Below are 57,671 nucleotides of genomic sequence, written 5' to 3'. Positions count from 1 at the left end.
ATTAAATGACACAATTTCAAAAAGACTAAAACTTAAAGGTTATAATGTATTATCTTTTACAGATGGTGCCCTTGCATTAGAAGCAATTAGTGAAGGTTTTTCATGCTTTGTTTTAGATATAAATGTACCAAATGTTGATGGAATTAAAATATTAAAAAAGATTAGAGAAATTTATCCAAAACTACCAGTTATTATAATTAGTGCATCAGTTGAACTAGATATTATAAAAGAGTCTTATGACTTTGGCTGTAGTGATTATTTAAAAAAACCTTTTTTCATAGATGAACTTGAAATAAAAATTGAAAGATATTGTCAAATTCAAAATACTAAAATAGAGTTTGATAAAAACTGTTATTTTGATTTTAAATCCTCATTAATTATTATCAATGATGAAGAGAAAAGACTTACAAAAAAAGAGAAGCTTCTTTTAAACCTATTTATAACTAAAAAAAATCAAGTTATATCATATGAAGCTATTGAAAACTATGTATGGGAAGGTAATTTTGCCACACTAGAATCTATAAGAAGTCTTATAAGACGTGTTAGAAAGATTTTAGACAAAGAGTATATTCAAACGGTAGTTGATACAGGATATATATTTAAAACTATAGAAATATGATATTTTTCATTAAAAATATCATATTAATATCATGTCTTCTAGTTAGAATTTAAAACTAACAAAATCTAAGGAGAAGATAATATGTTAAAAACAACGTCAAAATTATTAGTTGGTGCAGCACTAATTGCTGGACTAGCTACAACTGCAAGTGCAGCTAAAACTTATAAATGGAAACTAGCTACAACTTGGGGGCCTACATTAAGTCCTTTCATTGATGCTCCAAATAATATGGCAAAAATGGTTGAAGAGATGTCTGATGGAAGACTACAAATCAGAGTTGATGCTTCTAACAAACACAAATCAGCATTTGGTATTTTAGATATGGTTAAAGGTGGTCAATATGATATGGGTCACTCTGCATCATATTACTGGAAAGGTAAAGATATTAATACTTTACCATTTACAACAATGCCATTTGGTATGACTGCACCAGAACAATATGCATGGTTTTACCATGGTGGCGGTTTAGAATTAATGCAAAAAGCATATAAAAAGCATAAAGTATTATCTTTCCCTGGTGGTAACACTGGTAACCAAATGGGTGGATGGTTTAGAAAAGAGATTAACTCGTTAGAAGATTTAAAAGGTCTTAAAATGAGAATTCCTGGATTTGCTGGTGAAGTAATGGCAAAACTAGGATTAACAGTTACAAATATTGCTCCAGGTGAATTATATACATCACTTGAAAGAGGTACTATTGATGCTTTAGAGTGGGTTGGACCAGGAATGGATATTACTATGGGATTCCACAAAATTGCACCTTACTACTATACAGGATGGCATGAACCAGCAACGGAATTACAATTTTTAGTTAATGAAAGATCATTTAAGAAATTACCAAAAGATTTACAACAAATCTTATTAACAGCAATGAAAGTATCAGCATATGATATGTATATTCAAAATTATGATATGAGTGCAACAGCTTGGTCTAAAATTGAGTCTGATTACCCAAATATCAAAATTAAAACTTTCCCAAAAGAAGTTATGGATGCTATGAAAAAAGCTAATGATGAATTATTAGTTGAAAAAGCTGAAGGTAACCCACTATTAAAAGAAGTTTTAGATTCTCAAAAAGCTTACCAAAAGAAAGCTAGAAAATGGACTGAGATGTCTGACTACTTATACTTAAAAGACAATTTATAAGAAGAAACTGAATATAATCCCCCCTTCGGGGATTATAACCCACACTCATAAGTTAAATAAATATATCTACTTTTTTATGTTTATTTAACTTATTAAAACACCCAAAGGAATTTCATGCTGTTAAAACTTGAGAGATATTTTAACAAATTTGCAGACATTATTGGAATAATTACTGCATTTGCAATGGTTCTAATGATTTTAAATGTATTTTATGATGTAATTATGAGATATTTCTTTAAATCAGGTTCAATTGCAATGCAAGAGATGGAATGGCATCTTTTCTCAGTAATTATTCTACTAGGAGTTGCATATACCCTAAAAGAAGATGGTCACGTTAGAGTTGACTTAATATACGATAGACTAAGCAACAAAAGAAAAGCCGTGATAAATATGGTTGGAGTAGTATTATTTATTTTACCTATTGCACTTTTAGTTGGAATTAGTTCAATCAACAATGCTTATGAAGCGTTTTTATCAATGGAACAAAGTGGCGACCCAGGAGGGTTACCATATAGATGGATAGTAAAAGCACTAATTCCATTATCATTTTTCCTTTTAATAATTACATCAATTGGATATTTTATTAGAAACCTAAATATATATAAAGGTTTACATGAAAATGAGGATTATAATCTAAAAGGTGAAATTGAAGATTATAAAAATGAATTAAATCAGCATAAACATCACATAATTGATATAGATGAAAAGGGAGATAAAAAATGATTGGTATAGTAATGTTTTTTACAGCATTATTTATGCTGTTAATTGGTTTCCCTGTAGCATTTACATTTGCTGCTGTTTCTGTATTTTTTGGTATGATTGCAGGTATTGCTGAAGTATTAAGTTACTCAGATGAAGGTATGACTTTTATGAATATCCTAACAGAAGGTCTTCATGAAGGAATTCTAATGTTTGATTATATGCCATTTAGAATATTCTCTATTCAACAAAATACTATTTTAATGGCTATTCCTATGTTTATTTTTATGGGTATTGTTTTACAAAAAACAGGACTTGCAGAAAAACTATTAGAATCTATGGGATTCTTATTTGGAGAAATTAGAGGTGGAGTTGCTATTTCAACTGTTTTAGTTGGTACACTATTAGCTGCTTCAACTGGTGTTGTTGGAGCTTCAGTTGTAGCAATGGGTGTTATTTCACTTCCTGTAATGATGAAGTACAAATATAATACTCCACTTGCCTGTGGTACTATTTGTGCTTCTGGTACACTTGGTCAAATTATTCCTCCTTCAATTGTATTAATTATTTTAGGTGATGTATTCCAAGTTCCAGTTGGTGATTTATTCGCTGCTGCTGTTTGGCCAGGTCTTGCACTTGTTGGTGCTTATATTATCTATATTTTAATTGTATCATTTGCAAATAAAGATATGGCTCCACCAATCCCAGCAGACCCAAGTAGAGGTGATAAAAAACAACAAGTATTAAAAGCCTTAATTGATATTATTCCTTCACTTACTTTAATAGTATTAGTTTTAGGTTCTATTTTTGCAGGAATTGCAACACCTACTGAATCAGCAGCTGTTGGATGTATTGGTGCAGTTTTATTATCTATTTTATATAAAACATTTACTGTTGGAATGGTAAAAGAAGCAGCATTAGAATCAGTTAAAATTACATCTATGGTATTTGGTATCTTAATTGGTGCTACAGCATTCTCAATGGTATTTTCATATACTGGAGGAGAAGAGATTGTTGAACACTTTATGATGAGTTTACCAGGTGATGAGAAATGGGGATTCATTATATTTACAATGTTAGCAATTTTAATTTTAGGATTCTTTATTGACTTTATTGAAATATCATATATCATTGTTCCGATTTTAATTCCAGTATCACAAACACTTGGAATTGACCCAGTTTGGTTTGCAATTTTAATTGCTTTAAATTTACAAACTTCATTTTTAACACCACCATTTGGATTCAGTCTGTTCTACTTAAAAGGATGTGCTCCTTCAAGTGTAACAACAACTCAAATTTATAAAGGTGTATTACCATTTATTGCAATACAAATTGTAGTATTGTCAATAGTTGCATTCTATCCAGAACTATTTGGAATGAGTATTTCTGAATAAAAAAGGCTAAATTATGTCACTTGTTTTTAAATTAATATCAAACATAGTTTTAAAACAGTGTGACATAATGCATGCTTTTATAAATGACCCTCAACAAAGAATATATACAGTTCCACGCCTTGAATAATAGTTCTCTATAAATTAATAAAAGAAAAAATTTAGGAGAAAATATGTTAGAAGGAAAATATCAAGATTTTTATAACAAAATCGAAAAATCAATCCCAGTTGAGAATATCTTTACAGATAAACTTCATACCTTAGCTTATGGTACAGATGCCTCTTTTTATAGACTTATTCCAAAAATAGTTATTAAAACAGATAATGCTGATGAAGTACATAAAATTGTATCACTTGCTAATGAAATGAATCTAAGTGTAACATTTAGAGCAGCAGGTACCTCACTATCAGGACAAGCTATTTCAGATTCAATTTTAATTGTAACTTCAAGAAAGTTTTCTAATTTTAAAATTGCCGAGGATAAATCACATATATCACTACAACCAGCACTAACAGGTGCTCAAACAAATAATCTTTTAGCACCATTTGGGAAAAAAATTGGACCAGATCCAGCTTCTATAAATGCAGCTATGATTGGTGGAATTGCAGCTAATAATGCTTCTGGTATGTGTTGTGGTATTGCTGATAATTCATATAAAACTCTAAAATCTATGAAACTAATTTTTGTTGATGGAACAAGACTTGATACAGGTAATGAAGAATCAAAAAAAGCATTTAGAAAGTCACACGGTGAATTCTTAAAAGAATTAAAAGCAATTTCTGATGAGACTAAAGCAGATAAAGAGTTAGCTAATTTAATTGAAAAAAAATACAAAATCAAAAATACATGTGGTTACTCAATTAACTCTCTTATTGATTTTAGTGATGAGTTTGAAATCTTACAACACTTAATTATAGGAAGTGAAGGAACTTTAGCTTTTATCGAAGAGATTACTTACTACACAGTAGAAGATTTAAAAGATAAAGCAAGTGCTTTAATATATTTTAAAGATGTAAAAGAAGCATGTAATGCCGTTACAAAATTAAAATTAGCAAGAGATTCAAAGAAAATAACAGTTGATGCAGTAGAACTAATGGATAGAGCAGGGCTAGCAAGTATAGAAAATGACCCAGCTATGCCAGATTTTATTAAAAATTTTGATAAAAATGTAACAGCTCTTCTAATAGAAACAAGAGCAATAAATGATGAAAAACTTGATACACAAATAAAAGAACTTGAAAGTCTACTTGAAGAGTTTGAAGTTGTTAGAGATATATACTTTACAAAAGATGTAGAGCAATACTCGCTTTATTGGAAAATAAGAAAAGGACTATTTCCTGCGGTTGGTGCTGTAAGAGAAAATGGAACTACAGTAATAATTGAAGATGTAGCTTATCCTATTGAAGACTTAGCTGATGCAACACTTGAATTACAAGCACTGTTTAAAAAACACAACTATAGTGAAGCTTTAATTTTTGGGCACGCTTTAGAAGGAAACTTTCACTTTGTATTTACTCAAGATTTTTCAATTGAATCAGAAGTTAAAAGATATGATGAGTTTATGCAAGATGTAGTAAATTCTGTTGCAGTAAAATATCAAGGAAGTTTAAAAGCTGAACATGGAACAGGTAGAAATATGGCTTCATTTATTGAAGTAGAATGGGGAAAAACTGCCTACTTTATGATGAAGAGAATCAAAGAGTTATTTGACCCCAAAGGACTATTAAACCCTGGTGTAATAATAAATGATGATGCTCAAGCGCATATTAAAAATCTAAAAGCAATGCCACAATCAAATGAAATTATAGATAAATGTATTGAGTGTGGATTTTGTGAACCTACATGTCCTTCAAATGACTTAACATTAACACCAAGACAAAGAATTGTTATAAATAGACATATGTCTCAATTAGAAAGAGAAGGTAAAGATGAAGAGTTAAAAGAGTATCAAGAGTTATACCAATATGATGGTATTGAAACATGTGCTACTTGTTCATTATGTTCATCTGCTTGTCCAGTAAAAATAGATACAGGAAGTTTAACTAAATATTTAAGAGCAGAACAAAATTCTACAAAAGCAAATACAGTAGCAAACTTTGTTGCTAATAATTTCTCTACTACTTTAACAGGTATGAAAATAGGACTACATGGTGCAAATCTTATGCATAAAATTGTAGGAACTGCTAGTATGGAAAGTATCACTGATACAATAAGAGAATGGACAAAAGGCAAAAGTGCTAAATGGTCTACATCTATGCCAAAAGCAATTAGTATAAATACAAGGTTTGAGCAAAAATCTAGTGATAAAAAAGTTGTTTACTTCCCTTCATGTATTAATAGAACAATGGGTAGAAGTTCAGTATCACAAGAAGAAAAAGAGTTATTTGATGTAACTGTTGAAATACTACAAAAAGCTGGCTATGAAATAATTTTCCCTGAGGATTTAGGAAACTTATGTTGTGGTATGCCATTTAGTTCAAAAGGATTCAATGAAGCTGCTGATAGTAAATCTTCTCAATTAGAAGATGCCTTATTAAATGCAAGTGATTTTGGTTCATATCCTGTTCTTTGTGATACAAGCCCGTGTACAAAAAAGATGATAGAAAGCTTTTCACACAAAGAGTTAGATATCTATGAACCAATTGAGTTTGCATTAGAATTTTTAACAAAAGAGTTAGAATTTAATCCTATTGAAGAACCAATTACAATTCATACAACTTGTAGTTCAAGAAAAATGGGACTAGAAGAGAAATTTAAAAAATTGGCTCAATTATGTTCTACAAAAGTAATAATCCCAGCAGATGTTCAATGTTGTGGATTTGCAGGAGATAGAGGATTTAATTTCCCTGAATTGAATAAATCAGCACTAAGAAATTTAAAAACTCAAATAAAAGATGCAAAATATGCATTTAGTACATCAAAAACTTGTGAAATTGGTCTATCAGATGAATCAGGTTTAGATTATAACTCAATTTTCTATCTAATTAATAAAGTAACAAAACCTAAAAATTTATAATCTTTTTTTAGTCAAAACAGATATTTACCATTTATTTGGTAAAATATCTGCTTTAATAGAAAAAGGAATTATAATGAATAAACTTTTTTTGTCACTACTACTTAGTACAACTATCTCTTTTGCCTCTGTTATAAATGGAGTTGCAATAACAGTAAATGATGAGCCAATCACTCTTTATGATATTGAGCAAACTGCTAAACAAAATAATGTTGATAAAAATCAAGCTGCAAGTGCCTTAATAGATAAAGCACTTTATGAACAATTAGTAAAAAAACATAATATTACTGCTGATATATTTGATGTAAATGAATATATTGAAAAACTAGCAGCAACAAACAATATGGATGTTTACACATTTAAATCGGTTATTAAACAAAAATATCCAAACTATTCAATTTTTGAAGAAGAGGCTAAAAGTGCTGTACTTAGACAAAAGCTAATTCAAAAAATTGTAAAAGGACAACTAAATGTTGCAACTGATGAAGATATGGAACTTTATTATGAAAATAATAAAGACCAATTTACTACAGCAAATAGTTTTGATATTGTTAAATATACATCAACAAATAAAGCATCTTTAATTAGTGCATTAAAAAGTCCATTATTAGTTCCAAATGATGTGGAAAGAACTCCACAAACACTACAAACAAGTGAGATACCACCTCAATTACAGTATCTTTTAACAGAAACTAAAGTAAATAGTTTTACACCTATTTTCACAGCAGATAGAAAATTTACTGCCATCTTTATTACAAAAAAAAGTGGTCAAAGTACTATTGCATTTGAAAATGTAAAAGGTAAGATTTTTAATGACTTAATGAAATTAAGAGAAAAAAAATACCTAAAAGAGTATTTTGAAAAAGAAAAGCTTACAGCAGATATAAAAATAGTTAGATAAAAGGAAATAAATGTCAGATATGTTTGAAGTTATTATTGGTTTAGAAGTTCACGTACAATTAAATACAAAAAGTAAACTATTTTGTTCTTGTGCAACAAGTTTTGGTGAAGAACCAAACACAAATACATGTCCTACATGTTTAGGATTACCAGGTGCACTTCCAGTTTTAAATAAAGAAGCAGTTCATAAAGCTATTATGTTAGGAACAGCACTTAATTCAAAAATTAACCAAAAATCAATATTCAACAGAAAAAACTATTTCTACCCAGATTTACCAAATGGTTATCAAATTTCACAATTTGAAGTTCCTGTTGTTGGTCTTGGAGAATTAGTTATTGACTTTGAAGATGGAACAAGTAAAAAAATTGGAGTTACAAGAGCTCACTTAGAAAATGATGCTGGGAAAAATATCCATGCAGGAAGTGTATCTCATGTGGATTTAAATAGAGCAGGAACTCCACTACTTGAAATCGTTTCAGAACCAGATATGAGAAATGCAACTGAAGCTGTTTTATATCTTAAAAAACTTCATTCAATTGTTAGATATTTAGGTATTAGTGATGCTAATATGCAAGAGGGTTCATTTAGATGTGATGTTAACGTATCTATTAGACCAAAAGGTGATGATAAACTTTATACTAGATGTGAAATCAAAAATATGAACTCATTTAAATTTATTGAAAGAGCTATTAAATATGAAGTAAATAGACATATTGAAGCTTGGGAAGATGGTGTTCATTCAACTGAGATTGTTCAAGAAACAAGACTATTTGATCCAGATTCAGGTGAGACAAGATCAATGAGAGGTAAAGAAGACGCTGCTGATTATAGATACTTTCCAGATCCAGACCTTTTACCACTAATTATTACAGATGAAATGATGGAAAAATACTCAAAAATTCCTGAACTTCCAGATGAAAAGAAAGAAAGATTTGTAAAAGAGTTTGGATTAAAAGAGTATGATGCATCAGTAATTACTGCTTCTTTAGAAACAGCAAACTTCTTTGATGAAATGATGAAAGAGGGAATTAGTGGTAAAAATGCTGCAACATGGTTGACAGTTGAATTACCTGCAAGATTCACTGAAGGTGTTTCAATAGAAAACTCTCCAATAGATGCTAAAACATTAGCAACTATTGTAAAAAGAATTGAAGACAATACAATTTCTGGAAAAGCAGCTAAAGAAGTACTTGATTACTTAATTGAAAATAGTGTAGAAGTTGATGAGGCTATTGATAAACTTGGATTAAAACAAGTAAGTGATGATGGGGCTATCTTAGAGATAATTGATGGAATACTTGCAGCTAATGAAGATAAAATAGCTGAATATAAAGGTGGTAAAGAGAAACTATTTGGATTCTTTGTTGGTCAGACTATGAAAGCATCTAAAGGTAGTGCAAATCCAGCTAAAGTAAATGAACTTTTAAAGCAAAGATTATCATAATGAACAAAAACACAATCGCAGTTATTGGTGCAGGTAAATGGGGACAAGCTCTTCATTTTGCACTAAATAAAAAACAAAAATGTCTTATTACTTCTAGAACAAAAAGAGAAATAGAAAACTTTGTTGACTTAGAAACTGCAATGAATTGTGAATACTTAGTTATAGCCATTCCAGCTCAAGAAATAAGAGCATGGCTAAAACAAAACTTTAAATTTAAAGGTCAAAAAATTCTTGTGGCTTCAAAAGGTATTGAAGCAAATACAGGGGAATTTTTAAATGAAATTTATTCAGAGTTTGTGCCTGAAAAGAATATAGGATTTATTTCTGGACCTTCTTTTGCTGCTGAAGTTATAAAAGGTCTTCCTTGTGCTTTAGTTATAAACTCTAATTCTAAAAAAATATATAAAGAGTTTAGTGTATTCTTCCCAAATTTTATAAAGACATATTATAGTGCTGATGTAATTGGAGCTGAAATAGCAGGTGCATATAAAAATGTTTTAGCAATTGCAAGTGGAATTTGTGAAGGCCTTAACTTAGGTAAAAATGCTCAAGCATCTTTAATAGCAAGAGGATTAGTAGAAATGCAAAGATTTGGTAAACATTTTGGAGCAAAAAAATCATCTTTTATTGGACTTAGTGGAGCAGGGGATTTGTTTTTAACTGCAAACTCTACTATGAGTAGAAACTTTAGAGTTGGTCTTGGATTAGCTCAAAATAAACCTTTAGATGTGATATTAGAAGAGCTAGGTGAAGTTGCAGAAGGTGTTAAAACTTCAGTAGCTATACACTCTTTATCAGAACAACACTCTATATATACGCCAATTGCAAATGAGGTATATAAAGTGTTAAATGGGAAAAGCACTCAAGAGAGCTTAAAAGATTTACTTAAAAATTAGATTCAAACTTTTATACATATAGTATTACAAACTACAGTACGTATTTTATTTAGTTTTTATATAGTATTAACTCAAATGAAACATAAGGAGTAAAAATGCAAGCATTTGTAGTAGAAAAAAGAGATGATGAATTTGTTTCAAGTATTCAAGAGGTAAAAAAACCTATTTGTGAAAATGAAAATGAAGTAGTAATTAAAGTTAGTTACTCATCATTAAACTATAAAGATGCACTAAGTTCTATTGGAAATCCAGGTGTTACAAAAACTTTTCCACATATTACAGGAATTGATGTAGCTGGTATTGTAGCTGAATCAACATCAAATATATTCAAAGTAGGGGAAAGAGTTTTAGTAACAGGATACGATATGGGGATGAATACTCATGGAGGACATGCCGAATATGTAAAAGTTCCTGCTCCTTGGGTAGCTAGAATTCCTGATGCAATGAGTGAAAAAGAGATAATGACTCTAGGTACAGCAGGACTTACTGCTGCTTTAAGTGTAAATGAACTAAGACAAAATGGTATAAAATCAGAAACTGGTGAAATATTAGTAACTGGAGCTACTGGTGGGGTTGGTTCTATTGCCGTGTCAATATTAAGAAAAATGGGTTATACAGTTACTGCTTTAACGGGAAAAAAAGAGAAGATAGACTTTCTTAAAAGAATTGGAGCTAATGAAGTAATTGTAAGAGATGAATTTGATATAGAAACAAATAGACCTTTAATGAGTGAAAAATATGCAGGAGTAATTGATACAGTAGGTGGCTCAATATTAGCAACATCACTTAAACAAGTAAAATATGATGGTGTAGTTACTTGCTGTGGTTTAACATCTTCCCATGAACTTAATACTAACGTATTCCCTTTTATTTTAAGAGGAGTTAGACTTATAGGGATTGACTCTGTTGAGTGTAAACTAGAAAAGAAACAAGCTGCTTGGGAAAAACTTGCTAGTAAGTGGAGAATTGATACTTTAAAAAATATAACAACAGAAATATCACTAGAAGAGATTAAATCAGCTTATGAAAAGATTCTTTCAGGAAATGTAGTAGGTAGATATGTAGTAAAAATAGGATAAAACTAAGAAACCTTAGTTATCCTACATTTATTTCACCATTTTCAACTTTTTGAGAATATATAGTCTCTTTGCCACTTTTTAATATTTTTGCTTGTTCAACCCATTGATTGTTTTTAGCACAACCTGGTTCTAATAAAAATGATTCAATCCAATCACAGTTTTTACTTGACCAACTTGCAATTTGTTCAAAATGATAGATACCTAATGTATTTAAATCATTCTCTATTTTATTTGTAATACCTTTAATTTTTTTCAGATTATCTTTACCTGAAGGTTTTGGTGAACTTATAACTAAAGGCTTATTATCTAAGTTTGAACTTTTTTTAAATATTGGATTTACACCTGAATTAGGGAATCTTTTACTCTGCGTTTTATTTTTAGATTGATTATCATTTTGAACTTCTTTATATGAAGTACCTTTTGCGATAACATAACCAAAAACTGTACCAATTGCAAATGCTATTAAAAGATTTATAACAATTAATGAAGCTATTTCTAACATATATTTTATTCTCCTAAAACTTTTATTTCAACTCTTCTATTAACTTCAGATAAACCATTTTTATCATCTTTTGCAATAGGAAAGTCTTCTCCATAACCAACTGCTGTTAATCGAGATTTTTTAATACCTAAATCAATTAAAGCATTCATTACACTATTTGCTCTATCTTGTGAAATTCTTTTGTTTAGAGATGCTGCACCTCTAGAATCAGTATGTCCACCAATTTCAACTTTAATATTAATATTATCATTTAAAATATCTGCAATTTTTTTAACCGAATCAAAAGAGTCTTTTGTAATTTTTGTACTTCTTCTTTCAAAAGTAATTTTATTAGTACTTAGAACATTATTTATTTCAGATTGTAATTCTTTCATTTTTTCATGACTATTAATTTGATTGTTCAATTTTTCATTAGCTTCAAAATTTTTTGAATCTTTTTCTAAACCAGTCTTATTATCTAAACTTTCTTTTTTATCTATCTTTTTTACTGATAAATTTGAAATATCAACTTCAAGACCCACTTTATTTATAATAGAAATTAATGAATCTTTATATTTTAAGTCTTTTAATTCACCAATTAAACTGATTTCATCCCCATTAACTAAAAGCTTTGAGTTATCTGTAAGAAGATCTTTTGATGGAATCATTAGTTGTGATATTTTAACTAATAATTCTTCATTGACATTGATTGCTGGGTTAAATTTATAATCTCCCTTAATAGTAACACCTAATAAATCTTCAAGTTTTAAAACTTGTTTTTCATCTCTTAATATACCATTAAAAAATATTTGATTGTCATCTTTAATTAATTCTAAATTAATAAAATTATTATTAATAATCTTTTCTTCTTCTTGACTTTCTTCATTTAAAGCTACATTTACACTCTTTTTAATCTCATCAACTTTGTTAAATATTGTTTCAACAAGTTCTTCTTTTTTGTTTTCATCTTTAACTACAGTTGAGTTATCACTTTCTAAAACTTTTTTATAATTAAATGTTGAAATAGTATATATTATTAAAATTACAAGTAAAACTGATAGTATTAATATCTTTTTAGCCATATTAAATTTCCTATTAAATATATAATTTTTGTGATTATATCTTAACTAACAAGAAATACTAATTAAATCTGTTAATAAAAAACATATTAATATAAAAACCTGAATAGTAACTACTTTAAAAGCTCAATCCATAAGAATTTATTCATATTTGATTTCAAAACAGCTTTCCAACCAAATGATGTTGAATGTAAATAGAAAATATCATTTATTTTTTTAAAGCTTAATTCCTTATTAGAAACTTCTCCAAATATAAGTGTAAATATCGCATAGATATATTCACCATCTTCTTCTAAATGAAACTTAAAATTATCAAAGTCACTTAACTCTTTATCTAAAAACTCTTTTATTTCTTTCATACACACCTTTCGATAATTTTTCTTATTTTAAATTTTTTTTCCTTTTCTATTGCTTTTTTTTGTGATAGAATTTATGAAAAGGAGTAACTATGAAAACGATTATTACTATTTTTATGTTTTTAAGTACTGTTTTTGCTTCAGAGTTACCTGAAGAATTCGATAGAGAACTTTATAACGCAGGTGAAAAAGTTTTTGACAACAAATGTATGCAATGCCATGAAAAATCCATGGACATACAACTACTTATGAAAAATTTTTTAGAAGAGGATAACAAACTTCTAAATTTAAAAGCCCCTACGGGAAATGAAATATCATTTAGACTAAAACAACAAATTGGAAGTAGAGATGATATAGAGTTTCACCTAATTCAAACAAATGATTTTTTAGTGGATTATTTATTTTATCCAGATAAAGCCAAAACAATCTGCTTAGAAGGCGTTATTAGACACTTTGATACTATGCCTAGCCAAAAAGGAAAAGTAAGTGAGGAAGAGATAGAACAAGTTAATCACTTCTTATACTTTCTAGAAGGCTTTAATGGAGTTAATAAATATTATCATGATGAAACAAAATTTTAAAAGGATTTTATAAATGAAAAAAACAATTTTATCAGTATTAGCTATTGCAACTTTAGGATTTGCAAATGATGTGACATACAAGATAGATGGAAAAGATTATGAAGGATACTATAAATCTCCATCAAAAGATGCACCATTAGTTTTTATGGTACATGATTGGGATGGAATTACTGAATATGAGAAAAAAAGAACACAAATGCTAAATGACTTAGGTTATGCAGTATTTGCTGTTGATTTATATGGAAAAGGTAATAGACCAACTGAAATTGCAGATAAAAAAGCAATGACTAAATCTTTATACTCAAATAGAGATGAAATGAGAAAAAGATTAAATGCAGGATTAGAAGAAGCTAAAAAACTAGGTGCTAATACATCAAATGCTTTAGGTATGGGTTACTGTTTTGGTGGAAGTTCTATTTTAGAGTTTGCTAGAAGTGGAGCAGATCTTAAAGCATTTGTTCCTTTTCATGGAAATTTATTAACTCCTGATGGACAAGATTATAAAAATACAAAAGGTAAAGTTGTAGTATTCCATGGAACTGCTGATAAAGTTGTACCTTTTAGTGAGTTTGCTTCACTTGCTGTTGAGTTAGAAAATATTGGTTTAGAGCATGAAATGATTACTTATAGTGGTGCACAACATGCATTTTCTGTAATTGGTGGTGGAAAATATAATGAAGCTGCTGATAAAAAATCTTGGAAAAGATTTACTGAAGTTTTAAAAGAGACTTTAAAATAAAAGTGAGTTAATACTCACTTTTACTATTTAGCTGGGATAGGATAGTTTTCAATCACAAAATCAATATCTTTATCACCTCTACCACTTAGATTTACTAATATTGTTTCATTTGGTTTTTCTTTTGCTAATTTCATAGCATATGCTACAGCATGAGCTGATTCAAGTGCAGGAATAATACCTTCTAATTGTGAAAGCTTATAAAATGCATCAACAGCTTCAATATCATTTACAAGACCTATTTTTGTTCTTCCAATTGAGTGAAGATAAGCATGCTCTGGCCCAACAGATGGATAATCAATCCCACTTCCAATACTATATACAGGTGCTGGTTCACCTTTTTCATCTTTTAACATGATAGAGTTAAATCCATGCATAACTCCTTCTTCTCCATAAGAAATTGATGCAGAGTGGTCACCAAGTTTTTCACCTCTACCTAAAGGCTCAACTCCATAAAGATTTACATCATCATCAATAAATCCAGCAAAAATACCCATAGCATTACTTCCTCCACCAACACAAGCAGCTACATTTTGAGGAAGTTTACCTGTCATTTCTAAGAACTGTTCTCTTGCTTCTATTCCCATAACTGATTGGAAATCTCTTACCATTTTTGGGAAAGGATGAGGACCAACAACAGAACCAATACAATAAATAGTATTTATAGGGTCTTTTAAGTAGCTTTCAAAGGCACTATCAACGGCTTCTTTTAATGTTTTTAATCCATGAGTTGCAGGAACTACAGTTGCTCCTAAAATCTTCATTCTTACAACATTTGGATGCTCTTTAGCAATATCAACTTCACCCATGTGGATTTCACACTCTAAGCCAAAATAAGCAGCAGCTGTTGCTAAAGCAACACCATGTTGTCCAGCACCCGTTTCAGCAATAAGCTTTTTCTTTCCTAAATACTTAGCTAGTAAGGCTTCAGCCATACAGTGATTTAGTTTGTGAGCACCTGTGTGGTTTAAATCTTCTCTTTTTAGATAGATTTCAGCCCCAACTTGGTTACTAAGATTTTTACAATAGTAAACTGGAGTTGGTCTACCTTGATAATGTTTTCTGATTTTGTTTAATTCATGTATAAACTCGTGAGAGTTTGATAGTTTTTTATAAGCTTCATTTATCTCTTCAAATGGCTTTTCAAGTTGTGGCGGGATATATGAACCTCCAAACTTCCCAAAATAACCCTTATCATCAGGCATAGTTTCTAAATAAGGTTTTTTGTTTACTTCCATACTACTAATCCTTGTTTTGTATAATAATATAGATTATAGCCATAAAAAGATGATAAGTTTTTTAGATTACTTTTGTTGTAGTTCTTTTTGTGTGTTTTGTTGCTCAACAGCCGCTTCATATCTATCAAAAAGCAATGAAAACATATATCCCATTGCTACTACTATTAAACCTATTATTAAAATATTTCTCATGTTTTTCCTAAATAAATTTTGATAAATTATATAAAATTAAATATGAATCTTTGGTTTAAAATGAATATTAAACAATAATTTATATTTTTTATACGATAATCAAAATACTAGATTAAGAGAGGTGGAAAAATGGGATTCCATATGCCTTGAACTCATAGGCTTTAAGCGGGGCGTAACCAGTTCAGGAAAGATGCGGGGAGGTTCCCTCCCGCCTCTTAATTTGTTGTAATTTCTGTCTTCTTATTTTTAGAACCCATATCTAAGTCCTAAAAATCATCAAAGTCAATAGAACCTTTACTATAATTTACAACATTCCCTTCAAAGAAATTCGTTCTTTGGTCATTAAATGATGCATATCCATCAACCCATGGAATAGGGTGTTTTACATTATATTCTGGTTTGTATCCTACTGCATCAAGTCTTTTATCTGCTAGGTATTCGATGTATTGTCTAATAATTCCATCTGTGAAACCTAAGATTTGTCCTTGAGTGATATAGGCTCCCCAAGAAGCTTCTAAATCAACTGCTTTTCTAAACATACCTCTTACAGTTTGTTCTAATTCAGGAGTAAATAAATCTGGTCTTTCTTTTCTAGTTGAGTTAATCATATTTTGAAATAATAGTAAGTGAGTTACTTCATCTCTTTGAATAAATCTAATCATTTGTGAACTTCCCAGCATCTTACCTGATTTTCCAAGTGCATACATAGCTGCAAATCCAGCATAGAAGTATAATCCTTCTAAGATTTGGTTAGCAAACATAGCTAATAAAATCTTAGTATCAGAGATGTTCCCATCATCATCACCAGTTAAATTCTTATATGTATCAGCGATGTAAGTATTTTTCTCTCTTAACTTAGCATCAGTTTTCCACATATCATAAATCTCATTTGTATTATCAGAGATTGACTCTACCATTACTGCGTATGATTTTGAGTGATTAGCCTCTTCATAAGATTGTCTTGAAAGACAAGCATTAATTTCAGGTGCTGTTATATATGGATTGATGTTATCCATTAGGTTATTTGTTTGTAATGAATCCATAAAGATTAATTGAGAAAGTACTAAGTCATACATTCTTTTTTCAGCTGGGCTTAGATATTTATAATCCTTAGCATCAGCTGTCATTTGTACTTCTTTTGGGAACCAAGTATTTGCTTCCATTGTATCCCATAATTTTAATGCCCATTCGTATTTCATTCTAGTGAAGTTAATCATACCATCACTATTTCCACCAAATACTCTTCTTTCATTTAGTGTCTCTTTTGAATCTGGGTTATATATAATCTTTCTATCCATACGGAATTCCTCTAAGTTTTTAGTAAATTTTAAATTAATTTGTTTCTTTTTTGTATGAAAAAAGTGTAAGGTTATCTTACTGACAACCAGAACACTCCATACTTCTATCTTCTACATCATTGTTTGCTTCAGGAGATTGACTTCTTAAGTAGTAAGTCGATTTTAATCCAAGCTTCCAAGCTAATGTATAGATTTCATGTAAATATCTACCACTTGCTTTATCTAAACTCATAAAGATATTTGTAGACTGACCTTGGTCAATCCATTTTTGTCTTACTGCTGCTGCTTTGATAACTTGTAATTGGTCAATCTCGAATGCAGGAGTATAATAAGTCCATGTTTCAGGGCTTAAGTTTGGAACAACTACAGGAATTAGTCCTGATAAGTTCTCTTCAAACCATTTTCTTTTATAAACTGGCTCAATAGCTTGAGTAGTACCAACTAAAATCGAAATAGATGAAGTTGGAGCAACAGCCATTAGGTAACCATTTCTCATACCATCTTTTTTAACCTTAGCTCTTAATTCATCCCAATCATAGCCTGTATCAAATAGGTCTTTATCTACAAGTGCATTAACAGCTTGAGGGGCATGGTCGTGAGGCATAATACCTTGTGACCATTTAGAACCTTCAAATGTAGGATAAATACCTTTTTCAACTGCTAGATTAGAAGATGATTTAATTGCATTATATGAAACTGCTTCCATAATTGAATCAATTTTCTTGAAGTGTTCAGTTGAACCCCATTCAAGTTTATATGCTGCTAACATCTCTGCTTCACCCATAACACCAAGTCCAATAGATCTTGATTTTAAGTTTGTAGCTTTTACCTTTCTTAATGGATAGAAATTTAAATCAATAACATTGTCAAGCATTCTAATAGCTGTTGGAACTACTCTTTCAATATCTTCTTTTGTATTGATTCTAGAAAGGTTGATTGATGCAAGGTTACAAACTGCTGTATCTCCATCAATTTTCTCTTTTTCTACAATAAATACTTTTTTACCACCAATAGAATCAAGAGCCGTAACTTTGTTAGCTTTTTTCTCAATTCCACCATCAACTACGATGATATCCTCTTCTTCATGTGTTGAAATAGTTCCATCTTCAAACTCTAACTTAATTAAGTAGTGGTTAGGGTTTGTATTTTGGAAAATCTCTGTACAAAGATTTGAACTTCTGATATGTCCAACGTGACTATTTGGATTTGCTCTGTTTGCATTATCTTTGAAACATAAGAAAGGACTTCCTGATTCAAAGTATGAAGTTAAGATTTTTTTCCATAAATCTTTTGCTTTGATTCTATCTTTTGTAACAGTTTGATCACTTTCATAAGCAATGTATCTTTCTTTAAACTCTTCACCATGTAATTCAGATAAATCAGTTACTTCAGCTGGGTCAAATAAAGTCCAAACACCATCTTCTAAAACTCTTTCCATAAATAGGTCAGTAATCCAAAGTGCAGGGAATAAATCGTGTGCTCTTCTTCGCTCTTCACCTGAGTTTTTCTTTAAATCAATAAAATCAGAAATATCCATGTGCCAAGGCTCAAGATATACAGCAATTGCACCTTTTCTAGTACCTAATTGGTCAACTGCAATTGCAACGTCATTTGCAATTTTAAGAAATGGTACTGTTCCACCAGCTGCACTTTTGTGACCATCAATAGATCCACCCATAGCTCGCACTTGGTTCCAATCCCAACCAATACCACCACCATATTTAGATAGTAATGACATTTCGTGATACGTATCAAAAATACCTTCTATGTTATCAGGAGTTGAACCAATATAACAAGATGATAATTGGTGTCTATTTGTTCTTGCATTTGATAATGTTGGAGTTGCTAACATTACTTCAAATTTTGAAACTACATCATAGAACTCTTTTGCTCTTTGTTGTTTGTTTTCTTCATTTTGAGCTAAGAACATTGCAATAGCCATAAACATTTGTTGTGGTAATTCTATTGGATTTCCATCTCTGTTTTTGATTAAATATCTATCGTAAAGTGTTTTAATCCCTAAATAGTTAAATAAATAATCTCTTGTTGGGTCAATATAGTCATTTAAGTCATCTAAATCAAACCCTTCTCCAAGAGCTGGCAATAATCTACCTGCATCTTTTCCATATTTTAAATAATCTCTTAAATGGCAATAAGGTTCTCCTTTAACACCATGAGTAGCTTTCCCTACTTTGTGGTATAGGTCATAAACGAATAATCTTGCAGCAACAAAAGTCCAATTTGGAACATCTATATCAATTTTTTCAACTGCTGTTTTGATAAGTGCATCTTGAATATCTGCAGAATTCATTCCATCAATGAATTTAATTTGAGCATCAAGCTCTAATTCACTCTGGCTTACTCCCTCTAAACCATCAGTAGCAGCGATTGTCATACTTTGGATTTTTGTTATATCTAATAATTCTTTTCGACCATTTCTCTTTTGAATCATAATTGCCATTTTATTGCCTTATAGTTGTTAATATTTATCTTATTTGTTGAAAACTCTGTTGTAGATTGCGTCAACATTTTTAGTGTAGTACTCATAGTTGAAACACTCTCTAATTTGTTCTTCACTTAATTTTGCTCTTAATTCTTCATCTGAAAGTAAGTGTCCTAAGTATAATGATTCACCATTTTCATCTACTGTAGGTTTACCTTCTTTAATCTCTGCCCATACTTTCATAGCGTTTCTTTGAACGATTTTGTATGCATCTTCTCTTGAAACACCAGCTTTTGGAAGTTCAAGTAATACTCGCTGGCTGAATACTAATCCACCAGTTAAGTTTAAGTTTTTCATCATATTTTCTGGCATAACTGTTAAGTTTGCAATTACATTGTTCATTCTGTGTAACATAAAATCAGTTGTAATAAATGCATCTGGTAACCAGAATCTTTCATTTGATGAATGAGAAATATCTCTTTCGTGCCATAAAGCTACATTTTCCATTGCTGGTGCTGCGTAAGCTCTAATAGTTCTTGCAAGTCCAGTAATATTTTCAGTTAAAATAGGGTTTCTTTTGTGAGGCATTGCTGAAGATCCTTTTTGACCTTTTGCAAAAAACTCTTCTGCTTCATAAACTTCTGTTCTTTGTAAGTGTCTTACTTGAACTGCAAATTTTTCAACTGAAGAAGCTAATAATGCAAGTGCTGATGCAAGTCTTGCATATCTATCTCTATGAACAACTTGGTTTGAACAAGGCTCTGGTTTTAAACCAAGTTCTGCCATTGCTAACTCTTCAAGCTCAAGTGGTGCGTGAGCAAAGTTACCCATAGCTCCAGAAATTTGTCCCACAGAAATTACTTCCATAGTTTGCTCTAAATTCTCTAAGTGTCTTGCAACTTCATCATACCATACTGCTAAAGTTAAACCAAAAGTAATAGGCTCACCGTGAATACCGTGACTTCTTCCTACCATTAATGTGTATTTGTGTTCTTCAGCTCTTGTTTTAATTGATTCCATTAACATTCTTACATCATCAATAATGATTTTTAATGAATCTCTCATTTGTAATGCAACACCAGTATCAACTGCATCACTTGAAGTCATACCATAGTGGAACCATCTTGATTCTTCACCTAAGCTTTCTGCTACACTTGTATTAAAAGCAATTAGGTCATGTTTTGTAACAGCTTCGATTTCTTCGATTCTCTCAACAGAGAAAGTAGCATTATTAACAATCTTCTCACAATCTTCATCAGGGATTAATCCTAATTTATTCCAAGCTTTAACTGCTGCTTTTTCTACTTCTAACCATGCAGCATATCTTGCATGTTGAGTCCAATGTTTTGTCATCTCAGGTCTTGCATATCTTTCAACCATTCTTCTAGTCCCTTGTTTTCGTTTTTATGTGATATTTTTCATTTTTTTAGTATGATATGTTATCTAAAGAAGACAAAATTCTAACTAAAAATCTGAATAAAAATTAGATGATTTAAAAAAAAAATCTAGGAAGCCAAATTGCCGTTCGTTTTAAAGAAATTTAAAGTAATAAAAAACAAAACCATACAAATATCTCTATTGCAAGATTTAGACCTTGACCGCCGTCAATCCAGTCGTTTGCTTAGTCGTGGAAGAATTTTTAGAAGTGATAATAGTGCATATAAAGTCTCAGATATAATTAACGAAGACTACATATATATTGCTATGTTTGAAGGCCACACAAGGGGTTTAAAACCACTGTTTACAACAAGTGATTTTGCAATCTTTGATAAGCCATCAAACTTAGTAATTCATCCTAACTCTAAAAAGACAGAATATTCACTTTTAGATGAAATTAGATATCACTTTGGCGATAATGCAAATCAAGCTCATAGAATTGATGCAGAGACTTCAGGATTAGTTTTAGTTGGAAGAAAAGAAAGCGTTACAAATGCCCTTGCAACTATGTTTGAAGAGAAAGAGTATAAAAAATCTTATCTTACAATTGTAAGAGGTGAGATAAAAGAAGAGATTACAATTGATAAAAACCTAAAAAAAGAGGGAAAATCAATTGGAGTTAAAATGACAACTTGCTCTAAGCAAGAGGGTAAAAGCTCTATTACAATTATAAAACCTATTAAATATAATAAAGAAAAAAATCAAACTTTAGTGGAAGCTATACCTATAACAGGACGACAACACCAAATTAGAATTCATCTTCATTCAATAGGGCATACAATACTTGGAGATCCTATTTATGGGGTTGAAGATGATATTGCGCAAAGTTATCTAACTAAAACATTAGATGATAAAAAACGTTTTGAAACAAGTGGTTCATACAGACTTTGGCTGCAAGCAAACTATTTAGAGTTCACTTATAAAGGCGTAATTTATAAGATATATTCAAAAAATAAAGAGATATTAGCTCAATTTGAATCTTGATAAATTTTTACCTTTAGTATCTATAATATGTACTGCACAAGCTAAACAAGGGTCAAAAGAGTGAATAACTTTTAAAACCTCAAGTGGCTTTGATAAATCTTCAATTTTTAGACCTATTAAAGCTTCTTCATATGCACCTCTTATTCCATCATAATTTTTAGGAGTTGCATTCCATGTTGTTGGAGCTATTACTTGATAGTTTTTTACTTTTGAGTCTTTTATATTAACACTATGAAGTAAAACACCCCTTGGAACTTCTAAAAAGCAACTATCACTTGTATCTTTTTTCATCTCTTCAAATTTATAAGCACTAAAAGTCTCAGTATGGTCATACTTGATATTTTGAATTAAATTTGACATCAATTTAAAGATATATTCACAAATATATTGGCTTTCAATTGCCCTTGCTATATTTCTTCCAATAGTACAATTCAAATCTTCTAATTTTAAATCAACACTTTTTAAAAAATCATCAACAAAACTATTTATTGCTGTATCATTCTTTTTATAACTAATAAAAATCCTTGCAATTGGACCTGTTTCCATAGTCATATTTTCATATCTAGGTGCTTTTATCCAAGAGTATTTATCATTTTCTTTACTTGTCTTTAGTGTTCCATCATCATTTAAATCTGTATAAAATGGCTCTTGTGGATTTTCATCATCATACCAAGCTCTTTGAACTAACTCTGTAATTTTGGAACTATCAAACTCTTTTATATCTTCAAGCTTATTATTAAAAATAACACCACTTGAAAATAGTTTTTTATCACTAGAGATTTCATATCCACCGACACACAAATAGTTTCCTAAAGTTTTTCCTACTTTTTCTTTTATTTCATCCTTGTAAGCTATTGTTAAAAGCTTCATATCAGGGATATAGGCTCTATTTATAAACTCACTTGCTTCTTTTATAACAAATAAAAAGTCATTTAATCTTTGGGGATTTATCATATCAGCTACACTTGTAACTCCACCAACAACTATTGATTGAGGGTGGGGTGTTTTTCCACCAAAAATAGCTATAGCTTTTGATATTTTTGTTTGAAAAGTTAATGCTTCAAAATAGTGAGATAGTAAAATCAAGTTTTCTTCACTACTTAGCTTATAATCACTATGACCAAAATAGTTACTATTAAAAGGTCCTAATTTTCCCGCATCAATAAAGTTTTTTAACTTTTGTAAAATAGTTTCATAATGGGAGTGCGAATTTCTAAAGGGATGAGAACTATACTTATGTGCTTCTTTTGAAGTTTGTTTTACATCAGCTTCTAAAGCTTTAGTAACATCTACAAAATCAAGCAAATGTAACTGATAAAAGTGTACAACATGATCTTGAATAAACAAAGCCATACTCATTAAGTCTCTAATTATTTGGGCATTTTTAGGAACTTTTATATCATAAGCATTTTCAACGGCACTCACACTTGCTCTAAAATGTGAATTTGTACAAACACCACAAATACGACCAGCAATTAAGCCTACATCTCTAGGATCTCTATCTTGTAAAATAATTTCAAGTCCACGAAACAACTGCCCACTAGCATATGCTTCTCTAACAATATTTTGTTCATCTACTTCAACTTCAACTCTTAAATGACCTTCAATTCTTGTTATTGGATCAATAACTAGCTTTTTCATTTTATTAATCCTCATCTTCTTTTATATAAACTCTTTCATTTGCAAACTTATCTATAAAGTTTATCTCTGTACAAGCCATACAACCATGACCAGCTTGAACTGGCCAAGAAGTGCCTTCATTAAATTTTGCTAAAGGACAGTTTACATTTGCATAAGGACCTTTACATCCCATTTGAAATAAACACCATCCATTCTTAGCTCCTTCATCTCCCCATTGCTCTACAAACTCTCCAAGTTCATAATGTCCACGTCTCTCACAATTATCATGAACTCTTTGAGAATAAGCCCATAATGGACGATTTTGTTTATCAAGTGCAGGTAACTCTTCAAACATCATATAAGATAGTAAAGTTCCAACTATATTTATAGGATTAGTAGGACATCCAGGAAGATTTATAATATCATCTCTATTAAGTGCTTGGGCTACACCAACTGCACCTGTTGGGTTTGGCTTAGCAGCAACTACTCCACCATCATAAGCGCAACTTCCAACTGCTAAAACAAGTGCTGCATCTTTGGCACAATTTTTTAAAAGTTCAAGTCCTGTTTGACCTTTTGGGCCTATTCTTAAAAATTTACCATCAAGTCCTAGAGGAATTGCTCCTTCTACTATTAAGATATATTTACCTTTAGAGTTTTCTATAATATCTTCTAAAATTGATTCACTAAAATCACCACTAGAACTCATAAGTAATTCATGATAATCAAGTGAAATATAATCAAATATTAAATCTTCAATTGCAGGATTTGCTGATTTTATAAAAGCTTCACTATTTCCACTACAATCCGCAAGCTCTAGCCATATAATAGGAATTTTATTTAAGTTTTTCACCCCATCTTCTACTACACTTTCAAAAGAGGGGTGAAGTTGCATACTAGCTGTTACCATTGAAACCCAACTGTTTACCTCATCTTTTGCCACATCTATCATTTTTAAAGCAGCTTCTAGGTTATTCTCATCAAGTTTATTTTTAGGATGTAATCTTTTGAACTTCTCAACTCTTTTTTTAGCAACTTCAATCTCTTTTTCTCTTTGTATATCTTCAGGTGTTTTTCTTTTGATTGTAGGACAAGTTAAACTTTGTGAAGCTTCAATAACTTTTACAACATCATTTTTACATCTACCACAAACACGTCCTGCTTGAGAATACTCTTTTAAAGAAGCAAAAGAATCAATACCACAATTTGCGACTAAATCTTCTAAATCTTTTTCATAAGTATGCTCACAAGCACAAATAAGTCTACCTCTTTGACCTAATTGTCTATTTTCATATAGATAGCTTACATCTATATTTTCACCTTTTATTATAAGCTCTTCTATATACCCTGTATCAATATTTGAATTAACACCTAAAAACTTTACTAATTTATCATCTTTTATAAAGTATTCATCAACTCTTTTATTTTCTAATGATTCTATTACTATCTTTTCAAACTTACTATCAAAGTTTGGTGATGAGATTTCTACAAGCTCAAAACCTTTTGATTTAAGCATATCGACTGTTACTTCTAATTCATAAGGCATTAATTCATCATTTAGTATATGGGATATTGCAATATTAGCTTGATTTGAACACTGCTTTACATGACCTGCTGTGAAATTATACTTTTCAACTTGCGCACACTCACCAATAGCATATATATCTTCAGCTGGAATGACCCCTATAAAGTAGACACCATTTAATTCAGTTAATTAACAAAACAATTTGGAGAAAATTGTTTAATCGTTAAAGGAATTAAAAAATGGCAAGAAGAGATTATAGTGATGAATTTAGAAGAGATGCAGTAAAACAAGTTGTAGAAAATGGTTATGGAGTTATTGAAACAGCTAAAAGATTAGGCATGCACCCTGACTCACTTAGAAATTGGATAAGAAAATATAAATCACCACAAGCAGAATTTGAAGCAAAAGTTTCCCAAGAAGCACAAGACGAAATTAAAAGATTACAAAAAGAGCTAAAAAGGGTAACAGAAGAAAGAGATATACTAAAAAAGGCCGCAGCGTACTTTGCAAGCAACCCAAATTAAAGTACGCGTTTATTAAAGAATATAGAACACACTTCAATATAAGAAGAATGTGTTCTGTATTAAAAGTTCATCCAAGTGGGTATTATAAATGGTTAAAACAACCAATATCAAATTTACAGTTAGAAAATGAAAAACTACTTCTTGAAATAAAAAAAGCATATAAAGAATCAAATGGAATATATGGATATAGAAATATACATAAAGACTTAAAAGCTTTAAATATTCATGTGAATAAAAAAAGAGTTGCAAGACTCATGAAAGAGGCTAAAATATGTGGAATTGGTAACTATAGAAGAAAACCTAAATATAAAGCTGGTTCCATTCATAACGCCCACCCAAACCACTTAAAACAATGTTTTATAACAAATACTCCAAATGAATCATGGGTTAGTGATATAACTTATATTAGAACTCATGAAGGATGGTTATATTTAGCAATAGTCTTAGATCTATTTTCAAGAAAGATTATAGGATGGGAAACTTCTCATCGACAAACCACACAACTACTTTTAAATGCTTTAAATAAAGCAACTTATAGAATTCCTGATACAGGAGTAATATTACATTCAGATCAAGGAAGTCAATATAGTTCTTATGGTTATAAAACATTTTTAAAATATCACAAGATAACTCCAAGTATGAGTCGAAGAGGTAATTGTTATGATAATGCAGTAGCAGAAAGTTTTTTTAAGACATTTAAAAGAGAATTAGTTACTTAACTTTCGCACGTTAAATTGATTAAAATTGTAGCTAAATCTCCCTAAAACATTACTCCTTTAGTTAATAATCTTATCCTTGTTGACATAAAAATAATTTAGTTGTTTTTCTATGATATTTTTCTATTTTGAACTCTCAATAAAGCCCTTAAATAGGCACTTTTAGCTATAATATCTATTATATTAAAGGGTAAGAATGCAGATAGAATCCAAGATCATCGGTATTATAAACGATAAGTTAAAAAATCCAATCTATGAAACATTACGTTTGTTAAATATGAAAACTATTTTAACCAAGAGCAATTTTTCTAAAAAAGAGGGAGTTGCTGTTCATATGGTTGTATTACATTTTGTATATATGCTGGTTATGAATAAAAAAATATCAACCTTTATGGATCAAAGTAATGATAGTTTCAAAAAAGATGTATATTATCGATTACTTTCCAATACTTCTTATAATTGGAGAAAACTATTATCTCTTAGTTCTTTAAAGATCTTATCACTACTTCATAAAGTGCAAGATTCAAAGCTAGTAAGAGTTCTTATACTTGATGATACTGTTGAAGATAAAGTTGGTAAAAATATAGAGGGAAGTTGTGACAACCTTTGGAGCAATAAAGCAAAGAGAAAAATCAGAGGTGTAAATGTTGTATCACTAAACTATAGTGATGGTTATTCAAATTTTATGTTGGACTTTGCAATTGCTATGAACAGTTATGCAAGGGTAAAGATAGAAGAGTTTACAAATATTATTGATCATCGAACCAATGCACATAAGCGAAGATTGGAAAGCTTAAAAGGGAAATCACAAATTGCTATAGAGATGATTAAAAGAGCAGTAGCTAGTGGTATATATGCAGATTATCTGCTTGTAGATAGCTGGTATTCTAAACCTGTATTTATAGAAACTATGAATGAACTTGGATTGCAAGTCATTTCAAGAATGGTAAACAATGACAGGATATGGAATTTTACAGGAGAGAAAAAGACCCTTGATGGCATCTATAACAAATTTAAAAAGCTTAAATCTATCAAGATGGGTCAATATGGCAAAAAGATAAAGTTTGAGTATTTTTCAACCATAGTTGAACATAAAAAAGCTGGTAAATTAAAAATTGTTTTTATAAAAACAAAAGAGAATTTAATACCAATCGTATCAACCAATCTTATACTTAGTGATGAAGAGATTATAGATATTTATAAAAGACGATGGGATATAGAACAAGGGTATAAAGAACTTCGTGAACACTTTGGATTCGGAAAAGAAGAGAATCGAATCTATGAAGCTTTGATAGCCAGAATTACACTATCTTTTTTTACATACAATGTTGTTAGCTATATAAATCGTATCAGCAATGAACCTAAAACAATTGGTGGATTGTTTAAAGATTTAGAATGTGAACTTCATACTCTAGCAATAGCTATGCAAGCATTTTTAGCTATTTTAGATGAGATTGCAAAAATTGAAGAAGTTGTCAATAGAAATGAGGATTTTACAGCTATCATTGATCTATTAAGAGATGTGACTGGAAAATTGCTTGGTTTTAGGTGCGAAAGTTAAGTTAGTTAGGAAAAATATATTTAGAACAAGACAAGAGGCAAAAGATAAAACATTTGAGTATATAGAGATGTTTTACAATTCAAAAAGAAGGCATAGTTATTTAGGTTTTATAAGTCCAAATGAATTTGAGAAAAGATACAATGAAAGTCTTACAAACATTAGGTGTTAACTGATTAAAAAACTGTCTACACTTTCGGGGTCATTCCACACTTAGTTTTTTTGTTTTTAAAACTTTTATCTCATTATCTACTATTTCACTATTTTGTATATCTATTTCATCATTATATGAGATAGTAAGGTTTTTATTCTCTTTTAGTACATCTTCAATAATTTTTATAGAGTTACTACTTAGATATTTGCTATATAAATAATTACTTCTAATAAGCAGCGTAATATTTTGTTTTAAATCTAAACTATTTAGAGTTTCAAGTAGCTCTAAAGATATAGGTCCACTTCCTACTAAAACTATATTACTATTTTCATAATAGCTTTTAATTTTTTCACAATCATCAATACTTCTAAATACTGCGCTATTTTTTATACTAGAATCAAGTAAACTTATTGGAGTAGAGCCAGTTGCTATAACTAACTTATCATAACTGTATACTTCATTATTAGATGTAATAATTTTATTTTGATTATCAATTGATTCTATATTTTGATTTAATTTTAGTTGTACTTTACTATTTAGTTCAAGTTCTATTGAATTTGTATTATCATTTCCATCTATTAAATTACATAAATAGACTCTATCATAAGGGGGATGTTTTTCATTACTAAGCATAACTATTTCAACTGAATCATCTTTTAATAATATAGTATTTGCAAAGTAAACAGCGGCTATTCCACCGCCTATTATTACTATATTCATATTATCTCTTTTTAACTAATAAAACTTATAACAATTATATTACAATTTATTATAAGCTCTTATCAGTTTGAAATCTTTTAGCAAATAAAAGAAGTAAAATACCACCTAAAACTATAAATGCTGTTAAATAAAGTGCATAATCATAATTACCATATAGGTCAATAAAATATACGCTATAAAGTGGTGCTATAACTTGACCAATTCCATATGAAGTTGTTAATGCACCCATTAATACTACAGGATTATGTTTTGCAAGCTGACCTCCAAGATTCATAAATAGAGCAACAAGTCCTACAAATGTTCCACCATAAAAAATTCCACTTAAAAAGTTTAAATATAAATTATTTGTAAATGTTGGAATTAAAATACCAATCATCTGTAAAAATAGGGCAATAATTATAATATTAACACTTCCGTATTTATGTGCTAACCTCATCCATATAATACAAGATGGAATTCCAGCAAGTCCTACTAATGTCCAAGTTAAATTTCCATAACCTTCTAAGCCTGGAAGATTATTTATAATATCTGGTAAGAATGTTGCTTGAACTACAAATCCAACACCTTCAGCAAAATAAGCCATAATCAAAATTATTACAAAGGGAGTGAAAATTTTAGTATCAAATTTGTGTTTTACTGTATTTTGATTTACTTTTTTGTCAAATGATAAAATATACATAGAGTATAATGATAAAACAGCTGCAAAAAATGTAAGAACAACCCAAGAGTCTTGCCAAGTACCATTTGAACTTAAAACATATCTACTTATTAAATCTGTTGTTAAAATAGAAAAACCAATACCACTAAAGTGTATTCCCATAGCTTTTGTTTTGCTTTGCATTTTTAACTTCATCATAACAATTGCGGAACCAACTACAAAAGCCATAGCTCCTGCAAATCCAGCGATAACTCTAGCTATTACCCAAACTGTATCATTTGTAGAATAAGCCAAAACAATAGTTGAAAAAATTGCTAGAATAATACCACCTCTAAAAAGTAATACTTTTTGGTTTATATCTTTTATAAAAATAGAAAGAATAGAACCACTTAAATATCCTGCAAAATTTAGTGATGCTAAAACCCCTGCAAATGTAATAGTTAAATAATCGCTAAGCATCGAAGGAAGAAGCGAAGTAAAAGCAAATCTTGCAACACCAAGTCCTATAATCACTGCAAACATTCCAGCTATAATAATAGATATATTATCCTCTCTATCCATTAATCTATTTATCATTTTTTTAAACCTTCAAATTTTTCTTAATATGTGTTATCATATCACTAAAAGTTATTGAGTGTCAAATAATCAATAATGATATGTGATATAAGGAATAATGATATGGATTTAAATCTTTTAAAAGTTTTTATAACAGTTGCAAATAAAAATAGTATTTCACTTGCAGCAAATGAGTTAAAATGTGCCCAATCAAATGTAACTTCTAGAATAAAACAGTTAGAAAAAACTTTGGATTTAGAACTATTTCATAGAGTTCCAAAGGGAGTGATTCTAACTTCAAATGGTGAAAGGTTTTATCCAAAAGCTATAGAAATTGTAAAAAAAATGGAAGATGCCATAAATGATATCACTAAAAATGATGAGGTAACACATTTGAAAGTTGGCTCAACAGAGTGCAATGCAAGTGTTAGAATCTCTCCATTTTTAATAAAACTTCATGAAGACTTTCCAAATATGCAACTTGAGCTTTTTACTGGAACTACAAAAAGTATCACCGAACTTATACTTGATTATCAAGTTGATATAGCTTTTATTAGTGGCGAGCCTAAAAGTGATAAGTTAATGGTTTTAAAAAAAATAGAAGAGGAGATAGCAATTTTAGAGCCAAAAACTCAAAATGTTCCAAATGTAACTTTGACTTTTAAAGAGGGTTGTGTTTATGATGAGTTTTTAAAAAACTATTATAAACAAAAAAATATTCATATTGAAAAAGCATTATCATTTGGTAGTTTAGAAACTATTCTTTCATGTATTAAAGTTGGTATGGGTAAAAGCTTACTTCCAACAAGTATTGTAAAATCAATTGGTTATGAAAATGATATAAAAGTTACAGTATTACCAAAAGATGAAGCTAATATTCCAACATGTTTAGTTTGTAGAAAAGATTCCATTCCAAAAATTGCGCAGTATTTAAAAGATATGAAACTAAGTTAGGAAACAATAGGTGATGAGTATAAAGTGTGTTTTAGTTAAGCCTTACTGTAAGGGGTTATACTCATCACTTATTAATTCATATCAATTTATATACATTATAGCAATTTAAATATTTCATGCTTATTAACTAAACAAAGAAGATTAAATTTTTAAATAATATAAAAGAAAAGTTCATATAAAGCTATTAACAATTTATTGAAATATTACAAAACAACAAAATATTTTGTTATAATAAATACAGTTTTGTTATTAAAAGTTATTTAGGAGAAGATATGTTTAATTTTGGAAAGACAGAAGAAGAGAGTGCAAGACTTGTAGCAATGGATGAGAACTTTGCAATAATCTCATTTAAACCAGATGGAACAATAATCCATGCAAATAAAAACTTTTTAGATGCATTAGGTTATTCTCTAAGTGAAGTAGTGGGTAAACATCACAGAATGTTCTGTGATAGAAACTATATTAATACTAGTGAATACGAAACTTTTTGGAAAGATTTAGCAAATGGAAAAGCATATATTGGAGAGTTTGAAAGGTTTGATAAAAATGGAAAATCAATTTGGATTCAAGCTTCATATACAACTGTTAAAAATAGTAGTGGAAAAGTAACTAGAGTTGTAAAGTTTGCACAAGATATCACTTCAAGTAAAAAAGTAGCAAACTCAGTAAAAGAGGCTATAGATTTAGCTAAAACTGGTATTTTTGATCAAGAAATAAAAGATACTACTGATAATAAAGGAGTAGAAGAGCTTAAAAATGGTGTTAATGAGCTATTTAAAATTGTTTCTTCAAAAGTTGCTTTAGATATAAATAAAGTCTCTAAAGCCTTAGAATCATATCAAAGATTAGATTTTACCCACAGAATAAGTGATTCAGGAGAAATCTCTACTGGAATAAATAATTTAGCTGAAATCATAAATGATATGCTAGTTGAGAATAAATCAAATGGATTAACCCTTGATAAAAGTTCTAATATACTATTAACTAATGTTGATAAATTAAATGTAAGCTCAACTGAGGCTGCTAGTTCTTTAGAAGAGACAGCAGCAGCACTAGAGCAAATTACTTCAAATATTAGAAATAACACTGAAAATATTCATAAAATGGCTAGTTATTCAAATAGTGTTACAAAATCTGCATCTGATGGTCAAAACTTAGCTAATCAAACGACGTTAGCAATGGATGAGATAAATGCTCAAGTTAATTTGATAAATGAATCAATAATTGTAATTGACCAAATAGCATTCCAAACAAATATTCTTTCACTAAATGCAGCAGTTGAAGCAGCAACTGCAGGTGAAGCTGGAAAAGGATTCGCAGTAGTTGCTCAAGAAGTGCGAAACTTAGCTTCTAGAAGTGCAGAAGCTGCAAAAGAGATTAAAACTATAGTTGAAAATGCTACAAAAAAAGCAAATGATGGTAAAGAGATATCTAATCATATGATAGAAGGATATAAAGAACTAAATCAAAATATTACGAATACAATAAATTTAATTCAAGATATTGAGATGTCTAGTAAAGAGCAACTTTCTGGAATTGAACAAATTAATGATGCTGTAAATAGTTTAGATGCACAAACGCAACAAAATGCACAAATAGCTTCACAAACACATGATGTAGCTGTATTAACTGATGAAATTGCTAAATTAGTTGTAAGTAATGCAAATGCAAAAGAGTTTATAGGTAAAGATAATGTAAAAGCTAAAAACATAGACATAAAAACTGAAACTACTAATATAAAAAAAGTTGAAAGTAGACCTATAAAACCTGCGATTAAAACTATTTCTAGTCAGTCTGACAATAGTGAATGGGAAAGCTTTTAATATAATCTAACTCTAACCTAAAAGCAGTTTTATAGACAAAGCAAAACTTACAATTACTATTAAAGGACGAATTAATTTTTGTCCTTTTGAAATTACCAATTTAGCTCCAACAATAGCTCCTAATACTTGACCAAAGCCCATAATTAAACCAGCCCATAATATGACCTCACCAAAAAACAAGAAAAATATCAAGGCAGCAAGATTTGTAATAAAGTTTAAAACCTTTGTTTCAACTGTAGCTCTTGATATGTTGTATCCTAAAAAATAAATGAAACATATAGTAAAAAATGAACCTGTACCTGGTCCTAAAAAGCCATCATAAAAACCTATTGCAAAAACAAAAGTAAAAGCAAATGCCATAGTTGAGATTAGTTTATGCTTTTCAACTTCTCCTGCATTTTTAGTAAATAAAAAATAAAATCCTATAAATATAAGTAAAATAGGAATTATTTTTTCCAATTTTGATGGATCAATTTGTAAAAGAACTACTCCACCTGTAATTGAACCTACAAATGCCATTAAAATCATTAATTTCATTTGAGTTAAATCAATAAGTTTTTTTCTAATAAAATAAATAGTTGCCGTAAAAGTCCCAAAAACTGATTGAAGTTTATTTGTACTTAAAGCTTCAATTGGAGTCATTCCTACAGATAATAAAGCAGGAAGAGTTAGTAAGCCTCCACCACCAGCAATAGTATCTATAAGACCTGCAAAAAAGGCTGCTAAAAAAAGTATTGATACTATTTCAAAAGTTAATTCCATTTGTGCTTCCTATTAATAATGATAGAATAATACAAAAATAAACCAATTTTTATAGTAAAAATATAATTTTTTTTAATTATCGTTATATACTAAGGAATATAATGCTAGAATTTTTACTTAGATTTTTTTTGAAAAGCGTTATATACTTAGATATATAACAAAAGGGAATAAGAGTGGAAATTTCATCAAACCTAACTTTAGAATTATTAAATCAGCCATTTTTACTTGAAAAAAGAATTGAACTTCTTTTTGCAATAGAAAGATGTGGCTCAATAAGTAAAGCAGCCAAAGAGGTTCCTATGAGTTATAAAAAAGCATGGGAAGCTGTAAATGCCATGAATAATTTATCAAGTAAAGCTGTAGTGCAAACGGAAACTGGAGGAAAAGGAGGTGGAGGAACAAGCCTTACACCTTATGGAAAAAATCTTCTAAAAACCTATTTAGTTTTAAAACAAGAACAAAAAAAGTTTCTTGAAAATTTAAAAAATATTACAGATATAGATACTGGAACTTTAAAAACAATAGGGAGATTAGCGATGCAAATTAGTGCAAGAAATCAAATAAGTGGTGTTATTGAAGAAATTAATACAGAAAATGTAAATGCCGAAATTTGTGTAAAACTAAAAAGTGGCTATACATTGGTTTCAAATATAACAAAAGGTGCTGTTAATAACCTAAATTTAAAACAAAATGATGAAGTAACAGCGATATTTAAATCAAATACTGTTTTAGTAAGTACAGATACAAATTTAAATATAAGTGCCAGAAACAAATTTGAGGGTGTTATTGAAGCAATAAATGAGGGTGAAATAAACTCAGAACTTATTATAAATATAGGAAACGAAGATAAAATCGCCTCAATAATTACAACAAATTCAATAAAAACTCTTAACTTAAATATTGGCTCAAAAATTTGTGCAATTATTAAAGCAAGTGATGTGATGATAGGAAAATAAAGGAATAATTATGAAAAAAATTTTAATACTACTTTTAATAACTTGTGTAAGTTTATTTGCACAGAAGATAAATATTGCAGTGGCTGCAAATGTTAGTTATGCAATTGATGATTTGATAAAAGAGTTTAATAAAACAAACCCAAATACAAAAGTTGTAGTAACACTTGGAAGTAGTGGGAAATTAACAGCTCAAATTAAAAATGGTGCTCCTTTTGATGTTTTTATGTCAGCAAATATGAAATATCCAGATGCTTTATATAAAGATAAGATAGCTATGATAAAACCAATAGTTTATGCTCAAGGAAGCTTAGCAATACTTAGTTATAAAAAGAGAGATTTTAATTTAGGTATAAATATAATAACTGATGAGAAAATAAAAAAGATTGCAATAGCAAATCCTAAAACTGCACCCTATGGAAAAGCAACTATTGAGGCTTTAAAGAATGCAAACTTATATGAAAAAGTTAATAATAAGTTTGTTTATGGAGAATCTATATCTCAAACTGTTAGTTATGCCATTACTGCTGCTGATTTAGGTTTTATTGCTAAGTCTTCACTATATAGTCCTAAAATGAAAATGTTTGAAAAGGACATAAACTGGATTGATGTTGATTCAAGATTATATACACCTATTAATCAAGGTATTGTGATACTAAAAAAAGCAGAAAGTAAAAGTGGTGCTAAGGCATTTTATGACTTTATATTAAGTGCTGAAGCAAAAAATATATTTAAAAATTTTGGATATTTAGTAAATGAATAAAATAAAAGCAAAAGTTACAAAAGTCGAAAAAATAGATAGCCTTCATATTGTTAGTTTCGATTTTGATGGTATTTTATTAAAAATGATGAGTTTAGAATTGAGTGAAAAAATTCAAATTGATACTTCTGTAATACTTGCAGTTAAACCAACTCATGTGACTTTTGCAAAAAACTTTCAAGGATATATTAGTATAACTAATCAATTTAGAGCACGAATAAAAAAAATAAACAATGGAAAACTTTTAAGTAGTGCTATCTTTGAAACAAAAAACACTCTAATAGAGAGTGTTTTTACAACAACAAGTTTAAGACAAATGAATTTACAACTACATGATGAATTTACAATTATGATAAAAGCAAGTGATATATCTATAAAGGAAATATGCAATGATTGATACTTTAACAAATATAGATTTTACTCCATTTTATATCTCTTTTAAACTTTCACTTATAACTACTTTGATTTTGTTTGTTATATCACTACCGCTATCATGGTATTTATCACAAACAAAATCAAAGTATAAGCCATTTATTGAAGCTATTACAGCATTACCTCTTGTATTGCCTCCCTCTGTTTTAGGGTTTTATATTTTGTGGGCATTATCTTATAATTCTCCAATTGGTGGCTTTTTTGAAGAGACTTTTGGAGTAAGTTTAGTGTTTAATTTCACTGGACTTGTAATAGCTAGTTGTTTTTATAGTTTACCTTTTATGGTTCAGCCACTACAAAGTGGCTTTGAAAGTTTAGATAAAAATATGCTTGAAGCTAGTTATATTGCAGGAAAAGGAAAAATTCAAACTATATTTAAAATAGCCCTCCCAAATATCAAACCAGCCCTTTTAACAGCCCTTATAGTAACTTTTGCCCATACAGTAGGAGAGTTTGGAGTAGTTTTAATGGTAGGAGGAAGTATTCCAGGAGAGACAAAAGTAGCATCTGTTGCCATATATGAATTTGTAGAAATTATGGATTATTCAACTGCTCACATCTATAGTATTATTATGATAATTATTAGCTTTTTAGTGCTACTTAGTGTGTATATTTTTAATCAAAAAAACAATAAGAAATTTGGAATATAAAGGAACAAAAATGAAAAAAGAAAATTTACTTATAGTAATCACTACAGATAATATTGATTCAATATTAAAATTCCCTATGCTTTATGGAGGAGTATCGATTCCAAGAGGATATTGGAAAAGAGTTCATATGATTTTTTGGGGCCCATCTATTAAACTTGTAAAAGAGAATGATTTATTAAGAGAAAAAATAAAAGAGTTACAAAATGACGGTGTTGAATTTAGTTCTTGTATTGTTTGTGCTGAAGATTATGATGCAGTAGAATCACTAGAAAGTATAAATATACCTTGTGTTCACACAGGAGAATTACTAAATGAAGCCTTACAAAATGACGATATTTGGTCTACACTAACAGTATAAATTATGATAGAAATTGATATAAAAAAAGAGCTTCATGGCTCTGTGGGAAATATGATACTTGATATAAATCTTCAAATACAAAATGGAGATTTTGTGGCTCTTAGTGGGCTTAGTGGTAGTGGTAAAACTACACTTCTTAGAGTTTTAGCAGGACTTGAAGAGGCTAGAGGAACTATAAAAATAGATGATGAAATATGGCTTGATGATAAATATAATCTTCCAGTTCAAAAAAGAAAAATAGGTTTTGTATTTCAAGATTATGCACTATTTCAAAATATGACAGTAATTGAAAATCTGCTTTATGTATCAAAAGATAAAAAACTAGCTAATCAATTACTAGAAATCACAGAACTTAGTGAACTAAAAAACAGACTTCCAAACACTCTTAGTGGTGGGCAAAAACAAAGAGTTAGTTTATGTCGAGCTATGATGAATAAACCAAAATTGTTACTTATGGATGAGCCACTTTCTGCTCTTGACCCAAATATGAGAACAAAACTGCAAAATGAAATCTTACAACTACACAAAGAGTTTAATACAACCACAATAATGGTAAGTCATGACCCAAGTGAAATATATAGACTTAGTAAAAGAGTTATAGTTTTAAAAAATGGAAAAATTTGTGATGATGGAAATCCTAGAAAAGTACTACTGAAAACAGATGGTAGTGCGAAATTCTCTTTTGAAGGAGAACTTTTAGAAATCATAAAAGTAGATGTAATTTCAATAGCTATTGTTTCTATTGGTCAACAAATTGTTGAAATAGTAATAAGTCATGAAGAAGCAAGTAATTTAACAATTGGACAAAAAGTTACAGTAAGTACAAAGGCTTTTGCTCCATTAATAAATTAAAATATTAATCTTCTAACCATGAACTTAAAGGTCTAGGTTTACCTAAATAATAACCTTGACCATAAGTTATTCCAAGCTTTGTAAGTTCTTCTACATCTTCTTTTGTTTCAACATATTCAGCTACTGTTTCTTGATTTTTTAAACTAGCAATTTCTTGAATATATTTTATTACTGCTTTATCTGTTGGGTCAACATGCATATCTTTTACAAAACTACCATCAATCTTCACTACATCAAATGGCATATTTTTTAGATACTCAAAAGAAGCCATACCTGTACCAAAATCATCTAAAGCTAAACCAATATTTTTACTTTTTAACCAAGAAATAAACTCATTTGCAACATTGAAACTTCCTATAGCTGAACTTTCTGTAATTTCTAACTCCAATTTTTCCCAAGGAAAATCAAAGTGTTCAATTGCTTCTTTTACTTTTCTTTGAAAATCAATATTATTTAAACTTGAACCCGCTAAATTTATATGGGCACTATGAAGCTTATTTATATGATCTTTATCTTTTGTTACAGTTTCTAAATATGTCCAAAGAACATAAGTATCAATATCTGCCATAAGTTGATATCTCTCAGCTGCTGGTAAAAAATCTGCTGGCGAAATGAAGTTATTATTTTTATCCCACATTCTAATTAAAATTTCATATCCTATTTTGTCACTTTTTTCTTGTAAAGGAACAATATCTTGTGCAAATAATTCAAATCTTGAAGGTCCATCATTTAGAGCCTCTTTAATATATTTTGCAGTATCAAGTTCAATAGAAAATCTTTTTATATTTTCATCACTTGCATCATAGATATGAGATTTATTTCTACCTTTTTGTTTAGCTGTATATAAAGCACTTGAACTAGCCTTTAATAGCTCTTTTAAAGTATATTGATAAGCTTTAAAATGAACTAAAGAAATAGAAGCGGATACACTAAATGTCTCTGTTTGGTTTGAAAATCTAAAGTCACTAAGTTTTTCTAAACTCAAATCTAATAATTTTTTACTCTCATCAATAGTTTCATTATCAAGTAAGACCATGAAACTATCTCCATCAACCCTTGCAAATATTGAATTCTTTGGTAAAATAGTATTAAAGTAAACAACTAACATTTTTAATAACTCATCACCAACTTGGTTACCAGCAGAATCATTAATAAGCTTAAATTGGTCTAAATCAATATTAAATAAACTATAACCATTTTTATTTTCGCTTTTTAAAGCCTCTTGTAGTTTTTCTTCTAAATAATATCTATTAAAGATATTTGTCAGTTGATCATGACTTGCTTGAAATCTTAACTGTTTTGAGGATTGAGATATTTGTTTCATCAAATTATTAAAACCTTCAAATAACTCTTTGATTTCATTATTTGCATTAGTTTTAACTTTTACAATTTTATCTTTTGTTGGGTCACTTTTTCTCATTGAATTTATCAAATTCAAAAATGGCTGAGTATAACTTTTACTAAGAAACAAACTTAAAAAAATTCCAAATATCAAAGCAAAAGGAAAAATCATAATAATAGTATTTGTAATTTGCTCTTGCTTGATTTTAAATGAAGTCAAATCAATATCTAAAAGAGTGTAACCAAAGTTATAACCTTGAGCTGTTAGTCTATTTTTTATAAATAAATCATCATCAGTAAAAACTATATCTTTTTTTGAAATTTTTGATTCATTAAGTGATATGTTACTTATATCTCCATACTTATAAATAGGATTATTATTTTCATCAAAAAGAATCATTGTATTTATTTTTTTAAATGCTGATAATCTAAAATTTATATCAGATAACATATCTGCACTAGGATTTAAAAGATATTTCAATAAATCATTATTTAAAGATTGAGTAATAGCTTTAGCTTCAACAATTGCATTTTTATTATTTTCTTCTTTTTGAATTCTTAATACTAAAAAAAGTGTAGCAGTCTCAACAACTACAATAATTAATGTCATAAAAAAAATTAGTTGTACTTTTATACTAAATTTATTCCACATAAATTAATCTTTTTTAGATAAATTTACAACTGGTAAATTAAAATCATTTCCCCATTCTTTCCACGAAGCATCATAATTAGCAACATTAAAACCTAATTCTCTTAATGCAAAATAATTAGTGGATGCAATTTTACCAACTGAGCAATAAATTACTATTTTTTTATCTCTTTTTAGATTTTTATATATTTGTGTTAATTCGTCAAAACTTTTTAATTTTGAAATATTGTCAACTCTTTTTAAATTTTCATAAGCAGAGATATTTATGGCATTTGGTATGTGTCCAAATCTTCTGGCTGCTGATTCTTGACCAATATATGATTTATAATCCCTTGCATCAATTATAATTTGTGAATTATTTCTTGTTGCAATTTGAGTAGTAAATTTTGTAGCAAGTTTTTGATTATCTATTGTTGCAATATAATTACTCTTATTTATTTTTGGTTGTTCATGTGAAGTTTCATAATTTAATTGTTTCCAAGAATCAAAACCACCGTTTAATAACTTTACATTTTTAAATCCATAAACTTCTAAAGCCCAAAATACCCTTGAAGCATCAAAAAATGTTCCATCATCATAAATAACTATATTATCATTAATATCAATACCTAAAGACTGAATAATTGATTGCATTTTATTTGGTTCAGTTATTTTACCGTTTATTGACAAATTATGATAAGTTAAACTAGCTGGGAAATTTATAGAACCTTTAATATGACTAGTAGAATAATTTTGATTATTTCTAACATCAATGATTTTATACTTTTGAGTTGTTTTAACTAATTCATTTATCTCAATTCTTAGATTACTTGCTATTAAACTAGAACTCAGAAAAACTAAAAATAGTAAAAATCCTATAAACTTCTTCATAATTATCTCCAAAAATAAAATATTACTATAATAACATAAGTTAGTTATTATATAAAACTAATAAAGCTAAAAATAGATATCTAGAAAATTTAGCAAGAACAACTAATAGAATAAATTTTCTAATATCATATTTTAAAACACCTGCTATAAAAGTAATAGGATCTCCAATAATTGGTAACCATGATAAAAGTAAAGTGTATGCTCCATATTTATCAAAAAACTTTTTAGAGACTTTTATATATTTCTCTTTTATATATTTTTTTCTAACTAAATATTCTTCTCCTTTTAAACCCAAAAAATAGTTTACTAAAGAGCCTAAGCTATTTCCTAATGTTGATACAAATAAAAGTAAGTATAGATTATAACCTTGTTTAATATCAAAAATTAATAAGGCTTCGCTTCCTAAGGGAAAAAGTGTTGCAGATACAAAAGCAGTGAAAAAAAGTAATAAATATACCATTTGATATATTATTACTTTTTTCCTTTAAATATTGATTTTATTTACCTATAAACTCTTTTAAGTTTACATCTTCAACAATAGCTTTAGCTAAACTATCAGTAGCTAATGCAGCATCATTTATTTGCTCTATTCCGCTTAATTGCTCTTTACTTGACATTTGAATATCTTCAATAATATTTGTAGTTTGGAAAATACTATCATTTAGTTTTTTATAACCATCAATCATAGTGTTAGAAATATTTTTACCTTCATTTGCTTTGATAGTAGCATTTTCAACTAAATCTTTTATCTCTTTAGCAGCTTCTGCACTTCTTGCTGCTAAGTTTCTCACCTCTTGTGCAACTACTGCAAATCCTTTTCCAGCTTCACCAGCAGTTGCCGCTTCAACAGCTGCATTTAATGAAAGAATATTTGTTTGGAATGCAATTTGGTCAATTAATGCAATTGATTCATTAATTAAATTTACTTGTGAATTAATTTCATCCATAGCTTTTGTTGTTTCATTAGCAAGTTTTTGTCCCTCGCTTGATGAATTATTTACTTCATTTGATAAATCTGCCATTTTTGAAATATTTTGAGTATTATTTCTAAGGTTTGAAGTAATCTCTTCCAATGCCGCTGCTATTTCCTCTAAAGAAGCTGCTGCTTCATTAGAACTATTATTTAATTTATCAACATCTCTTAAAAGATTATTAGAGTTTTCACTAAGAATTAATCCCATTAACTAAAGGTTCAAATACACCACCATGTTCATCATTTTCTTTAAACTCTTCTAGTGCAACATTATCAGTTAATTTAGTAATTGTATTTTTTGTTTTTTCAATATTTTCATTTACAAAATCTGACATTAAACCAAATTCATCTTTTGAATCAATATCTATATTACTTACTGTTTTTGTCTCTTGATTTAAATAAAGGAAGAAAGATTGTAAACCATCTTTAAATTGATTTAATTTTTTTAATATATCATTAATAATTAAGTATGCTAAAAATGATAAAATTAACACAATAACAATTATTGAAGAGATAACTAATACCTTGCTATTTTCGTATATATTATGTGCTTTATCTCTCTCTTGTTTTGCCACATTTAATTGTAATGAAATTAAAGAAGAGATTTTTTCACCAATTGGATCAATATTAGAATATAATTCATCAACTGAAATCTTAGATAAAAGCTCTAAATCTTGATTTTTACATGCATCAATTATTTTTCTTGCAATATTATCTCCATTTGCCATTAAAACTTTTGTTTCTTCAACTAATTTCTTCTCTTTTTCTGTTAAAAAAGTAGAACTATATGCTTCCCATTGCTTATGAATTTTATCTTCTGCAACAGTTATGTTACTAATACAAGTTTCAAAATTAAAATTCCCATTTCTTGTTTGATGAGTAGTATCCACAATATTTATTGCATATTCATCTGCAATTATTTTTAATTGTTCTAAAGGAATAACTCTATCTTGATAAACAGTTTCTAAACCTTTATTTACCTCACTTAATTTTGTCAAACCTATTATACCTACAATTATTAAGGCTATTATACTAACAAAAACCAAAACCAAAAGTTTTAGTTTTGTAGATAAGTTTTTAACCATTATTTCTTCATTAAAATATTATTTTTAAAATCATAAAATAATATTGGTAACAAAATAGAATCTTTTTATTTTTTAATAGAAACTTAAAGTAATTTTATGTAAAATTTCAAACTTAAAAGAAGAACACTGAGAATATTTAGGTATTTTCAATGCTCTTCTTTAGCCCCTTTCAAGCATTACTTGAGACAACGCCCCAGGATGGGAACATAGCAAGGCACCTCTTTTAGTGTTGTGATTGGGTACCTGGAGAAGAGTGCTATTAGCACTCTAATCAAATAGAACAAAGCCCATAAAATCAATCAATTTAAACTTTTTTTATGATACAATAATCTATATTAATCTAAGTTAGAGTAACAAAATCTATGTATAAATGTTACCTTATGTGTTACCCCTTATATTAAGTAACACTATCGAGTAACATTCAAAGTAACACTAACTTATCTAAAGGCTATATTATGGGTAAGCTTACAGATACAAAAATTAAGAGTTTAAAACCAAAAGAAAAAGACTATGCTTTATCAGATGGTGGTGGATTACAAATATTAGTAAAACCTGATAAAAAGAAAAAATGGGAATTTATTTTTTCAAGTCCTACACAATACACACCACAAGGTAAAAAAAGAAGAAGAAAGACTACATTTGGATATTATCCTAATACTTCATTATCAACTGCAAGAGATAGAACAAATGAATGTTTAGACCTCATCAGTAAAGGAATAGACCCTATTGATTATAAAAAAGAGAAAAAACAAGAAGATTTAAAGAAACAAAACAACAATTTTAAAAACATAGCTGAACAATGGTTAGAATTTGAAGAACAAAGAATGACTCCAAGAGCATTTAAAAGAAAAAAAGCCATAGTTACTAATGATGCTTATCCTTACTTACAAACTAAATCTATTGATGATATAAAACATCAAGATATTATCAAAGTTATAAAAGAAAGACTAAATAAAAAAATACACTCTGCTAAAGATAATGATAATCCACCTGATGGAATTGAAACAGCAACAAAACTATATAACCATCTTAACACTATATTCAAATATGCAATTACTTTAGGATATGCAGAAAAAAATCCATTTGATAATATATTAAAAGACCTCATCATACCAAAAGCAAATGTAACTCACTATGCAAAAATTACGGAAATAGATGAATTAAAAGAGTTAGTAAATAGTATATACAATTACAATGGTCATTATAGTACTATTAATTCATTAAAGTTAGGTATCCATTTACCTTTAAGAGCATCTAATCTGACTAACTTAAAATGGGAATATATAGACTTTGATAAAAGAAGTTTAACTATTCCAAGAAATCTTATGAAAGTAAAAAATAAAAACCTACCTGATTTTAAAGTTCCACTATCTGATGAGGTAATAAATATATTAAAAAATCAATATGAATTTACATCACATCAAGAGTATGTTTTCTTATCTGTAAACAATAAAGTAATAAATAGTAATACTCCAAATGAAGCACTTAAAAGAATGGGTTACAAGAATAAACAAACATTACATGGCTTTAGAGGTATATATAGAAGTTTAATAGATACACATCAAGTGGAGCATAATATAAGTTATGATGTTAAAAAACGATTTTTAGACCATCACGATAGTAATAAAGTAGAGTTAGCTTATAACCATAGAGCTGAATTCTTTGAACAATTGAAACCATTGGTTGAATGGTGGAGTAATTATCTAAATTCTTTAAAGGTTAATTAAAATGAATAATTTACCACATATAAATGAATATGAAGAACTAAAAGAAATTAAGAATTCTGAACTTACTAATAGAATAGCTTATGAATGTGCAATAAGAAATGAAAAAGTAATTGAATTAAGAAATGATATTAAAAAACTAATTGGACAAGTAAGAGAAAAATTAATAATAGCAATAGCTACACAACCTAAAAAATTTGATGATGCTAAACTGCTTAAGACTAATCTATCATTTAATAATGAGGTATTTAATATATATAATAAAGGTTATTTCCTACCATCCTTTAAAAAATTTATTGAAGAACAAGAAGAAACTAAATTAATAAAAGAAATAAATATAACTTTATTAAAAGAATACTGGATACGAGAATATTATGAAGAAGATATAATTGAGTATATTTTTTCAGATAACGAATTTGTATACCATGTTAGTGAAACTTATAATATTTTAACTTCTAATTTTACAATAGGAAAAAAAAGAACATATATTACAAGATTTCATCAAGAATTAGGAATAATTGGTAATGAAGATGTACTATTCCCCTTACCTGAAAATATCGAAGATTATAATAAGCCATTTAATGAAAATATAAATTATGATATTTATTCTATATCGAAATCAGAAAAACAAATAAATTTAGATAAATTAAACTTACTTGTATCTACAAAAAGACTTATTATTCCCAAAGAATTAAATCCATGTGTAAATGTAATTATTAACCCTTATCATATTAAAGATACAGAAGAACATTTTGAAATGATTTTAAAAACTATTAAAGAAAATGAATCAATTGTTAGGATTTCAAAAGAAATTGATTTTTTTGAAAAATTTTCAAAAATACATGACAAATATGATGATTGCTTAACAAAAAAGGCTAAGAAACAAATTACTAAAGAAGTAATAGCTGATGCATTCTTTGTATATGACTTTTACGAATTATTAAAAAAAAGAATTAATAAGGAAAATGAGAAAATAAAACAAGAAAATAAAAAGATTAAACAAGAAAATAAAAATGATATAAAAATAAAAGAGTTAAGGGAGGAAATTAACCAACTAAATAAACAGCCAAAAGATTTATACACTAAAAATCATATAAAAATACTTGAAAAACAAATATTAGAAGAAGAAATACCAATAAAACTATTAAAGAAATTACACATAAAAAAAGTATCAGAAGACTATATTTTTGAAAAAGAAGAATTTTTGAAATATTCAAAACATAAAATATCTTCAAGTACAGCCTATGACTATTATTATGCAATAAAAACACCTATAGAACAACTAAAGTATAAAGAACTTCTTACAGGTTTAAAACTCTAATTTTATAGTGTACTAATTTTTTTACTATTTTTCTTAGTACATCTATTTTTAACCTCTTGTTATAGTTTCATATGAATTAAGATGAACCACAAGAATACGTCTTAGAGTTTAGAAAAAATATAAAGCTAATATTCTTAATCACTATATTATATAAAACAATTGCAATTGTAAATTATTAAAAAAGGACTAATATGTCAAAAAATGAATTTACAGAACTTAAAAATAAAAAGTATTACAGAGCAAAAGAAGTTGCAGAATATTTAGGTATTTGCAAATCTAATGTCTGGAGACTTTCAAAGTTACAAAAAATAACTCCTATTAAAATTTCACAAAGAGTTACTGTCTTTTCAATAGATGAAATAAACAAAGTTTTTAACCTTAATGATGAGGTGGCAAAATGAAAAGTTTAATCAAAAAAATTGCAAAAGACTATAATGTAAATCATAAAGCATTGAAATACTACATAAAAGATTATGGTTTCAAACCAAAACAAATTTCAAGACTTGAAATCTTAGAAATTTTGTATGAGAATTGTACAGAACTATTTTATACAAGAATGGATAGTGAGTCAAATATAGTTGAATTTTTACATAGCAATATTATGAATTCTTTAATATCAGAAATGAATATATTAAGAGAGGTAAATAATGGATAATTATCTAAAAAAACAATTATACCACTGGGTATTTCATAAAATAAAATCTAATCCAAAAAAATTTGGTGGTGATTTTAGTAATCCATTAATTATGATGGAGTATTTAAAAGAATTTTATTATTCATATCGTATTTATGAATTAGAACCTGAATTGATGAGTGTTATAACTACTATTTCAAGAATAAAAAATAAAATTCTTAAAAAATATCCTCAATTAGATTTTAGAGTTAAATACAAGAAAAAAAAGAAGTTAAATACACCGTATAGGTAAGTACAAGGTAATCTAATTTTTAGACGACCTTGAAAACAAATAAACTAAACTTAGCCCCTTTATAGTGGTATTTGGCGATATTCTATAAACTGGGTTTAGTTTAGTTTTTCATAATAGGTCTTAAAATACTATGAACATTTTATCTAATTTAGAAATTGAAATCAATGAATTTAATTCAGAGAATAATATAACTTTTTCAATAGATACTATAAGAACTAAATTTAGTAAAGAATATAAACTAAAACATTTAAAAAAATTAGGTAATTGGCATAAATTAAAGAAAAACTCTTATATTATACAAAAATTAAAAAGAAGATATGTAAATGATGAGGTTACAAGTGTATATCAATTTGAAAACTATAATATCTATTTTTACAACTCAAATGAAGATAGACCAAGATATAAAAAAGCTACTATGGTAATTTTTGGAATTAAGCAATATCATAAAGAAGCTCCTCCTCATAGTTTAATAGATAAAATAATAGCAATCCTAAAAAATATTACTAATATTGACATTTGTATTGACATTGATAGAAAACCAAATATAGAAAGTATTAGTTGTTATTATAATGTAAATCAGTTTATTAAAAATGGAATGTTTTATAGAACATACTACATAAATGAAACATATAATGATATGATTGAGAGAATTACAATCTATGACAAGGCATATAAAAATAAATTAGATTTTCCATTATGGAGGATTGAAGCTAAAGTAAATATTCCTAATGCAAAAGTATTGGCTTTACCCTTACATGAATTTAAAGATTTTATAAATCTATTGTGATAAAAAGGTACTCTGAAACATTTTTAGAGTTATAAAGGGGTCATCAGCACCCTATAAACTCAATGTGGGTTAAGTTTTTATGTCGGTTTCCATTTCCGCTTAAATTCAATAAAAATTTAGAACAATCCCTTAAAATAGACTATATTAGGTTAATTATATGGAAATGAGTGGAAATTAGAAAGAAACTAAAAATGATATTTAATATGTAGCACCTTTTTGGATAGTGCTACATCTTGTTTTATATTTTAAAAGGAGACCATTAAATATTCCGTGTCAACATAATTCTGATAGGATAAAATCCTATCACACCCAAACTTAAATTTTAAGTTCACTATCCAATCTACCCTCGAAAAATATAGCTAATTGTGAGAGGGTTAGATTCCAATTCCACATAGGCATATTCCATTTTTTAGTAGCATTTTTTATACCCATATATAACAATTTTAGTAAGCTATTTTCATTAGGAAAAGCTCCTTTTGTTTTAGTAAGTTTTCTAAACTGACGATGTACAGATTCAATGATATTTGTGGTATATATCACTTTTCTTATCTCTGGTGGATATTTAAAATACACCGATAGGTTTTCCCATTTATTTTGCCAAGATTGAAGTACGATAGGATATTTATTACCCCATTTTTCATCAAGCAATATTAGTGCATCTTCTGCAGCTTCTTTGGATACTGCTTGATATACAGGCTTTAAATCAGCCATAAACTCTTTATGGTTTTTAGAAGCTACATATCGTATTGAATTTCTAATCTGATGAATAATACATAGTTGTACCTCAGTTTTTGGAAATATGGTTTTTATAGCTTCAGGAAAGCCTTTTAATCCATCAACAGATGCAATAAGTATATCTTGGATACCTCTATTGTTTAAATCAGTAAGAACTGAAAGCCAGAAGTTTGCTCCTTCTGATTCTGATAGATATAGTCCAAGTATATCTTTTTTACCATCCATACCGACACCTAAAATAGTATAAACAGCTTTAGATACATATTTACCACCATCTTTAACTTTATAATGTATAGCATCAAGCCATACAAAGGGATATATAGTATCAAGTGGACGAGACTGCCACTCTTTTACCTTTGTAATTATTTTATCTGTAATTGTACTTATTGTTGCAGTTGAAATAGATACTTGATATATCTCTTCAATATGAGAGGCTATATCTGTATAACTCATCCCTAAGCCATACATTGAGAGTATTTTATCTTCTATTTCATTGGAGATTGTAGTTTGATGTTTCTTTACAAGTTGTGGTTCAAATGTGCCATTTCTATCTCTTGGTGTTTCAAGTTCAAATGATCCATCAGATAAACCCTTGATAGTTTTTTTATTTACACCGTTCTTTCGGTTCTTTGTACCATTTAAAACATCATTAGCAATATGCGATTCTACTTCTGCTTCAAGTGCAGCTTCTGTAAGTTGTTTAATAAGTGGAGCTAAAAGTCCATCTTTACCTGTAAGATTTTTTCCACTTTTAAATTGTTCTAAAACTTCATTGAAGTCAAACTCTATTTTCTGTTCCATTGTTAATCCTTGATATTATTTTATCAGATTGACACGGAATTTCTAACACTCCCTTTAAAAGGATTACCAATTATCATTCAATGTTTTTTTACTTAATGAGCTTTTAAAACTAGTAAGTAACTTATCTGCTTCTATACTGAAATAGTTAAATTGCTTTTGATTCCACATATCATATTTTAAAGTCCCATTTATATTATCGTATGTCTCAATTTTGATATTATCTAAAGTAATTTTTGTCCTATTATTTTTATTTTGTATAGTTATAGTAAATTTTGTATCACCATAGATAGTTAACCCGTAATAAACTTTTGGAATAATTCCTTTTCCAATAATTGTAAAATTATCTTTATTTTCATATTCAATTACTGATTTAGAATCAACGAAAGCATTAGCTAACCACATTTTAGAAAATTCAAAAGCTTCATTTGAATTTTTATTATGCTGAATTATTTTACTGTAAACTAATTGATTTTTAGGAACTGTAGGTTGCCCACACCCTATAAAAACAAATAATGGAACAACCCCTATAATCATTATTTTTAATAAAAATTTCATTTTAATCCTTAATAATTATTTACTATTGATAACTGTGTATAAGTTATTCCACTAATTATATAATTACTAGTTGTAGCAATTTTACCTAAACCCTTAGAGTAATAATCATATGTGTACGTTCCATCATTCATATCAACTTGAATTTTAATTACATCATTAAAAATGTATCCACTAATAGGAATAAATGTATCTAAATATTCTGTAAACTTATAATCAGTAACTAAATTATCACCAACAGAAATATATCTGTTTAAATAACCACTTCCCCCTAACTCCGTTACATAAATAGAATTTGATAAAGCCTCATAAGTTGTTGTATAGTCTTCATTTACAATTGCTTTTGTTGAAGATAAAATAGTTTCTGTACTACTACCAAGATTTAAGCTCGTTGAATAGATATTATTTGAACTATCTAAAATATATGAATCCCAGTTCTTTGTTACTGTATTACTACTAACTAAATATTCATAGAAATCATAGCTTTGACTATTTGAAGATGTTGAAGAACTTCCACCTCCTCCACCACAACCTGTAAACATGAATATACTTATAAAAAGTAATCCTAGTATAAAAATTTTATTTTTCATATTTTTCCCTTATTTTTAATTTTAAAAAATAGTAACATAAGAATGTCTCAGAAATGACTCATTTCTTATTTTTTAATAATAAAATTATAAATTTGTAACCTATTGGTTATAACATAAAAACAATTTTATCAATAATATTCATAATAAATATCTTAACCTATAGGTTACAAATGAAATATTATGCAGATATAAATGATGATGAAATTGAAAAAGTTTATAAGAGAATAGTTACTAATATAAAAAGAATAAGATTATCAAAAAATATAACTCAAGAAACTATTGCTTTAGCTATGGGATTTACAACTGCTACATTTTATACTAATGCTGAAAGTTTGAAAAGAGGAAAACATTTTAATCTAGAACACTTAATTAAAATTGCTCATTACTTGAATGTAGATATAAAAGACTTATTTAGTAATAATGAAAGTGAGATTTAGTTTTAATTAATTTATAAAGAATATATATACTATTAAATCTAATTTTTTGTTACTCTAAGTGTTACTCTTTATTTTTAATCTTTCTTTAAACTCCTATTTTATAGGCTTTATAAACCAATTATAGGCATCTGGAGAAAGTGCTATTAGCACTTTTTTCAAGACTTATTTAATCAAATCTTCAAAATCAGCATTTAAAATCAACAGTTTTTTTTCACTTTTATTATATATAAATCTATAATCATTATTTCGTATAGCTCTAAATATAATATATTTTATCTCTTGGTCACTTTTTTGATGACTTTTCATAAAAGCAAAAAACTCTTTAACTGTAATAAAAGTTCTCTTTTCTTCGTTTGTATTTTTTGTTTGAGATTGTTGATTAATAGGTTGTTGTATTTGAGGTTTATTATAAATAGAACGCATTTCATTGAAGGCACTTTGTAAAAGTTTAATTTCTGAATTAAATACTTCTATAATTCTTTTTTGATTTTTTTCTAATCTATTTATTTCTGAAATGTATTGTTTTTTCATCCATTTCATAGATTTTTTAAGTAATACAATTTGCTCATTTTTAACTTCAATAATAGAATTAAATTCGTTTGTTGATGATTTTTGTTCAAAAATATTTTCTTTTCTATTAATTTGATTTATATCAGTATTATTTGTGTTTACTTGATTAGAATCATCTATATAAACATAAGTTTTACCTGATTGTTTTATAGATTTTAATTGATTTTTTTTAATTCTATAATGTACACCTTGTAAAGACAAGCCAAGTATTTCTGCAGCTTGAGAAGTAGTAACTAATCTTTCCAAGGTGTTATTCCTTACATTTTAGAACTGTCTATTTCAATCACAGTATGTACATTTCCTCTTGGTTTAAAATCTCCAATTACTTTCATCCATTTTGGTTGTAATTTATTATATAAAGTATCAAAAATTTCATTTATAGAGTTTTCATGAGAAACATGCCTAAACATAAAAGAATTAATATAAATTTTTAAAGCTTTTAACTCAATAACTAATTTATCTGGTGTATACTCTAAATAAATCGTAGCAAAATCTGGATAACCACTTCTAGGACATTTAGCCATAAATTCTGGTAATTCAATTTTTATTACATAGTTTTTTTCATGATTATTAGGCCAAAAATTTTCTTCACTATTTATATCGAAGTCTAAAATTTCTTGTTCACCATATTTAATTTCCATATCTTTAATAACCTTTTATATCTTTAGTTTTAGGCAATTTTATCTAAAAAAAACTTACAAATGTTACTTATTGTATATATATAAATATTTAAGTATAATAATATCTCGAAAAACTAAACAAACTAAAAATTTAAACTATAAGAGGAACTTATGATAAGTAAAACATATGATATTGTAATTATAGGTGGTGGACCTGGTGGTATAGGCTCTGCTATTGAAGCATCTGCACATAATATAGGTGAAATATTATTAATAGAAAAAACAGATAATCACTCAAATACTATTAGAAAATTTTATAAAGACAGTAAAAGAGTAGATAAAGATTACAAAGGTCAAGTTACAACTTTGCAAGGTAATGTAGAGTTTTTTGATGGTACAAAAGAGACTACTCTTGATTACTTCAATGACTTATTAGATAATGAAAAAATTGATGCAATGTTCAACACAGAAGTTGAAAAGATTGAAAAAAATAATGACTTGTTAGAAATTCATACATCAAAAGGTATTGTTAAAACACATAATGCAGTTGTAGCTATTGGAAAAATGGGTAAACCAAATAAACCTTCATATAAGATTCCTCCATCAATTAGACCCCAAGTTAATTTTAATCTTGATAAATGTGGAACAAATGAAAAAATTCTAGTTGTAGGTGGTGGAAATAGTGCAGCTGAATATGCCTATGAATTAGCAGACCAAGGAAACACTGTAACTTTAGTTTATAGAAAACCAGAATTTTCTAGATTAAATGAAACAAATGAGTCAATTTTAAAAAAATGTCATGGTGAAGAAAAGCTAAGACTTAGAATGAATACAGATATTTTATCACTAGAAAATGAAGAGGGTAAAGTAAAAGTTAGTTTTGATGATGGATTTGATGTACTATATGACAGAATAATTTATGCAATTGGTGGTACAACTCCAGTTGACTTCTTAAAAGCATGTGGTATTGAAGTTGATGAAAATAGTAAACCTATATTTGATGAGCATCAAGAAACAACTACACCAAATATTTATGTAGCAGGAGATATTGCTTTTGCAAGTGGAGGAAGTATCGCTATTGCTTTAAATCATGGATATCATATTGTAAATAATATTCAAAGAAAAAGAGGGAAAATTTTCGCTCATACAGAAAAATTTGATAATAACTAATTTTAGAGACTAAAAAGTCTCTAAAAAGTTTTACACGTCTAAATGTTCAACGTCTTTTGCATGCTCTTCAATATAATTTCTTCTAGGCTCTACTTCATCACCCATGAATAATGTAAATGTATCAGAAGCAATTTCTGCATCTTCAATTTTTACTCTTAAAAGTCTTCTATCCTCAGGAATCATAGTTGTTTCCCATAATTGTTCAGGGTTCATTTCCCCTAAACCTTTATATCTTTGGATATATGCACCTTTTTTAGCTAATCCCTCTATATCTTCTAAAATTTCAATTAAATCTTTATCAAACATAGAGATATCTCTTTCTACTAATTTTGAGAAAATATATGTAGCTTCACTAAAATATGGAGATGCAAATAACTCATCATCGATGATTAATTCTTCTAAACCTTCATTTGTTTGCACAAATAATTGAATCATATCATCAGTAATTGTTTTAGATAAAATATTGTAACCTTTTTCTTCTAAGAATGATTTAACTTCTTCGTAAAGTTTTGAGAACTCTAAATTTACTAAGTCTGAATTCTCAATTAGGTGTTTTAAAACCTCTAAAAGAGAATATCTCTTTTCAAGCTGTCCTAGCATTCCTCTATATCTAGAAACCATTTTAAACAGGTCTAAAAGATCATTATAACCCATTCCTTCAAAGCTAAATGATTCTAAACCGTTTTCAATTAAGAAGTTAGATAATGCTGTGTCATCTTTTAAGTAAGTCTCATTTTTACCTTTTTTATATCTATATAAAGGCGGTTGAGCGATATATAAATATCCTTTTTCAACTACAGGTCTTAAGAATCTAAAGAAGAAAGTTAATAACAGTGTTTGAATATGAGAACCATCAACATCGGCATCTGTCATGATTATGATTTTGTGATATCTAATTTTTTCTTCATCAAAATCTTCACCAATACCACAACCAAGAGCTGTAATCATATTTCTAATCTCATCAGATTTTAAAATTTTATCAAGTCTAGATTTTTCAACATTTAAAATCTTACCTTTAAGTGGTAAAATTGCTTGGAATACTCTATCTCTACCTTGTTTAGCTGAACCACCTGCAGAATCCCCTTCCACTAGGTATAATTCTCTAATAGCTGGGTCTTTAGATTGACATTCAGCTAATTTTCCTGGAAGAGTTCCAACTGTCATAGCATCTTTTTTTCTAGTTAAATCTCTAGCTTTTTTAGCAGCTTCTCTACCACGTGCAGCCATTAAAGCCTTTTCCATAATAGCTTTTGCTTGAGTAGGATTTTCTTCAAAATATTTATCTAAAGCTTCACCAGTTAATTTTTGAGTAATTGGTTTTACATATGAAGATCCTAATTTACCTTTAGTTTGACCCTCAAATTGTGGTTCAGGAACTTTTACTGAAACAATTGCAATTAAACCTTCTCTTACATCATCACCAGTAATTTTTACATCTTTTTCTCTTGCATTTGCATTTGCACTTAAATATTTTGTAATACTTCTAGTAAGTCCAGCTTTAAATCCTGCTTCATGAGTACCACCATCAATTGTTCTAATATTATTTACAAATGAGATTGTTTTTTCTGTGTAAGTTGAGTTATACATTAAAGCAATATCAACTTCAACATCTTCAACTCTATCATTAAATGCAACTGCATCTGAAACAGCTGTATCTTTATTTAAATCTTCGACGAATTGCTTAATTCCACCTTCAAAATGGTAAACTTCTTTTTTCTTAGTTTTTTCATCTTCAAGTGTAATTGAAATAAAGTTGTTTAAGTATGCAACTTCTCTAAATCTTTTTGCTAAAGTTTCAAAAATATATTCTGTAACTTCAAAAATAGAATCATCTGCTAAAAATTCAATAGTAGTACCTGTTTTTCTTGGGGCATCTCCAATTACTTCTAATGGAGCTTTTGGAATACCACATGAAAATTCTTGATAATGAATTTTACCTTCTCTATGAATTGTCATTTTAAGATCTTTTGAAAGTGCATTTACAACAGATACACCAACCCCATGAAGTCCACCAGAAACTTTATAAGTATCTTTATCAAATTTACCACCAGCATGAAGTACAGTTAATACAACAGTTGCAGCAGAGATTTTTTCAGTTGGATGAAGAGAAACTGGAATACCTCTACCATCATCTTCAACTCTTACATAACCATCTTTAGTCATAGTAATTTTAATATTTTTACAATATCCAGCCATTGCTTCATCAATAGAGTTATCAACTACTTCATAAACCATGTGGTGAAGACCATTTGTATTTGTATCACCAATATACATACCTGGTCTTTTTCTTACTGCTTCTAAACCTTTTAAAACTTTAATATTACTAGCGCCGTACTCTTGTTGACTCATTTAGTTTCCTTGTATTATTTATCTTTCTTATTTTTCTAAAACAATAGGCATTACAATTGTTCTAAATTTTTCATCTTGTAAGTAGAATGGTAAGTTAGATTCATTAAATCCAACTGCAATTTTATCGTTATCAGTCATACTTAAAAAGTCTAATATATATTTAGCGTTTACAGCTAGATAAAATTCTTCTTCTATATTTAAATTAATATCAACTTGTGTTTTAGATTCTGTATCTTCATCAAGTGATTCAAATATTATATTATTAGGAGTAAAAGTGATTTTAATATTTGAAAATAGTGAAGTAACAAGTTTTATAGATTCTATTAAAATATTTTTTGGTAATTCAAAATTGTGTTTTAAAGTATTTGGAATAATTCTTTCATAATCTGGGAATTTACCATTAATTAGTTTTGTAAAGAAAATTGTATTTTCATTAGAAATTACTAAATTTGTATCATCATAAGAAATTTTTGCATCATCTAAAAATAGTTTTTGAATTTCAATAATAGCTTTTTTAGGGATAATAAATTGGCTTTCTTCATTAGAAATATTTTGTAATTGAGATATAGCTAATCTTCTAGTATCTGTTGCAACAAAATTTATTTTAGAACTTTTTATATCAAGTAATGCTCCATTTAATTCAAATTTAGGATTATTATTATCAATAGCAGGTGTTATTCTTCTAATAGAAGTAATAAAATTTAATGTAGATATTGATAAATCTTTTAGATTTGTAGTTTTACTAACATTTGGATATTCATTAGCATCATACATTGGTAATTTGAATGTTGATTTTTTTTGTTTAATTATTAAATTGTTAGAAGATGTTTCTATTGATATTTCTTCATTTTTTAATCTTTTAATAATACCAAGTAAATTAGAACCATTAACAGTTGCTTTTCCATCTGTACAATCAGTAATGCTATCAATTTTTGATTCTAAACCAATTTCATAATCTGTTGCTTTTAAAGTTAGTACATCATTTGATGTTTCTAAATAAATATGTGATGTAATTGAACTAGCATCTTTTTTTTCTAAAAAAGGTTGCATATGAGCTACTACATTTTCAAAAACATTTTTTGTAATTACGAACCTCATTTTATCTCCTAATATATTTTATTAATCTAGTAGAAATAGTAGACAATGTGAAAAGATGAAAATACTTCTTTAGCTGCCAAATAATGGAACTTTGAGATAGTGAACAAAATTTGCATTATATTCACACCTTTTCACATTTGCTTGAAAAACTTTTTTAAAAGTTTAGGTCTACCACTCCTTATTTATGATTTTATTTTTTAAATTTTCGATGATTAATTTAAAGTTTTCATCTTTCTCAATTAGCTCATTTGCTTTTTTAATATTATGCGAAATTGAACTATGATCTTTCATACCTAAGAACTTTGCAATATCAGGCATTGAGTTGTGTGTTAACTCTCTTGCTAAGTATATACATACTCTTCTAGCATTTGCTACAGTTGCAGTTCTTTTTTTAGATTTAATATCACTTGGTTTAATATTTAATTCATTTGCAACGATATTAATTACATCTGGTAATTTGATGTTTTCTTTGTTTTCTTTTATTTGCTCTTTTAATAAACCTTGAACCATTTCAATAGTAATTTCTTGGTTTAAAAGTGATGCACTTGCATTAATTCTAATTAAAACACCCTCAATTTCTCTAATAGAGCTATCTAGGTTTGTTGCGATAAAGTTAATAATCTCTCTTGTTAAATCAATTCCATTTAATTCAGATTTTTTTTCAATAATTGCAATTTTAGTCTCAAGTCCTGGTATTTGGATATCTGCTGTTAATCCCCATTCAAATCTTGATTTTAACCTATCAACAAGTCCTGCTATTTGAGAAGGGAGTCTATCACTTGTCATCACAATTTGTTTTTTTGCATTATGCAATTCATTAAATGTGTGAAAAAACTCCTCTTGAGTTTGCTCTTTTCCTGATAAAAATTGAATATCATCGATTAGTAAAACATCACATTTTCTGTATTTACTTCTAAAGTGTTCCATATTTTTATTTTTAATTGAAAATGTAAAGTCATTCATGAACTGCTCAATTGTTACATAAATTACAGTTTTACCTTGTTCAATTGCTTGATTACCAACTGCTTGAAGTAAGTGTGTTTTACCAAGACCTGTTCCACCGTAGATAAATAGGGGATTGTATTGAATTCCTGGTTTATTTGATACTGCAAGTGAAGCATTATATGCCATTTGGTTTGAAGGTCCTACTACAAAAGAATCAAATGTATATGAAGGATTTAAAATAGTACTTTCAGCTGTTTCATTTTGAAGTTGCTCTTTTTTAATCTCTTTTTTCGATTTTTTTTCACCAGCAACTTTAATTTCAATTTTTGGCTTAGACCCATCATATATTTCAAAACAGTTTTGGATTAAATTTGAAAATTTACTTTTTATCCACGAAGCAATATATTTATTTCCAACTTCAAATACAGCTAATTCATCGTCAGATGAAATTTTTTTGTATGTTAGCTGTTTTAAATATCTATCATAATCAGTTTTTGTTGCTTCTTTTTGAATAATTGTCAAAAAATCTTTACTTGTCAT

General features: G+C 28.3%; 57 protein-coding genes and 1 pseudogene (1 of these 58 running past the window's edge). 32 read left to right on the top strand and 26 right to left on the bottom strand.

Annotation, left to right across the window (positions count from 1 at the left end):
* The 9 genes from APAC_RS00280 to APAC_RS00240 all read left to right on the top strand — a co-directional run.
* Positions 1–619, top strand: the 3' portion of a protein-coding gene (locus APAC_RS00280; protein ID WP_130232201.1) for a response regulator transcription factor. 32 nt of this gene lie to the left of the window's left edge; 619 of the gene's 651 nt are visible here — the last part of the coding sequence; its start codon lies beyond the left edge, outside the window; it ends in the stop codon at positions 617–619.
* Positions 620–700: 81 nt separating this feature from the next.
* Entirely contained in the window at positions 701–1,765 is a 1,065-nt protein-coding gene (locus tag APAC_RS00275) for a TRAP transporter substrate-binding protein (protein ID WP_130232200.1), read from the top strand.
* A gap of 114 nt (positions 1,766–1,879) precedes the next feature.
* On the top strand, positions 1,880–2,488 hold the full coding sequence (locus APAC_RS00270) for a TRAP transporter small permease subunit (protein ID WP_130232199.1): 609 nt from the start codon (positions 1,880–1,882) through the stop codon (positions 2,486–2,488).
* Positions 2,485–3,858: a TRAP transporter large permease gene (locus APAC_RS00265; protein ID WP_130232198.1), complete on the top strand. Its 1,374-nt coding sequence runs from the start codon at positions 2,485–2,487 to the stop codon at positions 3,856–3,858. Before APAC_RS00270 ends, APAC_RS00265 begins: the two co-directional genes overlap by 4 nt.
* A 170-nt stretch (positions 3,859–4,028) precedes the next feature.
* On the top strand, positions 4,029–6,872 hold the full coding sequence (locus APAC_RS00260; protein WP_130232197.1) for an FAD-binding and (Fe-S)-binding domain-containing protein: 2,844 nt from the start codon (positions 4,029–4,031) through the stop codon (positions 6,870–6,872).
* Between the two features lie 73 nt (positions 6,873–6,945).
* Positions 6,946–7,770, top strand: a complete 825-nt coding sequence (locus tag APAC_RS00255; protein ID WP_130232196.1) for a peptidylprolyl isomerase — start codon at positions 6,946–6,948, stop codon at positions 7,768–7,770.
* Positions 7,771–7,789: 19 nt separating this feature from the next.
* Positions 7,790–9,214 (top strand): Asp-tRNA(Asn)/Glu-tRNA(Gln) amidotransferase subunit GatB, encoded by a 1,425-nt coding sequence (gene gatB, locus APAC_RS00250; RefSeq protein ID WP_130234553.1) that lies wholly within the window; start codon positions 7,790–7,792, stop codon positions 9,212–9,214.
* The gene (locus APAC_RS00245; protein ID WP_130232195.1) at positions 9,214–10,110 is read left to right on the top strand and encodes an NAD(P)H-dependent glycerol-3-phosphate dehydrogenase; all 897 of its coding nucleotides are present in this window, start codon (positions 9,214–9,216) and stop codon (positions 10,108–10,110) included. The genes gatB and APAC_RS00245 overlap by 1 nt, the downstream gene beginning before the upstream one ends.
* 95 nt (positions 10,111–10,205) lie before the next feature.
* Positions 10,206–11,189: a YhdH/YhfP family quinone oxidoreductase gene (locus APAC_RS00240; RefSeq protein WP_130232194.1), complete on the top strand. Its 984-nt coding sequence runs from the start codon at positions 10,206–10,208 to the stop codon at positions 11,187–11,189.
* Positions 11,190–11,205: 16 nt separating this feature from the next.
* Here the strand turns inward: APAC_RS00240 and APAC_RS00235 are convergent, their stop codons facing one another.
* From APAC_RS00235 to APAC_RS00225, 3 genes are all read right to left on the bottom strand, one after another.
* Complete coding sequence (locus APAC_RS00235) at positions 11,206–11,691, bottom strand: hypothetical protein (protein ID WP_130232193.1); 486 nt, start codon at positions 11,689–11,691, stop codon at positions 11,206–11,208.
* Between the two features lie 5 nt (positions 11,692–11,696).
* Positions 11,697–12,752 carry an OmpA family protein gene (locus APAC_RS00230; RefSeq protein ID WP_130232192.1) on the bottom strand — a complete coding sequence of 352 codons (1,056 nt, stop codon included), beginning with the start codon at positions 12,750–12,752 and terminating at the stop codon, positions 11,697–11,699.
* Between the two features lie 110 nt (positions 12,753–12,862).
* Entirely contained in the window at positions 12,863–13,108 is a 246-nt protein-coding gene (locus tag APAC_RS00225; protein ID WP_228255928.1) for a hypothetical protein, read from the bottom strand.
* Positions 13,109–13,197: 89 nt separating this feature from the next.
* Between APAC_RS00225 and APAC_RS00220 the strand changes: the two genes are divergently transcribed.
* Both APAC_RS00220 and APAC_RS00215 read left to right on the top strand, forming a co-directional pair.
* Positions 13,198–13,686 carry a hypothetical protein gene (locus tag APAC_RS00220; RefSeq protein ID WP_130232190.1) on the top strand — a complete coding sequence of 163 codons (489 nt, stop codon included), beginning with the start codon at positions 13,198–13,200 and terminating at the stop codon, positions 13,684–13,686.
* Between the two features lie 13 nt (positions 13,687–13,699).
* Positions 13,700–14,425, top strand: a complete 726-nt coding sequence (locus APAC_RS00215; RefSeq protein ID WP_130232189.1) for a dienelactone hydrolase family protein — start codon at positions 13,700–13,702, stop codon at positions 14,423–14,425.
* 23 nt (positions 14,426–14,448) lie between these two features.
* Here the strand turns inward: APAC_RS00215 and trpB are convergent, their stop codons facing one another.
* The 5 genes from trpB to purB form a co-directional block, all read right to left on the bottom strand.
* The gene (gene trpB / locus APAC_RS00210; protein WP_130232188.1) at positions 14,449–15,660 is read right to left on the bottom strand and encodes a tryptophan synthase subunit beta; all 1,212 of its coding nucleotides are present in this window, start codon (positions 15,658–15,660) and stop codon (positions 14,449–14,451) included.
* A 66-nt stretch (positions 15,661–15,726) separates the two neighbouring features.
* The gene (locus APAC_RS13415) at positions 15,727–15,852 is read right to left on the bottom strand and encodes a hypothetical protein (protein ID WP_266095882.1); all 126 of its coding nucleotides are present in this window, start codon (positions 15,850–15,852) and stop codon (positions 15,727–15,729) included.
* A 266-nt stretch (positions 15,853–16,118) separates the two neighbouring features.
* A complete protein-coding gene (locus tag APAC_RS00205) occupies positions 16,119–17,150 on the bottom strand; it encodes a ribonucleotide-diphosphate reductase subunit beta (RefSeq protein ID WP_130232187.1) in 1,032 nt (343 codons plus the stop codon).
* Positions 17,151–17,226: 76 nt separating this feature from the next.
* The gene (locus APAC_RS00200) at positions 17,227–19,611 is read right to left on the bottom strand and encodes a ribonucleoside-diphosphate reductase subunit alpha (RefSeq protein WP_130232186.1); all 2,385 of its coding nucleotides are present in this window, start codon (positions 19,609–19,611) and stop codon (positions 17,227–17,229) included.
* 30 nt (positions 19,612–19,641) lie between these two features.
* Positions 19,642–20,973 carry an adenylosuccinate lyase gene (gene purB / locus APAC_RS00195; RefSeq protein WP_130232185.1) on the bottom strand — a complete coding sequence of 444 codons (1,332 nt, stop codon included), beginning with the start codon at positions 20,971–20,973 and terminating at the stop codon, positions 19,642–19,644.
* Between the two features lie 138 nt (positions 20,974–21,111).
* On the opposite strand from purB, the gene APAC_RS00190 reads away from it, so the two are divergent.
* Complete coding sequence (locus APAC_RS00190; protein ID WP_130232184.1) at positions 21,112–22,014, top strand: RluA family pseudouridine synthase; 903 nt, start codon at positions 21,112–21,114, stop codon at positions 22,012–22,014.
* On the opposite strand, the gene APAC_RS00185 is transcribed toward APAC_RS00190, so the two are convergent.
* Entirely contained in the window at positions 21,994–23,655 is a 1,662-nt protein-coding gene (locus APAC_RS00185) for a nickel-dependent hydrogenase large subunit (protein WP_130232183.1), read from the bottom strand. The genes APAC_RS00190 and APAC_RS00185 overlap by 21 nt on opposite strands.
* Positions 23,656–23,659: 4 nt before the next feature.
* Complete coding sequence (locus tag APAC_RS00180; protein WP_228255927.1) at positions 23,660–25,180, bottom strand: hydrogenase small subunit; 1,521 nt, start codon at positions 25,178–25,180, stop codon at positions 23,660–23,662.
* Positions 25,181–25,398: 218 nt separating this feature from the next.
* Here APAC_RS00180 and APAC_RS00175 point away from each other — a divergent pair, with 218 nt between their 5' ends.
* From APAC_RS00175 to APAC_RS00160, 4 genes are all read left to right on the top strand, one after another.
* Positions 25,399–25,683 (top strand): transposase, encoded by a 285-nt coding sequence (locus APAC_RS00175; protein ID WP_130232181.1) that lies wholly within the window; start codon positions 25,399–25,401, stop codon positions 25,681–25,683.
* Positions 25,599–26,402 carry an IS3 family transposase gene (locus tag APAC_RS00170; protein ID WP_130232180.1) on the top strand — a complete coding sequence of 268 codons (804 nt, stop codon included), beginning with the start codon at positions 25,599–25,601 and terminating at the stop codon, positions 26,400–26,402. Before APAC_RS00175 ends, APAC_RS00170 begins: the two co-directional genes overlap by 85 nt.
* Positions 26,403–26,595: 193 nt before the next feature.
* Positions 26,596–27,960, top strand: coding sequence for an IS4 family transposase (locus APAC_RS00165; RefSeq protein ID WP_130232179.1), 1,365 nt, complete (start codon positions 26,596–26,598; stop codon positions 27,958–27,960).
* Complete coding sequence (locus APAC_RS00160) at positions 27,938–28,129, top strand: IS3 family transposase (RefSeq protein ID WP_170170092.1); 192 nt, start codon at positions 27,938–27,940, stop codon at positions 28,127–28,129. The genes APAC_RS00165 and APAC_RS00160 overlap by 23 nt, the downstream gene beginning before the upstream one ends.
* Before the next feature lie 30 nt (positions 28,130–28,159).
* On the opposite strand, the gene APAC_RS00155 is transcribed toward APAC_RS00160, so the two are convergent.
* Complete coding sequence (locus tag APAC_RS00155; RefSeq protein ID WP_130232177.1) at positions 28,160–28,831, bottom strand: FAD-dependent oxidoreductase; 672 nt, start codon at positions 28,829–28,831, stop codon at positions 28,160–28,162.
* A 49-nt stretch (positions 28,832–28,880) separates the two neighbouring features.
* Positions 28,881–30,062, bottom strand: coding sequence for a YbfB/YjiJ family MFS transporter (locus APAC_RS00150; RefSeq protein WP_130234552.1), 1,182 nt, complete (start codon positions 30,060–30,062; stop codon positions 28,881–28,883).
* 105 nt (positions 30,063–30,167) lie between these two features.
* Between APAC_RS00150 and APAC_RS00145 the strand changes: the two genes are divergently transcribed.
* Both APAC_RS00145 and APAC_RS00140 read left to right on the top strand, forming a co-directional pair.
* Positions 30,168–30,998 carry a LysR family transcriptional regulator gene (locus APAC_RS00145; protein WP_130232176.1) on the top strand — a complete coding sequence of 277 codons (831 nt, stop codon included), beginning with the start codon at positions 30,168–30,170 and terminating at the stop codon, positions 30,996–30,998.
* Between the two features lie 272 nt (positions 30,999–31,270).
* Positions 31,271–32,821 carry a methyl-accepting chemotaxis protein gene (locus APAC_RS00140; RefSeq protein ID WP_130232175.1) on the top strand — a complete coding sequence of 517 codons (1,551 nt, stop codon included), beginning with the start codon at positions 31,271–31,273 and terminating at the stop codon, positions 32,819–32,821.
* A 12-nt stretch (positions 32,822–32,833) separates the two neighbouring features.
* Here the strand turns inward: APAC_RS00140 and APAC_RS00135 are convergent, their stop codons facing one another.
* Positions 32,834–33,583, bottom strand: a complete 750-nt coding sequence (locus APAC_RS00135; RefSeq protein WP_130232174.1) for a TSUP family transporter — start codon at positions 33,581–33,583, stop codon at positions 32,834–32,836.
* Between the two features lie 173 nt (positions 33,584–33,756).
* Here APAC_RS00135 and APAC_RS00130 point away from each other — a divergent pair, with 173 nt between their 5' ends.
* The 6 genes from APAC_RS00130 to APAC_RS00105 are packed head-to-tail and all read left to right on the top strand — an operon-like array spanning position 33,757 to position 37,588.
* Positions 33,757–34,539, top strand: coding sequence for a TOBE domain-containing protein (locus APAC_RS00130; RefSeq protein ID WP_130232173.1), 783 nt, complete (start codon positions 33,757–33,759; stop codon positions 34,537–34,539).
* 10 nt (positions 34,540–34,549) lie between these two features.
* On the top strand, positions 34,550–35,299 hold the full coding sequence (gene modA, locus APAC_RS00125) for a molybdate ABC transporter substrate-binding protein (protein WP_130232172.1): 750 nt from the start codon (positions 34,550–34,552) through the stop codon (positions 35,297–35,299).
* Positions 35,292–35,693 (top strand): transporter, encoded by a 402-nt coding sequence (locus tag APAC_RS00120; protein ID WP_130232171.1) that lies wholly within the window; start codon positions 35,292–35,294, stop codon positions 35,691–35,693. The genes modA and APAC_RS00120 overlap by 8 nt, the downstream gene beginning before the upstream one ends.
* On the top strand, positions 35,686–36,378 hold the full coding sequence (modB, locus tag APAC_RS00115; RefSeq protein ID WP_130232170.1) for a molybdate ABC transporter permease subunit: 693 nt from the start codon (positions 35,686–35,688) through the stop codon (positions 36,376–36,378). The genes APAC_RS00120 and modB overlap by 8 nt, the downstream gene beginning before the upstream one ends.
* A 10-nt stretch (positions 36,379–36,388) precedes the next feature.
* Positions 36,389–36,736, top strand: coding sequence for a DsrE family protein (locus APAC_RS00110; RefSeq protein WP_130232169.1), 348 nt, complete (start codon positions 36,389–36,391; stop codon positions 36,734–36,736).
* A 3-nt stretch (positions 36,737–36,739) separates the two neighbouring features.
* On the top strand, positions 36,740–37,588 hold the full coding sequence (locus tag APAC_RS00105) for an ABC transporter ATP-binding protein (protein WP_130232168.1): 849 nt from the start codon (positions 36,740–36,742) through the stop codon (positions 37,586–37,588).
* A gap of 4 nt (positions 37,589–37,592) precedes the next feature.
* Here APAC_RS00105 and APAC_RS00100 read toward each other — a convergent pair whose 3' ends face one another.
* The 5 genes and pseudogenes from APAC_RS00100 to APAC_RS13480 all read right to left on the bottom strand — a co-directional run bounded on the left by APAC_RS00100 (position 37,593) and on the right by APAC_RS13480 (position 42,506).
* The gene (locus APAC_RS00100; RefSeq protein WP_196781792.1) at positions 37,593–39,539 is read right to left on the bottom strand and encodes an EAL domain-containing protein; all 1,947 of its coding nucleotides are present in this window, start codon (positions 39,537–39,539) and stop codon (positions 37,593–37,595) included.
* A 45-nt stretch (positions 39,540–39,584) separates the two neighbouring features.
* The gene (locus APAC_RS00095) at positions 39,585–40,448 is read right to left on the bottom strand and encodes a sulfurtransferase (RefSeq protein ID WP_130232166.1); all 864 of its coding nucleotides are present in this window, start codon (positions 40,446–40,448) and stop codon (positions 39,585–39,587) included.
* A gap of 40 nt (positions 40,449–40,488) precedes the next feature.
* Positions 40,489–40,908 carry a YqaA family protein gene (locus tag APAC_RS00090; protein ID WP_130232165.1) on the bottom strand — a complete coding sequence of 140 codons (420 nt, stop codon included), beginning with the start codon at positions 40,906–40,908 and terminating at the stop codon, positions 40,489–40,491.
* 37 nt (positions 40,909–40,945) lie between these two features.
* Positions 40,946–41,605: pseudogene (locus APAC_RS13485) on the bottom strand (methyl-accepting chemotaxis protein); the annotation flags it as partial.
* A gap of 7 nt (positions 41,606–41,612) precedes the next feature.
* Complete coding sequence (locus tag APAC_RS13480) at positions 41,613–42,506, bottom strand: MCP four helix bundle domain-containing protein (protein ID WP_308738355.1); 894 nt, start codon at positions 42,504–42,506, stop codon at positions 41,613–41,615.
* Between the two features lie 455 nt (positions 42,507–42,961).
* On the opposite strand from APAC_RS13480, the gene APAC_RS00080 reads away from it, so the two are divergent.
* The 6 genes from APAC_RS00080 (at position 42,962) to APAC_RS00055 (ending at position 47,264) form a co-directional block, all read left to right on the top strand.
* Positions 42,962–44,233 (top strand): tyrosine-type recombinase/integrase, encoded by a 1,272-nt coding sequence (locus tag APAC_RS00080; RefSeq protein WP_130232164.1) that lies wholly within the window; start codon positions 42,962–42,964, stop codon positions 44,231–44,233.
* A gap of 1 nt (position 44,234) precedes the next feature.
* Positions 44,235–45,551: a hypothetical protein gene (locus tag APAC_RS00075; protein ID WP_130232163.1), complete on the top strand. Its 1,317-nt coding sequence runs from the start codon at positions 44,235–44,237 to the stop codon at positions 45,549–45,551.
* A gap of 191 nt (positions 45,552–45,742) precedes the next feature.
* Positions 45,743–45,952 (top strand): helix-turn-helix transcriptional regulator, encoded by a 210-nt coding sequence (locus tag APAC_RS00070; RefSeq protein WP_130232162.1) that lies wholly within the window; start codon positions 45,743–45,745, stop codon positions 45,950–45,952.
* Positions 45,949–46,206: a hypothetical protein gene (locus APAC_RS00065; protein ID WP_130232161.1), complete on the top strand. Its 258-nt coding sequence runs from the start codon at positions 45,949–45,951 to the stop codon at positions 46,204–46,206. The genes APAC_RS00070 and APAC_RS00065 overlap by 4 nt, the downstream gene beginning before the upstream one ends.
* Positions 46,199–46,477: a hypothetical protein gene (locus APAC_RS00060; protein ID WP_130232160.1), complete on the top strand. Its 279-nt coding sequence runs from the start codon at positions 46,199–46,201 to the stop codon at positions 46,475–46,477. The genes APAC_RS00065 and APAC_RS00060 overlap by 8 nt, the downstream gene beginning before the upstream one ends.
* A 130-nt stretch (positions 46,478–46,607) precedes the next feature.
* Entirely contained in the window at positions 46,608–47,264 is a 657-nt protein-coding gene (locus APAC_RS00055; protein ID WP_130232159.1) for a hypothetical protein, read from the top strand.
* Positions 47,265–47,579: 315 nt separating this feature from the next.
* On the opposite strand, the gene APAC_RS00050 is transcribed toward APAC_RS00055, so the two are convergent.
* The 3 genes from APAC_RS00050 to APAC_RS00040 all read right to left on the bottom strand — a co-directional run bounded on the left by APAC_RS00050 (position 47,580) and on the right by APAC_RS00040 (position 49,942).
* On the bottom strand, positions 47,580–48,800 hold the full coding sequence (locus tag APAC_RS00050; RefSeq protein WP_130232158.1) for an IS256 family transposase: 1,221 nt from the start codon (positions 48,798–48,800) through the stop codon (positions 47,580–47,582).
* 63 nt (positions 48,801–48,863) lie between these two features.
* Positions 48,864–49,355 (bottom strand): DUF4468 domain-containing protein, encoded by a 492-nt coding sequence (locus APAC_RS00045; RefSeq protein WP_130232157.1) that lies wholly within the window; start codon positions 49,353–49,355, stop codon positions 48,864–48,866.
* Positions 49,356–49,363: 8 nt separating this feature from the next.
* Positions 49,364–49,942 (bottom strand): hypothetical protein, encoded by a 579-nt coding sequence (locus tag APAC_RS00040; protein WP_130232156.1) that lies wholly within the window; start codon positions 49,940–49,942, stop codon positions 49,364–49,366.
* A gap of 170 nt (positions 49,943–50,112) precedes the next feature.
* On the opposite strand from APAC_RS00040, the gene APAC_RS00035 reads away from it, so the two are divergent.
* The gene (locus APAC_RS00035; RefSeq protein WP_130232155.1) at positions 50,113–50,379 is read left to right on the top strand and encodes a helix-turn-helix domain-containing protein; all 267 of its coding nucleotides are present in this window, start codon (positions 50,113–50,115) and stop codon (positions 50,377–50,379) included.
* A gap of 162 nt (positions 50,380–50,541) precedes the next feature.
* On the opposite strand, the gene APAC_RS00030 is transcribed toward APAC_RS00035, so the two are convergent.
* Together APAC_RS00030 and queF are read right to left on the bottom strand one after the other, a co-directional pair.
* Entirely contained in the window at positions 50,542–51,195 is a 654-nt protein-coding gene (locus tag APAC_RS00030; protein WP_130232154.1) for a MerR family transcriptional regulator, read from the bottom strand.
* 11 nt (positions 51,196–51,206) lie between these two features.
* Positions 51,207–51,584 (bottom strand): preQ(1) synthase, encoded by a 378-nt coding sequence (gene queF / locus APAC_RS00025; protein ID WP_196781800.1) that lies wholly within the window; start codon positions 51,582–51,584, stop codon positions 51,207–51,209.
* Between the two features lie 156 nt (positions 51,585–51,740).
* On the opposite strand from queF, the gene APAC_RS00020 reads away from it, so the two are divergent.
* A complete protein-coding gene (locus tag APAC_RS00020) occupies positions 51,741–52,739 on the top strand; it encodes an NAD(P)-binding domain-containing protein (protein ID WP_130232152.1) in 999 nt (332 codons plus the stop codon).
* Positions 52,740–52,769: 30 nt separating this feature from the next.
* Here APAC_RS00020 and gyrB read toward each other — a convergent pair whose 3' ends face one another.
* From gyrB to dnaA, 3 genes are all read right to left on the bottom strand, one after another.
* Positions 52,770–55,088: a DNA topoisomerase (ATP-hydrolyzing) subunit B gene (gyrB, locus tag APAC_RS00015; protein WP_130232151.1), complete on the bottom strand. Its 2,319-nt coding sequence runs from the start codon at positions 55,086–55,088 to the stop codon at positions 52,770–52,772.
* Between the two features lie 27 nt (positions 55,089–55,115).
* Positions 55,116–56,186: a DNA polymerase III subunit beta gene (gene dnaN, locus APAC_RS00010; protein ID WP_130232150.1), complete on the bottom strand. Its 1,071-nt coding sequence runs from the start codon at positions 56,184–56,186 to the stop codon at positions 55,116–55,118.
* Positions 56,187–56,354: 168 nt separating this feature from the next.
* Positions 56,355–57,671, bottom strand: coding sequence for a chromosomal replication initiator protein DnaA (gene dnaA, locus APAC_RS00005; protein ID WP_130232149.1), 1,317 nt, complete (start codon positions 57,669–57,671; stop codon positions 56,355–56,357).

It is taken from the genome of Malaciobacter pacificus (assembly GCF_004214795.1).
GTDB lineage: Bacteria > Campylobacterota > Campylobacteria > Campylobacterales > Arcobacteraceae > Malaciobacter_A > Malaciobacter_A pacificus.
Note: the sequence above shows the minus strand (reverse complement) of the source record. Positions and strands in the feature narration are given on the sequence as shown.

Excerpts from the sequence above, each read along its gene's own strand:
- APAC_RS00275 (WP_130232200.1), top strand. The coding sequence starts at position 701 with ATGTTAAAAACAACGTCAAAATTATTAGTTGGTGCAGCACTAATTGCT.
- APAC_RS00270 (WP_130232199.1), top strand. The coding sequence starts at position 1,880 with ATGCTGTTAAAACTTGAGAGATATTTTAACAAATTTGCAGACATTATT.
- APAC_RS00265 (WP_130232198.1), top strand. The coding sequence starts at position 2,485 with ATGATTGGTATAGTAATGTTTTTTACAGCATTATTTATGCTGTTAATT.
- APAC_RS00260 (WP_130232197.1), top strand. The coding sequence starts at position 4,029 with ATGTTAGAAGGAAAATATCAAGATTTTTATAACAAAATCGAAAAATCA.
- APAC_RS00255 (WP_130232196.1), top strand. The coding sequence starts at position 6,946 with ATGAATAAACTTTTTTTGTCACTACTACTTAGTACAACTATCTCTTTT.
- gatB (WP_130234553.1), top strand. The coding sequence starts at position 7,790 with ATGTTTGAAGTTATTATTGGTTTAGAAGTTCACGTACAATTAAATACA.
- APAC_RS00245 (WP_130232195.1), top strand. The coding sequence starts at position 9,214 with ATGAACAAAAACACAATCGCAGTTATTGGTGCAGGTAAATGGGGACAA.
- APAC_RS00240 (WP_130232194.1), top strand. The coding sequence starts at position 10,206 with ATGCAAGCATTTGTAGTAGAAAAAAGAGATGATGAATTTGTTTCAAGT.
- APAC_RS00235 (WP_130232193.1), bottom strand. The coding sequence starts at position 11,691 with ATGTTAGAAATAGCTTCATTAATTGTTATAAATCTTTTAATAGCATTT.
- APAC_RS00230 (WP_130232192.1), bottom strand. The coding sequence starts at position 12,752 with ATGGCTAAAAAGATATTAATACTATCAGTTTTACTTGTAATTTTAATA.
- APAC_RS00225 (WP_228255928.1), bottom strand. The coding sequence starts at position 13,108 with ATGAAAGAAATAAAAGAGTTTTTAGATAAAGAGTTAAGTGACTTTGAT.
- APAC_RS00220 (WP_130232190.1), top strand. The coding sequence starts at position 13,198 with ATGAAAACGATTATTACTATTTTTATGTTTTTAAGTACTGTTTTTGCT.
- APAC_RS00215 (WP_130232189.1), top strand. The coding sequence starts at position 13,700 with ATGAAAAAAACAATTTTATCAGTATTAGCTATTGCAACTTTAGGATTT.
- trpB (WP_130232188.1), bottom strand. The coding sequence starts at position 15,660 with ATGGAAGTAAACAAAAAACCTTATTTAGAAACTATGCCTGATGATAAG.
- APAC_RS13415 (WP_266095882.1), bottom strand. The coding sequence starts at position 15,852 with ATGAGAAATATTTTAATAATAGGTTTAATAGTAGTAGCAATGGGATAT.
- APAC_RS00205 (WP_130232187.1), bottom strand. The coding sequence starts at position 17,150 with ATGGATAGAAAGATTATATATAACCCAGATTCAAAAGAGACACTAAAT.
- APAC_RS00200 (WP_130232186.1), bottom strand. The coding sequence starts at position 19,611 with ATGGCAATTATGATTCAAAAGAGAAATGGTCGAAAAGAATTATTAGAT.
- purB (WP_130232185.1), bottom strand. The coding sequence starts at position 20,973 with ATGGTTGAAAGATATGCAAGACCTGAGATGACAAAACATTGGACTCAA.
- APAC_RS00185 (WP_130232183.1), bottom strand. The coding sequence starts at position 23,655 with ATGAAAAAGCTAGTTATTGATCCAATAACAAGAATTGAAGGTCATTTA.
- APAC_RS00180 (WP_228255927.1), bottom strand. The coding sequence starts at position 25,180 with ATGCCTTATGAATTAGAAGTAACAGTCGATATGCTTAAATCAAAAGGT.
- APAC_RS00175 (WP_130232181.1), top strand. The coding sequence starts at position 25,399 with ATGGCAAGAAGAGATTATAGTGATGAATTTAGAAGAGATGCAGTAAAA.
- APAC_RS00165 (WP_130232179.1), top strand. The coding sequence starts at position 26,596 with ATGCAGATAGAATCCAAGATCATCGGTATTATAAACGATAAGTTAAAA.
- APAC_RS00155 (WP_130232177.1), bottom strand. The coding sequence starts at position 28,831 with ATGAATATAGTAATAATAGGCGGTGGAATAGCCGCTGTTTACTTTGCA.
- APAC_RS00145 (WP_130232176.1), top strand. The coding sequence starts at position 30,168 with ATGGATTTAAATCTTTTAAAAGTTTTTATAACAGTTGCAAATAAAAAT.
- APAC_RS00140 (WP_130232175.1), top strand. The coding sequence starts at position 31,271 with ATGTTTAATTTTGGAAAGACAGAAGAAGAGAGTGCAAGACTTGTAGCA.
- APAC_RS00135 (WP_130232174.1), bottom strand. The coding sequence starts at position 33,583 with ATGGAATTAACTTTTGAAATAGTATCAATACTTTTTTTAGCAGCCTTT.
- modA (WP_130232172.1), top strand. The coding sequence starts at position 34,550 with ATGAAAAAAATTTTAATACTACTTTTAATAACTTGTGTAAGTTTATTT.
- APAC_RS00120 (WP_130232171.1), top strand. The coding sequence starts at position 35,292 with ATGAATAAAATAAAAGCAAAAGTTACAAAAGTCGAAAAAATAGATAGC.
- modB (WP_130232170.1), top strand. The coding sequence starts at position 35,686 with ATGATTGATACTTTAACAAATATAGATTTTACTCCATTTTATATCTCT.
- APAC_RS00110 (WP_130232169.1), top strand. The coding sequence starts at position 36,389 with ATGAAAAAAGAAAATTTACTTATAGTAATCACTACAGATAATATTGAT.
- APAC_RS00105 (WP_130232168.1), top strand. The coding sequence starts at position 36,740 with ATGATAGAAATTGATATAAAAAAAGAGCTTCATGGCTCTGTGGGAAAT.
- APAC_RS00100 (WP_196781792.1), bottom strand. The coding sequence starts at position 39,539 with ATGACATTAATTATTGTAGTTGTTGAGACTGCTACACTTTTTTTAGTA.
- APAC_RS00095 (WP_130232166.1), bottom strand. The coding sequence starts at position 40,448 with ATGAAGAAGTTTATAGGATTTTTACTATTTTTAGTTTTTCTGAGTTCT.
- APAC_RS00090 (WP_130232165.1), bottom strand. The coding sequence starts at position 40,908 with ATGGTATATTTATTACTTTTTTTCACTGCTTTTGTATCTGCAACACTT.
- APAC_RS13480 (WP_308738355.1), bottom strand. The coding sequence starts at position 42,506 with ATGGTTAAAAACTTATCTACAAAACTAAAACTTTTGGTTTTGGTTTTT.
- APAC_RS00080 (WP_130232164.1), top strand. The coding sequence starts at position 42,962 with ATGGGTAAGCTTACAGATACAAAAATTAAGAGTTTAAAACCAAAAGAA.
- APAC_RS00075 (WP_130232163.1), top strand. The coding sequence starts at position 44,235 with ATGAATAATTTACCACATATAAATGAATATGAAGAACTAAAAGAAATT.
- APAC_RS00070 (WP_130232162.1), top strand. The coding sequence starts at position 45,743 with ATGTCAAAAAATGAATTTACAGAACTTAAAAATAAAAAGTATTACAGA.
- APAC_RS00065 (WP_130232161.1), top strand. The coding sequence starts at position 45,949 with ATGAAAAGTTTAATCAAAAAAATTGCAAAAGACTATAATGTAAATCAT.
- APAC_RS00060 (WP_130232160.1), top strand. The coding sequence starts at position 46,199 with ATGGATAATTATCTAAAAAAACAATTATACCACTGGGTATTTCATAAA.
- APAC_RS00055 (WP_130232159.1), top strand. The coding sequence starts at position 46,608 with ATGAACATTTTATCTAATTTAGAAATTGAAATCAATGAATTTAATTCA.
- APAC_RS00050 (WP_130232158.1), bottom strand. The coding sequence starts at position 48,800 with ATGGAACAGAAAATAGAGTTTGACTTCAATGAAGTTTTAGAACAATTT.
- APAC_RS00045 (WP_130232157.1), bottom strand. The coding sequence starts at position 49,355 with ATGAAATTTTTATTAAAAATAATGATTATAGGGGTTGTTCCATTATTT.
- APAC_RS00040 (WP_130232156.1), bottom strand. The coding sequence starts at position 49,942 with ATGAAAAATAAAATTTTTATACTAGGATTACTTTTTATAAGTATATTC.
- APAC_RS00035 (WP_130232155.1), top strand. The coding sequence starts at position 50,113 with ATGAAATATTATGCAGATATAAATGATGATGAAATTGAAAAAGTTTAT.
- APAC_RS00020 (WP_130232152.1), top strand. The coding sequence starts at position 51,741 with ATGATAAGTAAAACATATGATATTGTAATTATAGGTGGTGGACCTGGT.
- gyrB (WP_130232151.1), bottom strand. The coding sequence starts at position 55,088 with ATGAGTCAACAAGAGTACGGCGCTAGTAATATTAAAGTTTTAAAAGGT.
- dnaN (WP_130232150.1), bottom strand. The coding sequence starts at position 56,186 with ATGAGGTTCGTAATTACAAAAAATGTTTTTGAAAATGTAGTAGCTCAT.
- dnaA (WP_130232149.1), bottom strand. The coding sequence starts at position 57,671 with ATGACAAGTAAAGATTTTTTGACAATTATTCAAAAAGAAGCAACAAAA.